The sequence below is a fragment of the Pseudomonas sp. Marseille-Q7302 genome (assembly GCF_965111925.1).
The window spans coordinates 2,977,407-3,032,946 of sequence record NZ_CBCOPK010000001.1; the positions used below are offsets into that span (position 1 = coordinate 2,977,407).

The following is a 55,540-nucleotide window of genomic DNA, read 5'->3' on the forward strand; positions in this document are numbered from 1 at the left end:
CTGGCTGACCATGGAAGAACTGGTGTGGAACGACGCCGGCAAGCTGCTCACCGCCGGTCCTTCCACCTACAAGATCCCGGCGGTGAGCGACGTACCACCGGATCTGCGGGTGCGGCTGGTGGAGAATCGGCAGAATCCCGAGGCGACGGTGTTCCATTCCAAGGCCGTGGGCGAGCCACCCTTCATGCTCGGCATCTCGGTGTGGTGCGCCCTGCAGGATGCCGTGGCCAGTGTGGCCGACTATCGCTTCCATCCGGCACTGGACGCCCCGGCCACCCCCGAACGGGTACTCTGGGGCGTGGAGCGGATGCGGCGCCTGGCCGCCGAAGCCCAGACAGCCTCGGCCATCACCACGGAGGAACCGGCATGAACACGAGACGTGGCTGGTTGGCCATCCTGGCCGACTTCGAGGCGCGAGGCGAACCCTGCGTACTGGTCACCGTGGCCGATGAGCAGGGCTCCACGCCGCGCGAGGCCGGCACCAAGATGCTGGTGGGCCGCGAAGAGCAGCACCTGACCATCGGCGGCGGCCACCTGGAATACCGCGCGGTGGAGATCGCCCGGGAGATGCTCGCCGCCGGTACCCGCCAGCCGCGCCTGGAGCGGTTCTCCCTGGCCGCCAGCCTCGGCCAGTGCTGCGGTGGCGTCACCACCCTGCTGTTTGAACCCCAGCTGGCCCAGGATGTACCGGTGATCGTCTTTGGTGCCGGCCATGTCGCCCGCGCCCTGGTGCCCCTGCTGGCCGGCCTGCCCTGCGCCGTGCGCTGGGTCGATTCGCGGGCCCAGGAATTTCCCGCCGTGCTCCCCGCCGGCGTGGAGAGGATCCTGACCGACGAGCCGCTCGACGAGATCGCGCGGATGCCGGCGGGTGCCTACTACATCGTCATGACCCATAATCACCCCCTGGACCTGGAGTTGACCGACGCCATCCTCGCTCGCGGCGACCATGGCTACTTCGGGCTGATCGGCTCCCGGACCAAGTGGGCCAAGTTCCGCCACCGCCTCGCGGCCCGCGGCCACGGCGCCGAACACCTCGCCACGGTGCGCTGCCCGCTGGGCCTGCCCGAGGTCAAGGGCAAGCTGCCGCTGGAGATCGCCATCGCCGTGGCCGGCGAGGTCATCGCCCACTACGGGCGCCCGACCCAACAGGCAGATCAGCCGCTGCGGCTGGTCACCGCCACCCCAAGCTAGTCGTCTACCTATCCGAGATCGCCATGACTGCCATCGCCCACCGCGCCGCCCTGCTCCACAGCCTCGCCGACCCGGCCGAGGTCGGGCTGGACGCCTCCTACGAATATCACGCCGACGGCCTGCTGCTGGTCGCAGACGGCCGTATCCAGGCCATGGGCCCGGCTGCCGACCTGCTGCCCACCCTGCCCGCCGGTACCCCGGTGATCGAGCACCCCCACGCCCTCATTACCCCCGGCTTCATCGACACCCATATCCACTATCCGCAGACCGGGATGATCGCCAGCTACGCCGAGCAGCTGCTGGACTGGCTGGACACCTACACCTTCCCCACCGAGGGCGCCTTCGCCGATCCGGCCAAGGCCGCCGAGGTGGCCCAGGTTTTCGTCGGGGAGCTGCTGCGCAATGGCACCACCACCGCCCTGGTGTTCGGCAGCGTCCATCCGCAGTCGGTGGACGCCTTCTTCCAGGTCGCCGAGCGCCTCGATCTGCGCATGATCGCCGGCAAGGTGCTGATGGACCGTAACGCCCCGGACTACCTGCAGGACACGGCCGAGTCCGCCTACAGGGATAGCAAGGCGCTGATCGAGCGCTGGCACGGCAAGGGTCGGCTGCACTATGCCGTCACCCCGCGCTTCGCGCCGACCAGCACCCCGGAACAACTCGAAGCAGCCGGACGCCTGTTGGCCGAGCACCCGGACGTCTACCTGCATACCCATCTCTCCGAGAACCTCAAGGAGATCGACTGGGTGAAGGCGCTGTTTCCGGAGCGCAGCAACTACCTGGATGTCTACGACCACTTCCAGCTGCTCGGCCCGCGCTCGGTGTTCGCCCATGGCATCCACCTCTGCGATGCCGAATGCCAGCGCCTGCACGAGACCGGCTCGGCCGTGGCCCACTGCCCTACCTCCAACCTCTTCCTCGGCAGCGGCCTGTTCGATCTCGAGCGGATGGAAGCCTTCAAGGTCAATGTCGGCCTGGGTACCGACGTCGGCGCCGGCACCAGCTTCTCGCTGCTGCAGACCCTTGGCGAGGCCTACAAGGTGCAACAGCTGCGCGGCCATCGCCTGCACCCCTTCAAGTCGCTGTACCTGGCCACCCTCGGCGGCGCCCGCGCCCTGCGCCTGGACGACCGCATCGGCAGCCTGGCCCCCGGCCACGACGCCGACTTCGTGGTGCTCGATCTCAAGGCCACCCCGCTGCTGGACTACCGCCTGCAGCAGTCCAAGAGCCTGGAGGAAACCCTGTTCGTCCTCACCACCCTCGGCGACGACCGCGTGGTACGGGAAACCCATGCCGCGGGTCGCCGGGTACACAGTCGCGACGCCTGATACCGTCACCCCGTAGCGTGGAAAACCGCGCAGCGTTTTCCACAGTTGGAGCAAAACGGCACTGTTGGGCTTCGGCGATAGAGCTGCCTCAACCCAACCTACCCATTACCGTAGATACCATCTCTCCTACCAATCACAACAGGTCCGCTAAAGGGCCTGTCGTGGCTGATAAGGTTGTTGTGTCTTGAGCACGCCATAGGCGATCTGCAGCAGTTTACGCATGGCCGCGCCCAGGGCACTCATCCGCGGTTTACCGCGGGCCAACAGACGGTCGTACAGGGCCTTCACATCAGGGTTGGAGCCTTTGGCAACGATGGCTCCCATGTACAGTTTGGCCCTGATACGGGGCGAGCCGGCCTTGCTCAGCACCGCGCGCCCCTGCACCGCCTTACCGGATTGCCAGGGACGGGGCACTAGGCCTACGAAGGCGGTGCATTGTCGTGCGCTGCTGAAGTCGCGACTGTGCAGCAGAGCCAACAGATGGCGCGACAGCACCTCGCCGATCCCGCCAATGCTCTGCAGCAACGCCCGATCACGCTTGAGATCATCATGCCGATCAATGTGGTCGTCGATGTCCTGACGAACCCGCGCCGCCTCCTGTTGCAGGGCCTTTACCAGGTTGTCGATGGACGCCAGGACGCTCAGGCTGCCACTGACCGCGGCCTTTTCGCGACGGTTAAGTTCACGCTGCAGATCCTCTTGCAGCGCTTCATGGCGAGCGATCAACGCCTTGAGTTCGCGGACTTCGCGGCGCTCTGGCGTCCAAGGGCGCACGGGCTGGGTAGCGCCATAGCGCGCCAGGATCAGGCTGTCCTGCTTGTCGGTCTTGCCTTGTACGCCCAGGCTACGGGCATATTCGCGTACCCGCGCAGGATTGAGGACGAAAACCTGGACGCCACGATCGTGGAGATAGAGCGCTAACGGCTCGTGATAGACCCCAGTGGCCTCGAGAAAGACCTGCAACTGCTCCGGTGTCTCCCCCGTCTGGGCGCAACACCAGTCGATCAGTTCGGCGAATCCTGTGGACCGATTGGCGAAGACCTTGGTTTTCACTTTCAGGCTGCAGACGTCACGCAGCCACAGACAGTCGAATTTCTGCTTGCTGATGTCGATACCGATGATCGCCATTTCTCGTTCCTTGCCTTGTGCATACAGCCTCACTCCCGAGGAGGGGCTTGGATACCATTCAGGATGTGGAGAAAGGGAGCCGGCAGGCACGCTCTACGAAACAGCATCGAGTGCTCAGGTTGGGCAGGTGCTTAACCGGCTCCGGGTAATGAGGTAGCTAATCCTATTACCCAGGAGAGATACAAGGTTGGGCTGAGCACAGCGAAGCCCAACAAGACTGTCCTCATCCGAAACGCACAAAAAAGCCGCCCCGAGGGGCGGCTTTCGCGTTCAGCCTGAGCCGACTCAGCTGGTGCGATAGCGCTCCAGCCAGTGGGCGTAGGGTGCTGGCAGCACCCAGGACGGCTTGTCGACGCCCAGGGCCTTGGCCGCATAGTAGGGCCAGTGCGGATCGGCCAGGTGGGCGCGGCCCACCATGACCAGGTCCAGCTGCTCGTCGGCCACTACCTGGTTGGCCAGCACCGGGGTGTCGATGTTCCAGGCCGAGGCCACTTTCAGGCCGGTGGCCTTGCGTACCTGCTCGGTGATGGGCGCCAGCAGACCCGAGCCCCAGGGAATGTTGGCGGTTGGGGTGGAGAAACCGATGCTGACGCTCAGCAGGTCGAGACCTTCGCGCTTGAAGCCCTGGGCCAGCTCGATGGATTCAGCCAGGGTTTCTTCATCGCGGCCGTCGTATTCGATCACGCCGAAACGAGCGGTCAGCGGCAGGTGCTCCGGCCAGACCTTGCGCACCTCGGCCAGGGTTTCCAGCAGGAAGCGGCTACGGCCAGCCAGATCGCCACCGTACTGGTCGTCGCGCTGGTTGGAGTGCACCGAGAAGAAGCTCTGCGCCAGGTAGCCGTGGGCGAAGTGCAATTCCAGCCATTCGAAGCCGGCTTCATAGGCACGCTTGGCGGCGTCAACGAAGTCCTGGCGAACCCGGGCGATGTCCTCGAGGGTCATGGCCTTGGGTACCTTGGGCAGGTTGGCGCCAAAGGCCACGGCCGACGGGGCGATGGTGTCCCAGCCACGGGCATCGTCGGCGGCGATGTGATCGTCACCTTCCCAGGGGCGATTGGCGCTGGCCTTGCGACCGGCATGGGCGATCTGGATACCGGGCACCGAACCGGCGGCCTTGATCGCCTGTACCACCGGCACGAAGGCCTGGGCATGGGCGTCGGACCAGATACCGGCACACCCGGGGGTGATGCGGCCTTCCGGCGATACAGCGGTGGCCTCGACGATGACCACGCCGGCACCGCCGCGCGCCAGGCCGGCATAGTGCACCTGGTGCCAGTCGTTGATCACGCCGTCGACGGCGCTGTATTGGCACATGGGCGGGATGGCGATGCGATTACGCAGCGTCACGTCCTTGAGGGTAAAGGGTTGGAACAATGCGGACATCTGAGCGGTCTCCCATGAGGTAGCAGCTGGTTCGTTATTTCGATATTAATCGAACATAACATAATCGCCAACCCCCGGTGTATGATTAGCTCATGCGCCCTTTCAAACATCCCAGTCCTGACGAATTCTCCCTTGAGCGCCTGTTCCATGCGCTCAGCGATCCAGTACGCCTGGATATCGTCCGCTATCTCGCGCGGGTAGCCGAAGCCACCTGCGGCGAACTGGACGGTGGCCGCCCCAAGTCCAGCATGTCGCACCACTTCCGCGTCCTGCGCGACGCCGGGTTGGTGCATACCCGCAATGCCGGCACCACGCACATGAACCAGCTACGCCGTGAGGACCTGGATCAGCGCTTTCCCGGCCTGATGGCAGCCATCCTGGCGCAGTCTTCCGATCCGGTCGGCAAGGCCGACTGAAACGGCGCTATCCCTAGTCTTGAGCCTCTTCGCCTATCACGGGCGGATCATGCGCATCCTCCAGGTTGATCCGAGTAGATTGCGCGGTCGCTCGGTCAGCCACCGTGTCCCCTGATGCTGGTCATCGGCTGCTGACTCGCCCCGCCCGACGCCAGGGAACTCTCCCTCCCCTTCCCGGCTCTTCCGGGTATGAAGGTTGCACAAGACGGTGGCAGCACAGCCGCTGGATGCTGTCGGGAGGTGGGTAATGGGCAGGCATTGGGGATTGGCGACCGCGCTCGCAGGGGTCGCCGCACTGTTCGCACTCGTACCCAGCCCTGAGCCCGTGGCCGAAGCCCGGGGCATCCAGCGCGTCATCGCCTTTGGCGACAGCCTCATGGACTGCGGCACCTTCGGCCACATCTATGCCACCAACCCCGGCCGCACCTATCCCCAGGAAATCGCCGATGCCTATGGCATCGACCTGAGCCCCAATCGCCAGGTGGAAGGTTACGGCCATGAAGGCCCGACCTATCCCGATGGGCTCTGCTACGCCGAAGGCGGCGCCGTGACCGGCAGCTTCACCGAGCCAGGCTTCGACCATAATGAAGCGCCACTGGCCTTCTCCCAGCAGATCCGCAACTTCGAGCTGCAACACGGCCGCTTCGGCCAGCAGGATCTGGTCCTGGTGCAGATTGGCGGCAACGACATCATCGGCCCCTTCTATGACAAGAGACTCAAGGCCGCGCTGATGGCCGATGCCCCCTTACCCCAGGACGTGCGCGAGCAGATCGAGGGCCGGATCCGCCATACCGCGCTGAACGAGGTCAAGCTGCTGCGCTATCTGCTGAGTCTGGGTGCCCAGCGCCTGGTGGTACTCAACAACACCGACTATGGCAAGGCGCCCTATCTCGAACCCTGGACGCCCGCCCTGGCCGAGCGCAATCACGAGCTGGTGCGACTCTACAACGAGACCCTGCAGGCCAATCTGCCAGCCGGTGATCGGCTACTGCTGGTGGACGCCTATCGGGTGATGGAAGAAGTCTTCGCCCACTACGGCAACTATGGCTTCACCCATGCCGAAGGCGATGCCTGCCTGCCCGGCCGTGAATTCTGCGACCCGGACAGCTACGTCGAGCCCGGCGCCGACCAGGCCTATATCTTTGGCGCTCGCGGTCATTTCGCCAGCCGCACCCATAGCATGCTGGCCCAGGTGGTACTGGAACGCATCGCCCAGACCTGGCCCGACAGCGCCGTGCCGGACAAGCCACTGCTGGCCAACTTGCATCAGCCGAACGCTCCGACCGTCCACTAGCGCAGCGCCCTGTCCTGGTGCCGGCGCTCGCCGATTCGCACCGTGGCAGAGCAGGAAAACTAGCTGCCGCGATAGGTCGAGTAACCGTAGGGCGAGACCAGCAGAGGCACATGGTAGTGCGAGGTCGCATCGGCGATGCCAAAACGCAGCACCACCGTATCGAGAAAGGCGGGCTCATCGAGCAGCACGCCCCGTTGCCGGTAGTAGTCGCCCACGTCGAATTCCAGCTCATAGCACCCGGCCGTGAAGGCCGCCCCCTGCAATAGCGGCCCGTCGCCACGGCCATCGGCATTAGTGCGCAGCTCGCCCAGGACCTCCCGCCCACCGACCTGCAACCGGTACAGGCGTATGGCGATACCGGCGCCAGGACAGCCGCCGGTAGTGTCCAGGACATGGGTCGTCAGGTATCCATTAGCGGACGAAGCGGGCATCGGTGGACTCCTGCAAGGGGGATGTTCCAGCCTAGCAGTTTTCCGCCCATCGATTGTATACAGCGCTGGCACCAGAACTTTGCCAGCGGTATCGCGGCTTTCCAGGGCGTCCGGAGTCTTCAGACCGGTCAGACCAGTTAGGCAGGATTCTTGCTGGGACTCGGCAAAGGCCTCCAAACATTGTATACAAAACATCTCGACTGCCAGGATGCCCCTTCCATGACCTATCCCCGTGATCTGATCGGCTATGGCGCTCAGCCGCCCCACCCCCGCTGGCCAGGTGATGCCCGCATCGCCCTGTCCTTCGTGCTGAACTACGAAGAAGGCGGCGAACGCAACATCCTGCACGGCGACAAGGAATCCGAGGCCTTCCTGTCCGAGATGGTCGCCGCCCAGCCCCTGCCAGGGGTGCGCAACATGTCGATGGAGTCCCTCTACGAATACGGCAGTCGCGCGGGCGTCTGGCGCATCCTGGAGCTGTTCGCCAAGCATCAGGTACCGCTGACCGTCTTTGCCGTGGCCATGGCCGCCGAGCGCCATCCCGAGGTTATCCGCGCCATGGTGCAGTCCGGCCACGAGATCTGCAGCCACGGCTACCGCTGGATCGACTACCAGTACATGGACGAAGCCGAGGAGCGCGCCCATCTGCAACGCGCCATCGAGATCCTTACCAAGCTCACCGGCGAGCGTCCGCTGGGCTGGTACACCGGGCGCACCGGGCCCAACACCCGACGCCTGGTGATGGAGGAAGGCGGCTTTCTCTATGACAGCGACACCTACGACGACGACCTGCCCTACTGGGAACCCACGGCCCCGGCCGGCAAGCCACACCTGGTGATCCCCTACACCCTGGACACCAACGACATGAGATTCACCCAGGTCCAGGGCTTCCACACCGCCGAGCAATTCTTCCAGTACCTCAAGGACGCCTTCGACATCCTTTATGAAGAAGGCGCCACCGCGCCCAAGATGCTTTCCATCGGCCTGCACTGCCGGCTGATCGGCCGCCCTGGCCGCCTGGTGGGCCTGAAGCGCTTCCTGGAGTACGCCCAGAGCCACGAGCGGGTCTGGTTCGCCCGCCGCGTGGACATCGCCCGTCACTGGCACAGGGAGCATCCGCCGGCATGAGCGCCTTCCAGACCGTCACGCCCAGCCAGTTGGATCGTGCTGCCTTCGTGGCGGCCTTCGGCGGCGTCTACGAGCACTCCGCCTGGGTCGCCGAGCGTGCCTTCGATGAGGGCACGCCGCTGCCGGACACCATCGAGGCCCTGCACCAGCGCCTCGCCGCGCAGGTCGCCCAGGCCAGCCAGGCCGAGCAACTGGCGCTGATCCAGGCACACCCTGACCTCGCCGGCCGTGCCGCCCTGGCCGGGGAGCTGACCGCGGCCAGCAGCGGCGAACAGGCCGGCGCTGGCCTGGACCAGTGCAGCCCCGACGAGCTGACGCGCTTCACCCGCTACAACGAGGCCTACCGCGCCAAGTTCAGCTTCCCCTTCATCATGGCGGTGAAGGGCAGCAACCGGCACCTGATCCTGGCGGCCTTCGAAGAACGCCTGCCCAACACCCCGGAGCAGGAATTCCAGCGCGCCCTGGCCGAGATCGACCGCATCGCCCTCTTCCGCTTGCAGACCCTCTGACCCCTTCCGCACAAGAGTCCGCCCATGAAACGCACCTACGCCGCGCCCTTCGAGAAGTACCTCAACCTCGCCGATGCTCGCCTCGGCACCCAGGTCATCAGCGTCACCGATGACTGGTTCGCTGCCGCCGATCGCATGCTCCAGCCCCACGAGCCGGAGTGGAAGGAAGGCGTCTACGACGACAACGGCAAGTGGATGGATGGCTGGGAATCACGGCGCAAGCGTTTCGAAGGCTACGACCACGCGGTGATCCGGTTGGGCGTGCCCGGTTCGATCAAGGGCGTCGACATCGATACCCGCTGGTTCACCGGCAACTATCCGCCCTCCGCCTCCCTGGAAGCCTGCTTCTGTGCCGAGGGCGACCCGGCCGCCGACGCCGCCTGGACCGAGGTGCTGCCGGCCGTGGAACTGCAGGGCAACAGCCATCACTATCACGTCATCGGTGACGACCGCCCTTGGACCCACCTGCGGCTGAACATCTATCCAGACGGTGGCGTCGCCCGCCTGCGGGTCTACGGCATTCCCCATCGCGACTGGTCGGCCCAGGCCGAAGACGAGGTGCTGGACCTGGCCGCCGCCCTCAATGGCGGTCGCGCCCTGGCCTGCAACGACGAACACTATGGCCGCATGAGCAACATCCTGAATCCGGGCCGCGCCGACAGCATGGCCGATGGCTGGGAAACCGCCCGCCGCCGCACCCCCGGCAACGACTGGGTGATCATCGCCCTGGGCCATGCCGGCATCGTCGAAGAGATCCTGGTGGATACCCTGCACTTCAAGGGCAACTACCCGGACAGCTGCCAGATCCAGGGCGCCTACGTACGCGGCGGCACCGATGGCCAGATCGAAACCCAGAGCCTCTACTGGAAGGAACTGCTACCACCGCAGAAGCTGCAGATGCACCAGGAGCACAGCTTCCGTGAGCAGATCCGTGACCTTGGCCCCATCACCCACGTGCGGTTGAACATCTTCCCGGATGGCGGCGTCAGCCGACTGCGGCTGTTCGGCAAGGTGGCGCGGGGCCAGGCATGAACCGGCAACTGCGCATCGAGCCCTTGACCGCCGAGGGCTTCGCGCCCTTCGGCGAGGTCATCGAGACGGCAGGCCGGGACTGGTTTCCCATCAACAATGGCTCGACCCAGAGATACCACGCCCTGGCGCGGGTCGAGACAGGACCAGCGGACGGTGCGGCGATCATCAGCATCTTTCGCGCCCGGCGGCTGGACTATCCGCTGAACATCGCCATGCTCGAACGCCATCCCCACGGCAGCCAGGCCTTCGTCCCGCTACGCGGCGAACCCTTTCTGGTGGTGGTGGCGCCGCCGGCGGCAGCCCCGGATGCCGGCGCCATCCGCGTCTTTCGCACCGATGGCCGCCAGGGCATCAACTACCACGCCGGGGTCTGGCACCACCCGGTGCTGGCCCTGCGCGACGAGGACGAATTCCTTATCGTCGATCGCGCCGGCACCCTGCCCAACTGCGACGAGTTCTTCTTCGCCGCAGGTGAATGCCCGACCCTAGCGCTCTAGGGCGCAGCCGGTGCGCGTCTGAGTTGCTTGCGCAGCAGGCGTGCACTGTCCAGGCAGACCCAGGCCACCGCCAGCCAGATGGGACCATAGGTCCAGATGGCGCCCTCCGGCAGCTGCTCACCGAGCACATAGAGGGCGACGAAGACCAGCAGCGCCGGCTCCACGTAACTGAGGATACCGAACAGACTCAGTGGCAGCATGCGGCTGGAGGCCAGCATGGCGGCGAAGGCGATGGCGCTGAGCAGACCCAGCCCCGGCAGCAGTGCCCACAGCCAGGGTGTCTGCTGCAGGATCAGGCTGGGCGAAAACCAGTGCAGCGCGAGCAGCGCGAAAGGCAGCAGGCAGCACATCTCCAGGACGAAGCCGGACAGCGCATCCACCGCCATCCAGCGGCGCAGGACGAAATACGGCGGATAGCCCACCACCGGCAGCAGGCTGACCCAGGACAGCGCGCCGGTCACCCAGACCTCGTTGATCACCCCCAGCAGCGCACAGCCCACCGCCAGGCGCTGCAGCGGTCTCAGGCGCTCGCCGTAGACCACCCGCCCGGTCAGCACGATGGCCAGGGGCAGCAGGAAATAGCCCAGCGACATGGCCATGGCTTCGCCGTTCATGGTCGCCCAGACGAACACCCACCACTGGATGCCCATCAACAGCGCCGCCGCCGGGATGGCAAGGCACAGCCGGGGCTCGCGCACCAGCCGCTTGAGCGTGGCCAGCAAGGCCTTGCCCTCACGCAGGACCACCACCAGCAGGAGCACCATCGGCAGCGACCAGACCACCCGCAGGGCCACCACCTGCAGGCCGTCCAGCGGCGCCAGCCAGACGAAGTACACCGGCATCAGTGCGAACAGCACCGAAGACAGCACCGAGAGGCCCAGCCCCTTGCCCGAGAGCACATTCATGACTGACGCCCCTGACGGTTGATGAACAGCGAGAGCAGGATGATGCCGCCGCCCAGCAACAGCCTAGGCAGATCGGCCGGATGCTGCCAGATCAGCAGGCTGACCAGCAGACCCGCCGGCACATGCGCCTCGTTCATGATCGCCAGGGTGCCGCCATTGACCCGGAGCGAGCCCAGCGTCCACCAGTAGAGGCCAAGTGCCGTGGCGAACACGCCCATCCAGACCAGCACGCCCCATTGCAGACCGGTGCTGGGCAGGCGCGCCGGATTGCCGAACAGCAGAAAGGACAGCACCGCGACCAGCAAGGCACCGAGAAAGAACAGGCCGAAGTAGCGATGCAAGGCGCCCTGCCCGGCATAGGCGTGCCCCAGGTGCTTGCACAGCACCTGGCCGGCGGCGAAGGTCAGGTTGGCCACCTGCAACAGCAGGAAGCCCAGCAGATAGTCGCCAGCCAACGGCTGGAAGCGAATCAGGGCAGCGCCCCCGACCGCCACCACGGCGGCCAGCAGCGACCAGGGGCGCAAGCGGCGTTGCCAGGCATCGTCCAGCAGGGTCACATAGATGGGCGTGAGCACCGTGAACAGCAAGACCTCCGGGACCGTCAGGACGGCGAAGCTGCGATACAGGCACAGATAGGTAATGCCGAACTGCAGGGCACCGGCAGCCATCAGCCCCAGGGCGAAGCGTCCAGGGACCCCGCGCCAGCGGGTGAAGGGCAGGAACAGCACGAAGGCGATGGCAACACGGGCCAGCACGGCGAAGTCGCTGTCGACCCGACCGGCGAGATACTCGCCGATCAGGCTGAAGGAAAACGCCCAGATGAGGGTGACGAGCAGGAGATAAGGCATGGCGACGACGCACGAAAAAGGTGCGCGACCTTAACGTGCCCGCCGCCGGAGGGAAACCCCTCGCTGGCAACCGCTCAACGCGTGGCGTTCAGGCCCGAGGGATCGCCGCCGGAAAGGCCTGCGACCGACTGGTTGGCTTGCAGCACATTGTCGGCACCGGAGACCAGGGTCTTGGGCTCACCCACGCCCGCGGCCCGGGACCAGTACACCTGCTGGTTGGAACCACCCACGGCGATGTCGGCCTGGCTGAGCAGGGTCAGGCGCGCCTTGGCGCCGTAGCCATAGGCATCGACCTTGGCCAGGCCGTCGCTGCCGCGCACATTGGCCTGCACCTGCTGGTAGCCACCGCCAATGCTCAGGCTGGCCACCGCGCCCTTGACCGTGGTGACGCTGCCCAGCCCGTGGATGGCCAGGGCCTGGGCGCTGTCGAGCACCAGCCGATGATGACTGCCGTAGACGGTCACCGTGCCGCACTGGCCTTTCAACGTCAGGGTATTGCCTTCGCCGGACAGAGACACGTCCCGGCCTTCGCAGTCGAGGGTGCGACTGATGTTCATGCCATCGATATCGAGGGGCGCACTGGCCGTGGATACCGGCTCCTCGGCATGGACCAGCAGCGGAGCGACGAGCAGACAGCAACCCAGCAACGCCTTGAATGACGACATGGAGACTCCTTGTCTTGCCTAGAGTGGGAAACTCATCGGCAAGCTTGGAGCGTGACGCCGGCAGGACATTTGCTCCTGCGTCTCGCTTTTTTTCATCCCGTGATGGACACCGCGTTTTCCCATTGCCCCCTCAGGCACTACCATGCGCCCTTTCGTGGCTCCAGAGCGCTCGATGAAGACTCCTCGCGTTTCCCTCGATCAGTGGCGGACCCTGCAGGCGGTGGTGGACCACGGCGGCTATGCCCAGGCCGCCGAGGTGCTGCACCGCTCCCAGTCGTCGATCAGCTATACCGTCGCCCGCATGCAGGAGCAGCTCGGCGTGCCGCTGCTGCGCCTGGAGGGCCGTCGCGCCGTGTTGACCGACGCCGGCGCCGTGCTCTTGCGTCGTTCGCGCCGGTTGGTGCAGCAGGCCAGCCAGCTGGAAGAGCTGGCCTACCACATGGAGCAGGGATGGGAGTCCGAGGTGCGCCTGGTGGTGGACGCCGCCTATCCGACTCGCTCGCTGTTGCTGTGCCTGCGCGAATTCATGCCGCAGAGTCGCGGCTGCCGGGTGCGTCTGCGCGAAGAGGTCCTGTCCGGGGTGGAAGAAGCCCTGCTCGATGGCTCGGCGGACCTGGCGATCACCGGCCTGGTGATCGCGGCCCACCTGGGCGCCTCCCTGGGCAATGTCGAGTTCGTCGCGGTCGCCCATCCCGAGCATCCGCTTCATCAATTGCAGCGCACCCTGGTGACCGCTGATCTGGAAGAGCAGCTGCAGATCGTCATTCGTGACAGCGGTCGCGCCCAGCCGCGCGATGCCGGCTGGCTAGCCGCCGAGCAGCGCTGGACGGTAGGCAGCATCAGCACCGCGGCCACCTTCCTGCGTGACGGCCTGGGCTTCGCCTGGCTGCCACGGGATGCCATCCAGACCGACCTCGACGCCGGGCTGCTCAAGCCGCTGCCGCTGGAACAGGGCGCGCACCGCTTCCATCCCTTCCAGCTCTACAAGACCCGCCAGCACGAGCTGGGTCCGGCCTCGCAGATCCTCATGAACCTCCTGCGCAAGCACGCCCTGCCACGCTGACCGTGGCGGGGGGCCAGCCGGGTTGCTATCGTTCGCCAGTCGTCTCCGCCACTCAAGGATCCATCATGTTCAAAGCCCTGCTTGCCGCCTGCGCCCTGTTCGTCGCCTCCACCGCCTGGGCCGCGGACAATCCGCACGTGCTCATCAGCACCAACAAGGGTGACATCGAGGTCGAGCTGGATGCGGCCAAGGCACCGGTCAGTACCGAGAACTTCCTCGCCTATGTCGACAGCGGCTTCTACAAGGGCACCCTGTTTCACCGCGTGATCCCCGGCTTCATGATCCAGGGCGGCGGTTACACCCGCGACATGCAGGAAAAGCGCACCAAGGCACCGATCAAGAACGAAGCCGACAATGGCCTGAAGAACCTGCGCGGCACCCTGGCCATGGCACGTACTTCGGACGTCAACTCCGCCACCAGTCAGTTCTTCATCAACGTCGAGAACAATGCCTTCCTCGACCACGGCTCGCGAGACTTCGGCTACGCGGTATTCGGCAAGGTCGTGCGTGGCATGGAAGTCGTCGACCAGATCGCCGGGGTCCAGACCACCCGCCAGGGCATGCTGCGCGACATTCCTCGTGAACCGGTCATGATTCTCGCTGCCAAACGGCTGTAAGCCGAACCGTCCGACTGGATGATCTGTGCCGATCATCCAGTCCCAACGGCGAGGTCCCCCTTTCGGCGACGCGACACGCTGTCTCCCCTCTACAAGGACCCCGCATGATCTTTCGCCGCTTCGAACGCATCATCGATGCGTTTCGGGATGCTCCCGATGAAATGCCGCCCGCTCGGGTCGGTGCCTTCTACCTGCATTTCCTTAAGCAAGCCTGGCCCGCCTTCGCCCTGCTGCTGGTGGTCGGCCTGATCGGCGCCCTGGTCGAGGTCGCCCTCTTCAACTTCATCGGCCAGATCGTCGACCTGGCGGGCAGCGCGCCCAACAGCACCGTGTTCTTCCAGGAGCATGGCGGCACCCTGATTTGGATGGCCGTGGTCACCCTGGTCATCCGCCCGCTGTTCATCAGCCTGCACGACCTGCTGGTGCACCAGACCATCACCCCCAGCCTCACCACCCTGATCCGCTGGCAGAACCATCGCTATGTGCTCAAGCAAAGCCTGGGCTTCTTCCACAGCGACTTCGCCGGACGCATCTCCAACCGCATCATGCAGACCGGCGTCTCCCTGCGCGATTCGGCGGTGCAGGCGGTGGACGCCATCTGGCACGTGCTGATCTTCGCCGTCACCTCGCTGATCCTGTTCGCCCAGGCCGATGTCTGGCTGATGGTGCCCCTGGTCCTGTGGATCATCGGCTACGTCATCGCCCTCTGGTATTTCGTGCCCCAGACCAAGGAGCGCTCGGCCATCGCCTCGGAATCCCGCTCGCAGCTTTCCGGGCGCATCGTCGACGGCTACACCAACATCTCCACCCTCAAGCTCTTTTCCCATTCGGCCCAGGAGGAGCAATACGCCCGCCAGGCCATGGAAGAGCAGACCGAGAAAGCCGAGAGCGCCGCCCGCCTGATCACCGCCATGGGCGTGACAATCGCCATCCTCAGCGGCTTCCTCATCGCTGGCACCACGGGCCTGGCCCTCTGGCTCTGGCACCAGGGCGTCATCAGCGTCGGCGCCATCGCCCTGGCCACCGGTCTGGTGATCCGCATCAACAGCATGTCCGGCTGGATCATGTGGGTGGTCAACGGCATCTTCGAGAACATCGGCATGGTGCAGGACGGCATGAGCACCATCGCCAAGCCGCGCCAGGTCGGCGACGCCCCGGACGCCAAGCCGCTGCAGGTGACCCGTGGCGCGGTGCTGTTCGAGGACATCGCCTTCCACTACGGCAAGGGGGCGGGCATCATCGAAGGCCTGACCCTGGACGTGGCTCCCGGCGAGAAGATCGGTCTGGTCGGCCCCTCCGGGGCGGGCAAGTCGACGCTGATCAACATCCTGCTACGGCTCTATGACCTGGAAGGCGGTCGTATCCTGGTCGATGGCCAGGACGTCGCCCATGTCACCCAGGAAAGCCTGAGATGCCAGATCGGCGTGGTCACCCAGGATACCTCGCTGCTGCATCGCTCGATCCGCGAGAATCTGCTCTACGGTCGCCCCGAGGCCACCGATGAGGAACTGCACGCCGCGCTGCGCAAGGCCAAGGCCGATGACTTCATCGCGCGCATCACCGATGCCCATGGCCGCACCGGGCTGGATGCCCAGGTGGGTGAACGCGGGGTCAAGCTCTCCGGCGGTCAACGCCAGCGCATCGCCATCGCCCGCACCCTGCTCAAGGACGCACCCATCCTGCTGCTGGACGAAGCTACCTCCGCCCTCGACTCCGAGGTGGAGGCCGCGATCCAGGAGAGCCTGGAAACCCTGATGGAAGGCAAGACGGTGATCGCCATCGCCCACCGGCTGTCGACCATCTCGCGTATGGACCGCCTGGTGGTCATGGAACGCGGCCAGATCGTCGAGATGGGTTCCCATGACGAGCTGATCGCCTACAACGGTCTCTATGCCCGCCTATGGCGCCATCAGACCGGTGGCTTCGTCGGTCACGGCGTACCGGGCAGGCAGCGGGTGCGCAGCAGCTCAAGCTGATGCTCCTGGTCCAGGCCGGGATAGAAGCCCTGGATCTTCTGGAAGCCACCCAGCCAGCTGCGCCGCTCCACCACGCACTCGAACACCGGGCAGGCCGCCTGCCCGGCCTGGCCGCAGTCACGGTAGTAGGTCAGCTGCTGGCTCTTCTGTGCCGTACCCTTGAAAGTACCCGGACGATCCTGCAGCAGATAGAAGTCGATTTCCGCGGCGCTGCGATGATTCTCCCACTGGAACGCCAGAGTACTAGGATAGAAAAGCACCAGCAGGGAGGCCAGCAGCACCCAGAGAATGGCCGCGGTCAGCGGCAAGGGCAATCGCGAGCGAAAGCGGCGTCCGCCGCGAATGATCAGCGCGGTGACCACCGTGACCAGGGCCAGGGCGATGCACAGCGACGGCAAGCCCGTGATGACCTGGCCGGCCACACCGATATCCAGGCCGCTGGGCGATGGCACCGTCCGATAGCCGATCTCCAGCCGCTCCCAGCCCACCCGATTACCGATCAGACCGGCAAGACCGAAGGCGACGGCCAGGCCCACCAGGGCCCAGAAGGTACGAGGATTGGTACTGCGCATGGGCAATCGTCCAGACAAAGACCGGGAGACTGCCTAAGCCCGCCGGCGAAGGCAAATCAGAATTTTGCCCTGCTCCTGTGCTCTATTGAAGGCATCCGCCTGAGGAACCCGTCCATGTCCATCGATCTTGACCGCGCTACCCACATCGTTGAAAAAGCCTTTTTACCGCTGCGCGGCGACGTCCGCGAAGATCCCAGCGACGCCAGCTTTGCCCTGAACGTGACCGACGGCAGCCAGGTACTGGCCTCGATCGCCCACGTCGCGCGCAGTCAATACAGCCATGCCGGACACCTCGCGGCGCTGATCGAACAGACTCGCCTGGAACTGGCACGCGACGGCCACGCCCTCGAACCCTGGTCGATGCCGGGCTAGCAGCCGATCACCGCCGGTGACCGCGAGGTTCGGCAAGGCCGTGTCGAGCTGATAGACTGCCGCCCCGCAGCCGCCACACACCGTGGCCCAACGCGAGTGGTTATCGTGGAAATTTTCAAAGAATTCGTTTTCGAAGCCGCACACTTCCTGCCCAACGTTCCGCCGGGCCACAAGTGCGGGCGTCTCCATGGGCATTCCTTCAAGGTAGGCCTGCATATCGAGGGCGCCGTCGACCCTCATACCGGCTGGGTACGGGATTTCGCCGATATAAAGGCCGCCTTCAAACCCCTGTACGAGCGTCTCGACCACCATTATCTGAATGACATCCCGGGCCTTGAGAACCCGACCAGCGAAGTCCTCGCGCGCTGGATCTGGCAACAGCTCAAGCCGCTCCTGCCCGAGCTCAGCCAGGTTCGCGTCCATGAGACCTGTACCTGTGGCTGCATCTACCGCGGCGACTAATTCGCCTCTCCCATTCAAGGCGGCGATGGTGGCAGTCATTTTTCTGCCATAATTCGCGCCTGCCAACTGTCGACGTATCCCCATGTTCGAACTTTTCAGCGGACTCCACGCCTGGGTCGCCATCAGCCTCGTCTTGGCCCTGGCCTTTGTGCTGGCCTTTGAATTCATCAATGGCTTCCACGACACCGCCAATGCCGTCGCCACGGTGATCTACACCAAGGCGATGCCACCGCACCTCGCAGTGCTCTTCTCTGGCATCTTCAACTTCCTCGGCGTGCTGCTCGGCGGCGTTGGCGTTGCCTATGCCATCGTCCACCTCTTGCCGGTGGAACTGCTGATCAACGTCAACACCGGCCACGGGCTGGCCATGGTGTTCTCCCTGCTCGCCGCGGCCATCACCTGGAACCTGGGCACCTGGTACTTCGGCATCCCCGCCTCCAGTTCCCATACGCTGATCGGTTCCATCCTCGGCGTCGGCGTGACCAACGCCCTGCTGACCGGCATTCCGATGAGCGAAGGCGTCAATTGGCAGAAGGCGATCGACATCGGCCTGTCGCTGATCTTCTCGCCGCTGGCCGGCTTCGCCGTCGCCGGCCTGCTGCTGCTCGCCCTCAAGCGCTGGCGGCCGCTGTCCAAGATGCACAAGACCCCCGAGCAGCGCCGTGAGGTGGACGCCAAGAAGCATCCGCCCTTCTGGAATCGTCTGATGCTGGTTCTCTCGGCCATGGGCATGAGCTTCGTGCATGGCTCCAACGACGGCCAGAAAGGCATTGGCCTGATCATGCTGGTGCTGATCGGCATCGTCCCGGCCAAGTTCGTCCTGGACCTGGACAGCACGACCTACCAGATCGAGCGCACCCGCGACGCCGCCATCCACCTGGGCCAGTTCTACGAGCGCCAGGGCGACAACCTGAAGGACTTCCTCGCCGAAGTGCCCGGCAATCGCGACCTGCCCCAGGAATTCCGTTGCGCCCCGCACATGACCCTGCCCACCCTGCAGGCCCTGCTGGCCGACCTGGAAGGCATCACCGACTACCGCGCCATGAGTGACGATCATCGCCAGCAGGTGCGTCGCTACCTGCTGTGCCTGGACGACACCGCCAAGAAAGTCAGCAAGCTGCCGGTACTGACCGCGCGCGACCGTGACGATCTCAGCCGGCTGCGCAAGGACCTCACCAGCACCACCGAATACGCGCCCTTCTGGGTCATCATCGCCGTCGCCCTGGCCCTGGGCATCGGCACCATGGTCGGCTGGCGTCGCGTGGTACTCACCGTGGGCGAGAAGATCGGCCGCCAGGGCATGACCTATGCGCAGGGCGTCAGCGCCCAGGTGACGGCCGTGGCCGCCATCGGCATGGCCAACGTCTTCGCCCTGCCCGTCTCCACGACCCACGTGCTGTCTTCGGGCGTAGCGGGCACCATGGTCGCCAACCGCAGCGGCCTGCAAGGCAGTACGGTGCGCAACATCCTCATGGCCTGGGTACTCACCCTGCCCGCCTCCATGGCCCTTTCCGCCGGCCTGTTCTGGCTGGCACACCTGTTCCTGTAATCCCTGCCACCCGGGCGATGCTCAGACGTCGCCCGGGCAGGCCCCTCGTCGGGAAAGCCTGAACAGGATAGCTATTGACGTGTCTAGTGAAATGTGTCCAGCAGCGACACTTTTTCCGAGACAGCCGTACGGTGAACGTCAATGACTCCTGCGACCTATATCCTTCTTCTTGTACTTGGCTGGCTGGCCCTGTCGCTAGCCATACTCTGGGCAATGCTGCGTCTGGCGCGCCGCGCTCGCCCTTTGGCGACGCCTTCGACCAGATTGCTACCCAGGGCGACGCCGACCTCCCCCGTGAGCACGCGCAAACACCTGGCGTGCTGATTGGCCGGACGTGACGAGGCCACCTCGACACTCAGGGAGCGCGCGGAAGAAAAGAGAGGATTCTTATCGTTATTTGAAGGGACGTGATTCGAGCGAATCAGGTGAGCAGGGTATTTTCCTGAGCGCTGCGGCTCATCTGCTCGAGGATCTGGTCTTGCTGCTGCGGGGTCAGGGTGTCCCAGCAGTGGTGCTTGATGAACAGCCCGGCGCCAAAGGCGACGTACAACGACAGGGCGACGATGACGAGCGTTTCCAGCCCGACGATAGCCCAGGACCGACTTTTGGACGCATTGTCCTTGGTTTTCATAACGACCTCGTGAAATTTAGAGGGGCAATAGTTTAGTCCCTTAAGCAAGTCCCGTGCAGGGCCAGTCGTCGATTGGTCAACTCCATTGACCTGACTTCGGTACCCAGGGGCTTCTCATCTAGAGGCCTACCCGGGTCGCCAGCACCTCGCCATCGCCAACCTGCGGCGGCACGAATGCACGCCTGTCGCCGCGCTGGTATACTTCCGCGACTGACGGGTCGCTGCGGACCCTGCCGGTTCCGCTGGCTGTATCGGCCGATCCCGCAATTTCCGCAGCGACGCTTTGTCGCATCGCACGTCCATCGCCGCCGCGCCTGTCGCGCGGCCCGATAACGCCTTCTTGGGGCGTCTATCGACTCAAGGGTCGATCCTCGCTCGCCCGGCTTCGCGCCACAGCTGTGATAAAGAGGAGTTAAAGCAAGACATGTCCACCACGTCGAAGATCATCTACACCCTGACCGACGAAGCGCCCGCCCTGGCGACCTATTCGCTGCTCCCCATCGTCGAGGCCATCACCGCCTCCTCCGGCGTCGCCCTCGAAACCCGTGACATCTCCCTTGCCGGCCGCATCATCGCCCTCTTCCCCGAGTACCTGAAGGAAGAGCAGCGTATCTCCGACCACCTCGCCGAACTCGGCGAACTGGCCACCACTCCCGAAGCCAACATCATCAAGCTGCCCAACATCAGCGCCTCGGTTCCGCAGCTCAAGGCCGCGATCAAGGAACTGCAGGGCCAAGGTTATGCCCTGCCGGACTATCCGGACGAGCCCAAGGACGACAAGGAAAAGGACGTCAAGGCGCGCTACGACAAGGTCAAGGGCAGCGCCGTGAACCCGGTCCTGCGCGAAGGCAACTCCGACCGCCGCGCACCGTTGTCGGTCAAGAACTACGCCCGCAAGCATCCCCATCGCATGGGTGCCTGGAGCGCCGACTCCAAGTCCCACGTCGCCCACATGGACGCCCATGACTTCTATGGCAGCGAGCGCTCGGCCACCGTCGAGAACGCCGGCAGCCTGAAGATCGAACTGATCGGCAAGGACGGCAGCAGCAAGGTCCTGAAAGAGAAGACCGCGGTCAAGGCCGGCGAGATCGTCGATGCCTCAACCATGAGCCGCAAGGCCCTGCAGAGCTTCATCGCCGCCCAGATCGAAGACGCCAAGGCCAAGGGCGTGCTGTTCTCGGTGCACCTGAAGGCCACCATGATGAAGGTCTCCGACCCCATCATGTTCGGCATCATCGTCGGCGAGTTCTACAAGGACGTGCTGGCCAAGCACGAAACCGCCCTGAAGGAAGCCGGCTTCGACCGCAACAACGGCATCGGCGACCTCTATGCCCGCCTGTCCAGCCTGCCGGAAGCCACCCAGGCCGCCATCAAGGCCGACTTCGACGCCCAGTACGCCGAGCGCCCGGCGCTGGCCATGGTCAATTCCGACAAGGGCATCACCAACCTGCATGTGCCGAGCGACGTCATCGTCGACGCCTCCATGCCGGCCATGATCCGTGACTCCGGCAAGATGTGGAACGCCGAAGGCAACCTGCAGGACACCAAGGCCATCATCCCCGACCGCTGCTATGCCGGCGTCTACCAGGTGGTGATCGAGGACTGCAAGAAGAACGGCGCCTTCAATCCCAGCACCATGGGCAGCGTACCCAACGTTGGCCTGATGGCGCAGAAGGCCGAGGAATACGGTTCCCACGACAAGACCTTCCAGATCCCCACCGACGGTACCGTGCGCGTGACCGACGACCAGGGCAAGGTGGTCTTCGAGCACCCGGTCGAGGCCGGTGACATCTGGCGCATGTGCCAGACCAAAGACGCGCCGATCCAGGACTGGGTCAAGCTCGCCGTCAACCGTGCCCGCGCCAGCGGCACCCCAGCGATCTTCTGGCTGGACCAGAACCGCGCCCACGACGCCCAGGTCATCGCCAAGGTCGAGCGCTACCTCAAGGACCACGACACCAACGGCCTGGACATCCGCGTCCTGTCGCCCGAGGAAGCCACTCGCGTGTCCCTGGAGCGCATCCGCAAGGGCGAGGACACCATCTCGGTGACCGGCAACGTCCTGCGCGACTACCTGACCGACCTCTTCCCCATCATGGAACTGGGTACCAGCGCCAAGATGCTGTCCATCGTCCCGCTGATGAACGGCGGCGGCCTGTTCGAAACCGGTGCCGGCGGCTCCGCGCCCAAGCACGTCCAGCAGTTGGTGCAGGAAAACCACCTGCGCTGGGACTCCCTGGGCGAGTTCCTGGCCCTGGCCGAATCCCTGAACCACCTGGGTGAGACCACCGGTAACGCCAAGGCCAAGATCCTGGCCAAGACCCTGGACCAGGCCAACGGCAAGTTCCTCGACAGCAACAAGTCGCCGTCGCGCAAGACGGGTGAACTGGATAACCGCGGCAGCCACTTCTACCTGGCGCTGTACTGGATCCAGGCCCTGGCCGAGCAGGGCGAAGACGCCCAGCTCAAGGCCCAGTTCGAACCGGTGGCCAAGTCGCTGAGCGCTGACGAGGCCAAGGTGGTCGCCGAGCTGAACGGCGTCCAGGGCCAGGCCGTGGACATCGGTGGCTACTACCACCCAGACCAGGCCAAGACCAGCCAGGCGATGCGTCCGAGCGCCACGCTCAATGCCGCCCTGGCCCAGCTCAAGGGCTAAGATCAGCTCCTGCGTTGACAGCGAACCCCGGCCCCGGCCGGGGTTCGCTGCATTTGGGACCGACAAAGCTTAAGGCGTATACTGCGCGATTACCGATAGCGGAGTCCGAGATGGATTGGCACGCCCACGTCACCGTGGCCACCGTAGTGGAAGACGCCGGCCGCTTCCTGCTGGTCGAGGAAGAGAAACAGGGTCGCCTGGTCCTCAACCAGCCGGCCGGGCATCTGGAACCGGGCGAGAGCCTGATCGAGGCGGCACGCCGCGAGACCCTGGAAGAAACCGCCTGGCAGGTGGAGATCCAGGGCGTGATCGGCATCGGCCTCTATGTCGCGCCGGGCAATGGCGTCACCTACTACCGCACCGCCTTTCATGCCCGGCCCTTGGTCCATAAAAGCGAGCGCGCCCTGGACGCCGACATCACCCGCGCGGTCTGGCTGACGCTCGACGAGATCCGCGCCGAGCAGGCTCGGCTACGCAGCCCCCTGGTACTCGATGCCATCGAAAAGTACCTGGATGGACACCGCTATCCCCTGTCGATGATCGTAGATATGAGAGGTTTTTGAAGTGAACGGCACCCGCGTCATCGTCGGCATGTCCGGCGGAGTGGATTCCTCGGTCTCCGCCCTCTTGCTCAAGGAGCAGGGCTATCAGGTCGAGGGCCTGTTCATGAAGAACTGGGACGAGGATGACGGTACCGAGTACTGTACCGCCAAGGAGGACTTGGCCGACGCCCAGGCGGTCTGCGACCGCATCGGCATCACCCTGCACACGGCCAACTTCGCCGCGGAGTACTGGGACCATGTATTCGAGCACTTCCTCGCTGAATACAAGGCTGGCCGCACGCCCAATCCGGACATCCTCTGCAACCGCGAGATCAAGTTCAAGGCCTTCCTCGACTATGCCCTGGCCCTGGGCGCCGACCTGATCGCCACCGGCCATTATGTGCGCCGTCGCGACGTCGACGGCCAGACCTTGCTCCTCAAGGGCCTGGATGCCAACAAGGACCAGAGCTACTTCCTCCACGCCGTGGGCGGTGAGCAGCTGGCCCGCACCCTCTTCCCGGTGGGCGAACTGGAAAAGCCCGAAGTCCGCGCCATCGCCGAACTGCACGGCCTGGCCACCGCGCGCAAGAAGGACTCCACCGGCATCTGCTTTATCGGCGAACGCCGCTTCAGCGACTTCCTCAAGCAATACCTGCCGGCCCAGCCAGGTGACATCGAGACCACCACCGGCGAGGTCATCGGTCGCCACCACGGCCTGATGTACCACACCATTGGCCAGCGCCAGGGCCTGGGCATTGGCGGCATGAAGGATGCCGGTGACGATCCCTGGTACGTACTGAGCAAGGACCTGACCCGCAACGTCCTGATCGTTGGCCAGGGCAATGCCCACCCCTGGCTGTTCGCCGAGTCCCTGACCGTCAGCGAGATGTTCTGGGTCAACGACCTGGACCTCACCCAGCCGCGCCGTCTCACCGCCAAGGTCCGCTATCGCCAGCAGGATCAGCCCTGCCAGATCGAACGCCAGGGCGCCGGCTACCGGGTGGTCTTCGACGAACCCCAGCGCGCCGTGACCCCGGGTCAATCGGTGGTCTTCTATGATGGCGACGTCTGCCTGGGCGGCGGCGTGATCGAACACTACCAACCCGCCTGCGCCGAGGCGCCCGCCGCATGAACCGTACCCAGGAACAACTCATTGCCCTGGGCGGCGTCTTCCAGGCCGCCCTGCTGGTGGACCAGCTGGCGCGTACCGGGCAAGTCGCGGAAGAACCTCTGGCCTGTCTGCTCGGTAGCCTGCTGGTACGCGATCCGGGCAGCACCCTGGAGGTCTATGGCGGCAGCGTCGCGCCGCTGCGCGAGGGCCTGGGCGCCCTGTCCAGCACCCTGGAGCGCAATCCCAACAGCCTGCAGCGCGAACCCCTGCGCTATGCCCTGGCGATGACCGCCCTGGAGCGCAAGCTGGAGAAGCGTGGCGACCTGCTCGATCTCATCGGTCGCCGCCTCACCCAGATCCAGTCCCAGGTCGAGCACTTCGGCGTGGCCCACGAGAACGTCATCGCCGCCTGCGGCGGCCTCTATGAGGACACCCTGAGCACCTTCAAGCAGCGCATCCAGGTGCACGGCGAAATGCGCTACCTGCAGCAGTCCGCCACCGCCTCGCGGGTGCGCGCCCTGCTGCTGGCCGGCATTCGCTCCGCACGCCTCTGGCGGCAGCTCGGCGGCCACCGCTGGCAGCTGGTGCTCAATCGTCGCAAGCTGCTCGACAACCTCTACCCCTTGCGCAACGTCTGATCCCAGGCCGGCGGCGGTACTACAGCGCCGGCCTTTGCGTGTAGAATTCCGCCCCTTTCTCCCCCGCTACCAAGAGAATGCCCATGCAGCTCTCCTCGCTCACCGCCGTATCGCCCATCGACGGCCGTTACGCCGGCAAGACCGCCGCCCTGCGCCCCATCTTCAGCGAATTTGGCCTGATCCGTTTCCGCGCCCAGGTCGAGGTCCGCTGGCTGCAGCGCCTGGCCGCCCACGCGGGCATTCCCGAGGTCGCACCCTTCTCCGCCGAGGCCAATGCCCTGCTGGACAAGCTGGCCACCGAGTTCAGCGTCGAGCAAGCCCAGCGGGTCAAGGACATCGAGCGCACCACCAACCACGACGTCAAGGCCATCGAGTACCTGCTCAAGGAAGAGGTCGCCGACCTGCCGGAACTGGCTGCGGTGAGTGAATTCATCCACTTCGCCTGCACCTCCGAGGACATCAACAACCTGTCCCATGCGCTGATGCTGCGCGAAGGCCGTGACCAGGTGCTGCTGCCGCTGATGCGCCAGATCGCCGGCGAGATCCGTGCGCTGGCCCATCGCTTCGCCGACGTGCCCATGCTCTCGCGCACCCATGGCCAGCCCGCCTCCCCCACCAGCCTGGGCAAGGAACTGGCCAACGTGGTCTATCGCCTGGAGCGCCAGATCGAGCAGATCGCCGCCGTCCGCCCGCTGGGCAAGATCAACGGCGCCGTGGGCAACTACAACGCCCACCTGTCCGCCTACCCGGACGTCGACTGGGAAGCCAATGCGCGCACCTTCATCGAAGGCGACCTCGGCCTGACTCTGAATCCCTACACCACCCAGATCGAGCCGCACGACTACATCGCCGAGCTGTTCGACGCCATCGCCCGCTTCAACACCATCCTGATCGACTTCGACCGGGACATCTGGGGCTACATCTCCCTCGGCTACTTCAAGCAGAAGACCGTGGCCGGCGAGATCGGCTCCTCGACCATGCCGCACAAGGTCAATCCCATCGACTTCGAGAACTCCGAAGGCAACCTGGGTATCGCCAACGCCATCCTCCAGCACCTGGCCAGCAAGCTGCCGATCTCCCGCTGGCAGCGCGACCTGACCGACTCCACCGTGCTGCGCAACCTGGGCACCGGCCTGGCCCACGGCGTGATCGCCTATGAAGCCACCCTCAAGGGCATCGGCAAGCTGGAACTCAACGCCGCCCGCATCGCCGAAGACCTGGACGCCTGCTGGGAAGTCCTGGCCGAGCCGGTGCAGACCGTGATGCGCCGCTATGGCGTGGCCAACCCCTACGAGAAGCTCAAGGAATTGACCCGCGGCAAGGGCATCAGCGCCAGTGCCCTGCAGGACTTCATCGACGGCCTGGAAATCCCCGAGACTGCCAAGGCCGAGCTGCGCCAACTGACTCCGGCCGGCTATATCGGCAACGCTGCCGAACAGGCCCGTCGGGTCTGAAGATCATCCTTTTTCTACGCCCGGCCTCGCCGGGCGTTTTTCATTGCGCGAGGTGTGCATGAACCCGGATCAACCCCTGCAACTGCTCGGCGGCCTGACCGCCCGTGAATTCCTGCGCGACTATTGGCAGCAGAAACCGCTGCTGATCCGCCAGGCCATCCCGGACTTCCAGAACCCCCTGGAACCCGACGAACTGGCCGGCCTGTCGCTGGAAGAGGAAATCGAATCCCGCCTGATCATCGGCCAGGACCAGACCTGGGAGCTGCGCCGCGGCCCCCTGCCGGAAGATACCTTCGCCGGGCTGCCCGAGCGGGACTGGACCCTGCTGGTGCAGTCGGTCGATCAGTTCGTTCCCGAGGTGGCCGAGGTGCTGGAATCCTTCCGTTTCCTGCCCAGCTGGCGCGTCGACGACGTCATGATCAGCTACGCCGCGCCCGGCGGCGGTGTCGGTCCGCACTACGATCACTATGACGTCTTCCTGCTGCAGGGCCATGGCCGCCGCCGCTGGCGCATCGGCCAGCAATGCACCGCCGACAGCCCGCTGATCGACGGCCTGGAGCTGAAGATCCTCGCCGATTTCCAGCAGACCGACGAATGGGTGCTGGAGCCGGGAGACATGCTCTATCTGCCGCCGGGCCTGGCCCATGACGGCATCGCCGAAGACGAGTGCATGACCTACTCCATCGGCTTCCGCGCCCCCAGTGCCGGCGAGGTGCTTACCCACTTCACCGACTTCCTCGCCCAGTTCATCCCCGAGGACGAGCGCTACAGCGATGCCGGCTGCGCGCCGGCCAGCGAGCACCCCGCCGAGATCCCGCCCGAAGCCATCGAGCGCGTGCGCGGGCTGATGGAGCGCCATCTGAGTGACGATCGTCTGCTGCTGGCCTGGTTCGGCCAGCACATGACCGAGCCGCGCTATCCCGAGCGAGTCGCTGGGGAAAACCTCAGCGCCAAGCAGCTGCGCAAGGAACTCGATGAAGGCGCGCTGCTGATGCGCAACCCCAGTGGCCGCATCGCCTGGAGCCGCCTGGAGGACGAGGTGATGGTCTTTGCCAGCGGCCAGAGCCGCCTGCTGCCCATACGGCTGCAACCGCTGCTCGACCTGCTATGCTCGGCGGACGTCTTGCACGAGGCCAATCTCGCGACCTGGCTGCAGGACGACGATGCCATGCGCCTGATCCGCGAACTGCTCCAGCAGGGCAGCCTGATCTTCGCCGGAGAAGACGACGACGAGTGATAGGGAGCCGCCGTGGACGAGTCCTTTGCCGATCTGACCCTGGGCGCCCTGCCCGAACCCCAGCTCGGCCAGGACCTCGCCCTGCGCCTCGAAGGCCTGGACGCCCTGCGTGAGCACGGTGTCCGCCTCATCGCTCAAGCCAGCCGCCAGTTGTGTATCCAGACCCCTGACCTGGAAGCGCCCTTCTACGACAACTTCGACGTCGAGGCGGCGATCAAGCGCCTGCTGCTGGGCAATCCGCGACATCAGGTACGCATTCTGATCAACGACAGCGCCCTCGCCGTGCGCCAGGGCCATCGCCTCATCGCCCTGGCGCAGCGCCTGACCAGTAACCTGCTGATCCGGCGACCACCAGCCGACCAGCAACCGGAAGGCGCCTGCCTGATCGTCGACGACCAGGCCCTGCTGCGCCGATCGGGCAACGCCCCCAATGGCTTCGTCCGTTATGGCGACCGTGCAGCGGTCAAGGTCCAGCAACAGCGTTTCGATCGCCTCTGGGCCATCAGCCAGCCGGATCAGGAACTACGGAGGATGGTGCTGTGAGACGATTGCTTGGGCTGCTGCTGCTACTGACCGCCACCACCCGGGCCACCCCCAGAACCGAAGTCATCCCGCTGCAGTACCGCACGGCCGAGGACCTCCTGCCCACCCTGCAATCCGTGCTCGGCGGCGAAGGCAAGGTCAACGTCTACGGCAACCAGCTGATCGTCAACGCCGAGCCGGCCAAGCTGACCGAGATCAAGAATCTGCTGACCCAGCTGGATACCCAGCCGCGGCGCCTGCTTATCACCCTGGCGACCCGCGCAGGCAGTTCAGGGGCCAGCCAGGATTATTCCGCAGGCGGCAACGTGCGTTCACCCCAGGTGCGCATCATCGAGGACAGCACCGACCGGCACGAGGATGGCGCCCAACGCGTTCAGGTCACCGAGGGCTACCCTGCCTTCATTCGCTTCGGCGAAGACGTCCCCGTGACCACCTACCAGACCTCGCCCTATGGCCAGAGCTATGCCCAGACCGACTATCGCCGCCTCGAACGCGGCTTCCAGGTCACCGCCCGTCTGAGCGGCAATCTGGTGCATCTGGACATAAACAGCGTCGACGACCGCGCGGCTGCCCACCATCCGGGCACGTTACAGACCCAGAGCGCCGCGACCCGGATCAGTGGCCCCCTGGGGCAGTGGCTTGACCTGGGAGGATTTCGTCAACAGATCGAAGGCGACCAGAGTGGTCTCACCCGCTACTACTCGACCGAGGGTCGTGACGACCGTCAGTTGAGCATTCGCGCCGATCTCATCGACTGACCAACCGGCTAACGGGAGAACTCTCGCGGCGCCTGGCAATCTAGGTTTCACCAGACAATGAAAAGTTATTTGAGAATAATTCTTATATTCATTCTCAAATAACTTTGAAGTTCTGTTTAGTTTGATTCAAAGCAGTCCAATAGAATCTTTTTAAGCCAATAAATTTACAGAATGAATCGATAGAGCATAAAATCCGTCTGTCTTGCGACACCGTGTCGCACTGATAGCGCCTGATACCCATAATTAAGGATTCAAAGCATGTCTGAGCCGATCAGCCTACTGACCCACAACTGGAGCTTCGCGGTATTCCTCCTGGGCGTGGTCGGTCTGATCGCCTTCATGCTTGGAGTCTCGAGCCTCCTCGGCAGCAAAGCCGTAGGTCGTAGCAAGAACGATCCCTTCGAGTCCGGCATCGTCCCCACCGGGGGTGCCCGTCTCCGTCTCTCTGCCAAGTTCTACCTGGTCGCGATGCTCTTCGTGATCTTCGATGTCGAAGCCCTCTTTCTCTTCGCCTGGTCGGTCTCCATCCGTGAATCGGGATGGGCCGGCTTCGTGGAAGCCTCCATTTTCATAGCAATTCTGTTGGCGGGTCTTGTCTACCTGTGGCGAATCGGAGCGCTCGATTGGGCGCCTGCGAGCCGTCGTGAGCGACAGGCGAAGTCGAAACAATGAGGCTTTGGCAATGCAATACAATCTCACCCGGATCGATCCCGATGCGGCAGTAGACCGCTATCCGGCCGGCCAACGGGAAACCGTTGCCGACCCTATGGAAAGTCAGGTCAACCGCAGCATCTTCATGGGCAAACTTGAAGATGTCCTGCGGGGCGCAGTCAATTGGGGACGCAAGAATTCCCTCTGGCCGTACAACTTCGGCCTGTCCTGCTGCTACGTGGAAATGACCACCGCCTTCACGGCGCCCCATGACATAGCTCGCTTCGGCGCCGAAGTCATCCGGGCATCGCCACGTCAGGCGGACTTCATGGTCATCGCCGGCACCCCCTTCATGAAGATGGCTCCGGTCATCCAGCGCCTGTACGAGCAGATGCTGGAACCCAAGTGGGTGATCTCCATGGGTGCCTGCGCCAACTCCGGCGGTATGTACGACATCTACTCGGTCGTTCAGGGCGTGGACAAGTTCCTGCCCGTCGACGTCTATGTGCCCGGCTGCCCGCCTCGCCCCGAAGCCTTCCTGCAGGGTTTGATGCTCCTGCAGGACTCCATCGGTGAAGAGCGCCGCCCCCTTTCCTGGGTGGTGGGCGATCAGGGCATCTACCGCGCCGAAATGCCTTCGCAGCGCGAGCAGAACCGCGAGCGCCGCATCCAGGTCACCAACCTGCGCAGCCCAGACGAAGTGTAAGTCCCCTCCGGGACTTGCATGCTGACGACGATCGATAGCGACGGAACATCATGACCGCAGACACCGCTCTGTCCGCCTCTGCGCTCGCCCCTGCCGGCGATGCGTCGGTGGTTGGCGAACTCCAGGGCCAATTCGGCGCAGACGCCCTGACCCTGCAAGACACCCGTACCGGCATGCCGGTGATCTGGGTGGCGCGCGAAAAAATCATCGAAGTGTTGCGCTTCCTGCGCAACCTGCCCCGCCCCTACGTCATGCTCTATGACCTGCATGGTGTGGACGAGCGCCTGCGGACTCACCGCCGCGGCCTGCCCAACGCGGACTTCACCGTTTTCTACCACCTGCTGTCCATCGACCGTAACAGCGATGTGATGCTCAAGGTGGCGCTTTCGGCGAACGACCTCCGCCTGCCGACCGCGACCGGCATCTTCCCCAATGCCAACTGGTACGAGCGGGAAGTGCTCGACATGTACGGCATCCACTTCGATGGCCACCCGCTGCCCAAGCGCATGCTGATGGCTGACAACTGGCAGGGGCACCCGCTGCGCAAGGACTATCCGGCGCGGGCCACCGAGTTCGATCCCTATGCGCTGAACGCCGCCAAGCAGGATCTCGAACAGGAAACCCTGAGATTCAAGCCCGAAGAGTGGGGCATGAAGGAACATGCGGAAAATTCCGACTTCATGTTCCTCAACCTGGGCCCGAACCACCCTTCGGCCCACGGTGCCTTCCGCATCATCCTGCAGCTGGACGGCGAAGAGATCGTCGACTGCGTGCCCGAGATCGGCTACCACCACCGTGGCGCCGAGAAGATGGCCGAGCGCCAGTCCTGGCACAGCTACATCCCCTACACCGACCGGATCGACTACCTGGGCGGGGTGATGAACAACCTGCCCTACGTCCTCTCGGTGGAAAAGCTCGCCGGCATCAAGGTGCCCTCGCGCGTCGAATTCATCCGCGTGATGATGGCCGAGTTCTTCCGCATCAACAGCCACCTGCTGTACCTGGGCACCTATATCCAGGACGTCGGCGCCATGACCCCGGTGTTCTTTACCTTCACCGATCGTCAGCGTGCCTACAAGGTCATCGAGGCCATCACCGGCTTCCGCATGCACCCGGCCTGGTTCCGTATCGGCGGCGTCGCCCATGACCTGCCGCGCGGCTGGGACAAGCTGGTCCGCGAATTCCTCGACTGGATGCCCAAGCGCCTGGACGAGTACGAAAAGGCCGCGATGAAGAACAGCATCCTCATCGGCCGGACCAAGAACGTTGCCGTCTACAACACCAAGGAAGCCCTGGAATGGGGTGTCACAGGTCCCAACCTGCGTGCCACGGGTCTCGATTTCGACCTGCGCAAGGCTCGTCCCTATTCCGGTTACGAGAACTTCGAGTTCGAAGTACCCATCGCCCACAACGGCGACTGCTACGACCGCGGCATGCTGCGCGTCGAGGAGATGCGCCAGAGCCTGCGCATCATCGAGCAGTGCCTGCAGCACATGCCCGAAGGCCCGTACAAGGCGGATCACCCGCTCACTACGCCGCCGCCCAAGGAGCGCACCCTGCAGCACATCGAGACCCTGATCACCCACTTCCTGCAAGTGTCCTGGGGTCCGGTGATGCCGGCGGGCGAAGCCTTCCAGATGATCGAGGCGACCAAGGGCGCCAATAGCTATTACCTGACGAGCGATGGCAGCACCATGAGCTACCGCACCCGCATCCGGACGCCGAGCTTCCCGCATCTGCAGCAGATCCCGGCCGTCATCCGCGGCAGCATGGTGTCCGACCTGATTGCCTACCTGGGCAGTATCGACTTCGTCATGGCCGACGTGGACCGCTGAGCATGAGCACCGAAACCCTGATCCAAACCGACCGTTTCGTCCTGAGCGACTCCGAGCGCTCGGCCATCGAGCATGAAATGCATCACTACGAGGACCCGCGCGCGGCGTCCATCGAAGCCCTGAAGATCGTCCAGAAGGAACGTGGCTGGGTGCCAGACGGTGCCATCTACGCCATCGGCGAGGTGCTGGGCATCCCGGCCAGCGATGTCGAGGGCGTGGCGACCTTCTACAGCCAGATCTTTCGCGTGCCGGTCGGTCGCCACATCATCCGCGTGTGCGACAGCATGACCTGCTACATCGGCGGCCACGAATCCGTGGTGGGCGAGATCCAGCGGCAGCTGGGCATCGGCCTGGGCCAGACCACCACCGACAGCCGCTTCACCCTGCTGCCGGTCTGCTGCCTGGGCAATTGCGACAAGGCCCCGGCGCTGATGATCGACGACGATACCCATGGCGATGTCCAACCTGCGGGCGTGGCCAAACTGCTGGAGGGATACGCATGAGACTGACCTCCTTCGGGCCTGCCAACAGCATTGCCCGTACCCCCGAGACCCATCCCCTGACCTGGCGCCTGCGTGAAGACGGCGCCCCGGTCTGGCTGGAGGAGTACCAGGCGAAGGAAGGCTACGCCGCGGCGCGCAAGGCGCTGACCGAGCTGGCGCCGGATGCCATCGTCCAGGAAGTCAAGGACTCCGGCCTCAAGGGCCGCGGCGGTGCGGGCTTCCCCACCGGCGTGAAGTGGGGTCTGATGCCCAAGGACGAATCCCTCGATATCCGCTACCTGCTGTGCAACGCGGACGAGATGGAGCCCAATACCTGGAAGGACCGCCTGCTCATGGAGCAGCTTCCGCACCTGCTGGTAGAAGGCATGCTGATCAGCGCCCGGGCGCTCAAGGCCTATCGCGGTTACATCTTCCTGCGTGGCGAGTACGTCGACGCCGCCGCCAACCTGCGGCGCGCGGTGGAAGAAGCCAAGGCAGCTGGCCTGCTCGGCAAGAACATCCTCGGTAGCGGCTTCGATTTCGAACTGTTCGTCCACACCGGCGCCGGTCGCTACATCTGTGGCGAAGAGACCGCCCTGATCAACTCCCTGGAAGGCCGCCGCGCCAACCCGCGTTCCAAGCCGCCCTTCCCCGCCGCCGTCGGCGTCTGGGGCAAGCCCACCTGCGTCAACAACGTCGAGACCCTGTGCAACGTGCCGGGCATCGTCGCCGGTGGCGTGGACTGGTACAAGAGCCTGGCACGCGCCGGCAGCGAAGACATGGGCACCAAGCTCATGGGCTTCTCCGGCAAGGTGAAGAATCCCGGCGTCTGGGAACTGCCCTTCGGCGTTACCGCCCAGGAACTGTTCGAGGACTATGCCGGCGGCATGCGCGATGGCTTCACGCTCAAGTGCTGGCAGCCTGGTGGCGCCGGTACCGGCTTCCTGCTGCCCGAGCACCTCTCGGCACAGATGTACGCCGGTGGCATCGCCAAGGTCGGCACCCGTATGGGTACCGGTCTGGCCCTCGCGGTCGACGACAGCGTCAACATGGTCTCGCTACTGCGCAACATGGAAGAGTTCTTCGCCCGTGAATCCTGCGGCTGGTGCACGCCGTGCCGCGACGGCCTGCCCTGGAGCGTCAAGCTCCTGCGCAGTCTGGAGAAAGGCGAAGGCCAGCAAGGCGACCTCGATACCCTGCTGCAGCTGGTCAACTTCCTCGGCCCAGGCAAGACCTTCTGCGCCCACGCACCGGGCGCTGTCGAGCCCCTGGGTAGTGCCATCAAGTATTTCCGCGAGGAGTTCGAGGCCGGTGTGCGCAAGACGCCCAGCGAACCTCGTCCGACTGCTTCCGCGACCGTGATCTGAGGTTTGGCCCCTCCTGGGGGCCGAACCTATCGCTTTCTGGCCGGGCCCGACCCGGCCGGCGCTGCCACTGGCGACCGCCAGGGCGGCGCGAACGTTTTCCCATTAGCCAGACCCGCCCTGCGCGGGTGAGAAGAAAACCCTATGGCCACTATCCATGTAGACGGCAAGACGTACGAGGTCGACGGGGCGGACAACCTCCTCGAAGCCTGCCTGTCCCTGGGGCTCGACATCCCCTATTTCTGCTGGCACCCGGCGCTGGGCAGCGTCGGCGCCTGCCGCCAGTGCGCGGTGAAGCAGTTCGCCGACGAGAATGACACCCGCGGGCGCCTGGTCATGTCCTGCATGACCCCGTCCAGCGACAAGACCTACATCTCCATCGAAGACGCCGAAGCCAAGGAATTCCGCAGCTCCGTCATCGAATGGCTGATGACCAACCATCCCCACGACTGTCCGGTCTGCGAAGAAGGCGGCCACTGCCACCTGCAGGACATGACGGTGATGACCGGTCACAACAAGCGTCGTTATCGCTTCACCAAGCGTACCCACCAGAATCAGGACCTCGGCCCGTTCGTCGCTCACGAGATGAACCGCTGCATCGCCTGCTATCGCTGCGTGCGCTACTACAAGGACTACGCCGGCGGTACCGATCTGGGCGTCTACGGTGCCCACGACAACGTCTATTTCGGCCGCGTCGAAGATGGTGCCCTGGAGAGCGAATTCTCCGGCAACCTGACCGAGGTATGCCCCACCGGGGTGTTCACCGACAAGACCCACTCCGAGCGCTACAACCGCAAGTGGGACATGCAGTTCGCCCCGAGCATCTGCCATGGCTGCTCTTCGGGCTGCAACATCAGCCCCGGCGAGCGCTATGGCGAACTGCGCCGCATCGAGAACCGCTTCAACGGTTCGGTGAACCAGTACTTCCTCTGCGACCGTGGCCGCTTCGGCTATGGCTATGTCAATCGCAAGGATCGTCCACGCCAGGCGTTGCTGAAAGACGGCAGCCTGGAGACCGGCATCGACGCCGCCCTGGATCGCGCCGCCCTGCTGCTGCGTGACAAGAAGGTGATTGGTATCGGTTCCCCACGCGCCAGCCTGGAAGGCAACCACGCCCTGCGCGAGCTGGTTGGCGCCGAGAACTTCTACAGCGGCATGAGCGCCCGTGACCTGGCCAACGTGCGCCTGGTCCTGCAGGTGCTCAAGGACAGCCCGCTGCCCGTCCCGACCCTGCGTGCGATGGAAAAGCACGATGCCGTCTTCGTGCTTGGCGAAGACCTGACCCAGACCGCGGCCCGCCTGGCGCTGTCCCTGCGTCAGTCCGTCAAGGGCAAGCCCGAAGCCATGGCCGCCGCGCAGAAAATCCAGCCCTGGCTGAATGCTGCCGTGCAGAACATCGGCCAGAGCGAACGCAATCCGCTGTTCATCGCCAGCGTCGCCGCCACTCGCCTGGACGACGTCGCCGACGCCCGCCTGCACGGTTCGCCACTGGAACTGGCTCGTTTCGGCCATGCCGTGGCCCATGCCATCGACGCCAGCGCCCCCGCGGTCGAAGGTCTGAGCAGTGAAGTGGCCGAGCAGGCCCGCCTGCTCGCCGAAACCCTTCTGGCCGCCGAACGGCCGCTGGTGGTGTCCGGTACCTCCCTGGGTGAACCGGCGCTGATCGAAGCCGCCGCCAACCTGGCCAAGGCCCTGGCCGCCAAGGGCAAGGCCGGCTCCCTGAGTCTGGTGGTGCCCGAAGCCAACAGCCTGGGCCTGGCGCTCTATGGTGGCGAGTCCGTCGAAGACGCCTTCGCGGCCCTGGAAAACGGTCAGGCCGATGCCCTGGTGGTGCTGGAGAACGACCTCTATCGCCGCGCCCCTGCCCAGCAGGTGGATCAGGCCCTGGCCCGCGCCCAGGTACTGGTGGTGCTGGACCACCAGCGTACCGCCACCGCCCAGCGCGCCGACCTGGTGCTGCCGGCGGCGAGCTTCGCCGAAGGCGACGGTACCCTGGTCAGCCAGGAAGGTCGCGCCCAGCGCTTCTTCCAGGTCTATGAGCCGAGCTACTACGATCCCTCCAGCCTGGTCCGCGAGGGCTGGCGCTGGCTGCACGCCCTGCGCAACACCCTGGACAACCGCCCGGTGGACTGGACCCAGCTGGACCATGTCACCGATGCCGTGGCCACCGCCGCACCGCAGCTGGACGGCATCCGCGACGCCGCGCCCAACGCCAGCTTCCGGGTGAAGGGCCTCAAGCTCGCCCGCGAACCGCATCGCTACAGTGGCCGTACTTCCATGCGTGCCAACCTCAGCGTGCACGAACCCCGCGCGCCCCAGGACGCCGATACCGCCTTCGCCTTCTCCATGGAAGGCTATGCCGGCAGCGCCGAGCCGCGTCAGCAGATTCCCTTCGCCTGGTCCCCGGGCTGGAACTCGCCCCAGGCCTGGAACAAGTTCCAGGACGAGGTCGGTGGTCACCTGCGCGCTGGCGATCCGGGCGTACGCCTGATCGAAACCCAGGGCGATCGCCTGAGCTGGTTCACCGCGCCGGCCGCGGCCATCCGCAGCGCCGAGTCGGGCTTCCAGGCCGTGCCGCTGTACCACCTGTTCGGCAGCGAAGAGACCTCTTCCCGCGCCGAGCCGGTTCGTGAGCGCATCCCGGCCGCCTACGTGGCCCTGGCCAAGGCCGATGCCGATCGCCTGGGCGTCAACGAGGGCGCCCTGCTGCGCCTGCAGGTCGCCGGTCAGGAACTGCGCCTGCCGCTGCAGATCAAGGCCGAGCTGTCGGCGGGTCTGGTCGGTCTGCCCGCCGGCTTCGAAGGGATTCCGGTGGACTTCGCCGGCCTCACCGTGGAAGGACTGCAGGAGGCCGCGGCATGACCTGGCTCACCCCCACCCTCATCGCCGTCGTCATCGGCATCGTCAAGGCCATCGTCATCCTGCTGGCAGTGGTCATCTGCGGTGCGCTGCTGAGCTTCGTCGAGCGCCGTCTGCTGGGTCTCTGGCAGGACCGCCACGGTCCCAACCGGGTCGGTCCCTTCGGCGCCTTCCAGCTGGGCGCCGACATGCTGAAGATGTTCTTCAAGGAGGACTGGACGCCCCCGTTCGCCGACAAGATGATCTTCAGCCTGGCGCCGGTGATCGCCATGGGCTCGCTGCTGGTGGCCTTCTCGGTCATCCCGATCACCCCCACCTGGGGCGTGGCGGACCTGAACGTCGGCCTGCTGTTCTTCTTCGCCATGGCGGGCGTCAACGTCTATGCGGTGCTCTTCGCCGGCTGGGCGAGCAACAACAAGTTCTCCCTGCTGGGCGCCATGCGCGCCTCGGCCCAGACCCTCTCCTACGAGGTGTTCATGGGTCTGTCGGTGATGGGCATCGTGGCGGTAACCGGCTCCTTCAACATGAGGGATATCGTCGAGGCGCAGCACCAAGGCTGGTGGTTCATCATTCCCCAGTTCTTCGGCTTCTGCACCTTCTTCATCGCCGGTATCGCCGTGACCCACCGCCATCCCTTCGATCAGCCGGAAGCCGAGCAGGAGCTCGCGGACGGTTACCACATCGAATACGCAGGCATGAAGTGGGGCATGTTCTTCGTCGGCGAGTACATCGGCATCGTGCTGATCTCGGCGCTGCTGGTAACCCTGTTCTTTGGCGGCTGGCACGGTCCCTTCCTGGACATCCTGCCCTGGCTGTCCTTTGTCTGGTTCGCCCTGAAGACCGCCTTCTTCATCATGATCTTCATCCTGCTGCGCGCGTCCATTCCGCGTCCGCGCTACGACCAGGTAATGGCCTTCAGCTGGAAGTTCTGCCTGCCCCTGACCCTGATCAACCTGCTGGTGACCGGCGCCGTGGTGCTTTACACCGCCACGCCGGCCATCGGCCAGTGAGGTATCCGTCATGATCAAGGAAATCCTGCACGTCCTGCATGGCACCTACACCCAGTTGCGCAGCATCGTGATGGTCTTCGGCCACGCCTTCCGCAAGCGCGACACCCTGCAATACCCCGAGGAACCCGTGTACCTGCCGCCGCGCTATCGCGGCCGCATCGTGCTCACCCGTGACCCCGATGGCCAGGAGCGCTGCGTGGCGTGCAACCTGTGCGCCGTGGCCTGCCCGGTCGGCTGCATCTCGCTGCAGAAGACCGAAGCCGAAGACGGTCGCTGGTACCCGGAGTTCTTCCGCATCAACTTCTCGCGCTGCATCTTCTGCGGCATGTGCGAGGAGGCCTGCCCCACCACCGCCATCCAGCTGACCCCGGACTTCGAGATGTCCGAGTTCAAGCGCCAGGAGCTGGTGTATGAGAAGCAGGACCTGCTGATCTCGGGTCCGGGCAAGTATCCGGAGTACAACTTCTACCGCGTGGCCGGCATGGCCATCGCGGGCAAGCCCAAGGGTGCCGCGCAGAGCGAGGCAGAGCCGATCAACGTGAAGAGCCTGCTGCCCTAAGGAGCTGTCGTGGAATTTGCCTTCTATTTCTCTGCCGGGGTGGCCGTCTTGGCCACCTTCCGGGTGATCACCAACACCAATCCGGTGCATGCCCTGCTGTACCTGATCATCTCGCTGCTGGCCGTTTCCATGGTGTTCTTCGCCCTGGGCGCGCCCTTCGCCGGCGCCCTGGAGATCATCGTCTACGCGGGCGCCATCATGGTGCTGTTCGTCTTCGTGGTGATGATGCTCAACCTTGGGCCCGTCATCTCCGACCAGGAACGCAAGTGGCTGACCCCCAAGGTCTGGATCGGTCCTTCGATCCTTGCCGGTGCACTGCTGGTGGAGCTGCTGGTGGTGCTGTCGCGCACCCCGGGCGGCGCCGCCATCGGCCACACTTCGGTAGATGCCAAGGCCGTGGGCGTCAGCCTGTTCGGACCCTATCTGCTGGCGGTCGAACTGGCCTCCATGCTGCTCTTGGGTGCCCTGGTCGCGGCCTACCACCTGGGTCGCAGCGACGTCAAAGACGGGATCGGCGAGTGAGTCGCCAAGGACTGGAGAACAGCCAATGAACGCCATACCTCTGGAACACGGACTGGCCCTCGCCGGCGCCCTGTTCGCCCTTGGCCTGGTGGGCCTGATGGTCCGCCGCAATATCCTCTTCGTGCTCATGAGTCTGGAAATCATGATGAACGCCGCCGCCCTGGCCTTCGTGGTCGCGGGTAGCCGTTGGGGCGCTCCCGACGGCCAGGTGATGTTCATCCTGGTGCTGAGCCTGGCCGCCGCCGAGGCCAGTATCGGCCTGGCGATCCTGCTGCAGCTCTATCGCCGCTTCCACACCCTCGACGTCGATGCCGCCAGCGAGATGCACGGATGAACCTGCTACCCCTCACCTTCGCCTTTCCCCTGGTCGGCTACTTCCTGCTGGCCTTCTCCCGCGGTCGGCTGTCGGAGAATCTCTCCGCGCTGATTGGCGTGGGTTCGGTGGGCCTGGCGGCGCTGGTCGCCGCCTGGGTCGGCTGGAACTTCCACGTCGCGCCGCCCGCCGACGGCCACCTGACCCTCGTCCTCTGGCAGTGGATGAACGTGGAGGGCTTCGCGCCCAACATGGCTCTCTACCTGGACGGCCTGTCGCTGACCATGCTTGGCGTGGTCACTGGCGTCGGCTTCCTGATCCACCTGTTCGCCTCGTGGTACATGCGTGGTGAAGAGGGCTACTCGCGCTTCTTCGCCTACACCAACCTGTTCATCTTCAGCATGTTGCTGCTGGTCCTCGGCGACAACCTGCTGCTGCTGTACTTCGGTTGGGAAGGCGTGGGCCTGTGCAGCTACCTGCTGATCGGCTTCTACTACAGCGAGCGCGCCAACGGCAACGCCGCGCTGAAGGCCTTCATCGTCACCCGCGTCGGTGACGTCTTCATGGCCTTCGGTCTGTTCATCCTGTTCATGACCCTGGGCACCCTGGACATCCAGGAGCTGCTGCAGAAGGCGCCCGACGTCTTCGCCAGCGGTGATCCGCTGATCGTGCTGGCCACCCTGGCCCTGCTCGGCGGCGCCGTCGGCAAATCGGCCCAGCTGCCGCTGCAGACCTGGTTGGCGGACGCCATGGCTGGTCCCACTCCGGTTTCGGCGCTGATCCACGCCGCGACCATGGTGACCGCGGGCGTTTACCTGATCGCCCGGACCCACGGCCTGTTCCTGCTGGCGCCGGAGATCCTCCACCTGGTCGGTATCGTCGGTGCCGTGACCCTGGTACTGGCGGGCTTCGCCGCTCTGGTGCAGACCGACATCAAGCGCATCCTGGCCTACTCCACCATGAGCCAGATCGGCTACATGTTCCTGGCCCTGGGCGTGGGTGCCTGGCAACCGGCAATCTTCCACCTGATGATCCACGCCTTCTTCAAGGCGCTGCTGTTCCTCGCCTCGGGCTCGGTGATCCTGGCCTGCCACCACGAGCAGAACATCTTCAAGATGGGCGGCCTGTGGAAGAAGATCCCCCTGGCCTATGCCAGCTTCGTGGTGGGTGGCTCGGCGCTGGCGGCATTGCCGCTGGTGACCGCCGGCTTCTACTCCAAGGACGAGATCCTCTGGGAAGCCCTCGCCAGCGGTCATACCTACCTGCTCTACGCAGGCCTGGCCGGTGCCTTCCTGACCTCGATCTACACCTTCCGCCTGATCTTCATCACCTTCCATGGCGAGGCGCATACCGAGGCCCATGCCGGCCACGGCATCGCCCACAACCTGCCGCTGGCGGTACTGCTGGTGCTCTCGACCTTCGTCGGCGCGCTGATCGTGCCACCCCTGGCAGGTGTGCTGCCGGAATCGATCGGGCATGCCGGTGGTGAAGCCAAGCATTCCCTGGAGATCACTTCGGGAGCCATCGCCATCGCCGGTATCCTGCTGGCCGCCCTGCTCTTCCTTGGCAAGCGTTCCTTCGTGACCGCCCTGGCCAAGAGCGCGCCGGGTCGCTTCTTCGGGACCTGGTGGTATCACGCCTGGGGCTTCGACTGGCTGTACGACCTGATTTTCGTCAAGCCGTACCTGCTGCTGGCCCGCCTGCTGCGCCGTGATCCCTTCGACCAGGCCATTGGCCTGATTCCGATGGTGGCTCGCGGTGGCAACCTGGCACTGAGCATCACCGAGAACGGCCGTCTGCGCTGGTACGCGGCTTCCATCGTGGGAGGCGCCGTGCTGTTGCTCGGCGCGCTGCTGCTGGCCTGACCCCCTGACTAAGGATAAGTACACGTCATGCTTCTGCCCTGGCTAATCCTGATCCCCTTCATCGGCGGCCTGCTCTGCTTCCTCACGGAAAAGACCGGCCCGCTGGTGCCCCGCTGGATCGCCCTGTTCACCATGCTGCTGGAGCTGGTACTCGGCCTGTGGCTGTGGGCCCATGGCGACTACAGCCTGGCTCCCGCCCCTGGCGCCGAAACCGCCTGGACCGCGGAATTCCAGATGAGCTGGATTCCGCGCTTCGGCATCAGCCTGCACTTCGGTCTCGATGGCCTGTCGCTGCTGATGATCCTGCTCACCGGCCTGCTCGGTGTGCTGGCGGTAACCTGCTCCTGGCGCGAAGTGCAGCGCCACGTCGGCTTCTTCCACCTCAACCTGCTATGGATCATCGGCGGCGTGGTGGGGGTGTTCCTGGCGCTGGACCTGTTCCTGTTCTTCTTCTTCTGGGAGATGATGCTGGTGCCGATGTACTTCCTGATCGCGCTGTGGGGCCATAGCTCCGCGGACGGCAAGAAGAGCCGCATCACCGCCGCCACCAAGTTCTTCATCTTTACCCAGGCCAGCGGTCTGATCATGCTGGTGGCGATCGTTGCCCTGGTACTGGTGAACTACGGTGCCACCGGCGTCCTGACCTTCGACTACGAAGACCTGCTGCAACTGCAGCTGGATCCCAAGCTGGAGTACCTGCTGATGCTGGGCTTCTTCATCGCCTTCGCGGTGAAGCTGCCGGTGGTGCCGCTGCACTCCTGGCTGCCCGATGCCCACGCCCAGGCGCCGACCGCCGGTTCCGTCGACCTGGCCGGTATCCTGCTCAAGACCGCCGCCTATGGCCTGCTGCGCTTCGCCATCCCGCTGTTCCCCAACGCCTCGGCGGAATTCGCGCCGATCGCCATGTGGCTGGGCATCATTGGCATCTTCTACGGCGCCATCCTGTCGTTCGCCCAGACCGACATCAAGCGCCTGGTGGCCTACTCCAGCGTCTCGCACATGGGCTTCGTGCTGATCGGCATCTACTCCGGCAGCCCCCAGGCGCTGCAGGGCGTGGTGGTACAGATGATCGCCCACGGCCTCTCCGCCGCCGGTCTGTTCATCCTCTGCGGCCAGCTCTACGAGCGCATGCATACCCGTGACATGCGCGAGATGGGCGGTCTCTGGGCACGCCTGCCCTACCTGCCGGCCTTGAGTCTGTTCTTCGCCTCGGCATCCCTGGGCCTGCCAGGCACCGGCAACTTCGTCGGTGAATTCCTGATCCTGCTGGGCGCCTTCCCGGTCGTGCCGATGATCACCGTCATCGCCACCTTCGGCCTGGTGTTCGCCTCGGTCTATTCGCTGATCATGATCCACCGCGCCTACTTCGGTCCGGCCAAGGCCGAAGGCGCGCTACCGGGTCTGAACGCACGGGAACTGTCGATGCTGCTGTTGCTTGGCGTGCTGCTGGTGCTGCTCGGCGTCTACCCGCAGCCGGTGCTGGATACCTCGGCCGCGAGCATGGCCGGTGTTCAGCAGTGGCTCGGCGAAGCCTTCTCCTCTCTCGTTTCCGCCCGGTAAGAGCGCCATGACCTTTACCTACGAACACTTCATCGCCCTCCTGCCGATCATCATCACCGGCCTCACCGCCGTGGTGGTGATGCTGGGCATCGCCTGGCGGCGGGATCACACCATCATTCCCACCCTGGGCGTGATCGGTCTCAACCTGGCCCTGCTGTCCTGCATCCCGGCCCTCGGCGTCGGCGCCATCGACGTCACCCCGCTGCTGCGCATCGACGGCTTCAGCTGCTTCTACATGGCACTGATCCTGATCGCCACCCTGGCCTGCATGACCCTGTCGCATGCCTACATGGAAGGCTATCCGGGCAACCGTGAAGAGCTGTACCTGCTGCTGCTGATCTCCGCCACCGGTGGTCTGGTGCTGGTGGCGGCGCAAAACGTCGCTGGCCTGTTCATCGGCCTGGAACTGCTGTCGGTGCCGGTCTACGGCCTGGTGGCCTACAGCTACTTCAACCGCCGCTCCCTGGAAGCCGGCATGAAGTACCTGGTGCTGTCCGCCGCCGGCTCGGCCATCCTGCTGTTCGGCATGGCCCTGCTCTATGCCCAGTCCGGTAGCCTGAACTTCGCCGACATCGGCATGCAGATGGACGCCCCGGCCAGCACCGGCCTGCTGATGGAAATCGGCCTCGGCATGCTGATCGTCGGCCTCGGCTTCAAGCTGTCCCTGGTACCCTTCCACCTGTGGACCCCGGACGTGTACGAAGGCTCGCCGGCTCCGGTTGGCGCCTTCCTGGCCACCGCCAGCAAGGTCGCTGTCTTCGCCGTGCTGGTGCGGGTGTTCCAGACCATGCCCATGGCCAGCGATGACGGCTGGCTGCACGATGCCATCGCCTTCATCGCCATCGCCTCCATGCTGGTGGGCAACCTGCTGGCGCTGATGCAGAGCAACCTCAAGCGCCTGCTGGGTTATTCCTCCATCTCCCACTTCGGCTACCTGCTGGTGGCGGTGGCGTCGGGCGAAGGCCTGTCGATGGAAGCCGTGGCGGTCTATCTGGTGACCTATGTCTTCACCAGCCTGGGTGCCTTCGGCGTGATTACCCTGATGTCCAGCCCGAGCAACGGCCAGCGTGATGCCGATGCGCTGTTCGAGTACCGCGGCCTGTTCTGGCGCCGTCCGTACCTGACCGCAGCGCTGACGGTGATGATGCTGTCCCTGGCCGGCATCCCCCTCACCGCCGGTTTCATCGGCAAGTTCTACGTCATTACCGTGGGCGTGGAAGCGGGCATGTGGTGGCAGACCGCGGCCATCGTGCTGGGCAGCGCCATCGGCCTGTTCTACTACCTGCGCGTGATGGTCACCCTGTACCTGACCGAGCAGGGCCTGCAGCGCCATGACGCGCCGATGAACTGGGGGCAACGCGCCGGTGGCGTGATGCTGATCGCCATTTCCATCGCCACCTTCGTCCTGGGCGTCTATCCGCAGCCGCTGCTGCAACTGGCGCAGCTGACGGTGTTCTGATCCCAGGCACCGCCCACGATCCCCGCTTCGGCGGGGATCGTCGTTTCTAGCACCTGTGAAACAGCGCCCTTGGCAGGGTCGCACCGCGACCGCTACCCTCGACCCCTACTCCGCTTTCCTCTGCCCTTTTCTGGAGCCCCCTTTTTCCCATGCCTGCGTTGAAACCCCTCGCCCTGACCATTGGCCTGCTGCTCGGCAGCCAGGCTTTCGCCGCCCCTGTCTTCGACGTCACCGAACTGGGTGACCCGGCCACCGCTTGTAGCGACCTCGACACCTTCGTCAACCAGAAATGGGTCTCGGCCAATCCCATCCCGCCGGACAAGTCGCGCTGGGGTTCCTTCATGGCCCTGGGCGAAAAATCGCTCAACGACCAGCACGCCATCCTGCAGCGCGCAGCCCGCACGGCGGATCGCGCGGAACAGGGTTCGATAGAACAGAAGGTCGGTTGGCTGTATCGCTCGGGCATGGACGAAGCCGCCATCGAGCGCGCCGGCTATCAGCCAATCCAGGCGCAGCTGGCAGCCATCGACCGACTGCGCACCTCGGCCGATGTGGTGGCCTATCTCCAGAAGAGCTTTGCCCGAGGCGACATGCAGGTGTTCTCCTTCGGCTCCGGTGCCGACTACCAGAACGCCAAGCAGCAGATCGCCTATGCCTACCAGGGTGGCCTGGGCCTGCCGACACCCGATTACTACACCGAGGCCGACTACGCCAAGCTACGCCAGGCCTACCTGGGTCATCTCGCACGGCTGCTGACCCTGACCGGCGTACCCAAAGCCCAGGCGGCCGCCCAGGCCGAGCTGGTGCTGGCCTTCGAAAGTCGCCTGGCACGTGCCTCGGTCAAGCCGGTGGATCTGCGCAATCCGGAAAACCAGTATCACTACCTGAGCTTCGCCGAAGCCAACAAGGTCACGCCGCACTTCGACTGGCAGGCTTTCTTCGCCAGCCAAGGCGTCACCGCCCAGCAGGGCTTTTCCTTGTCCCAGCCCGGCTTCTTCGCCGAGTTCGACCGCATGCTGGCCGAGACGCCCATCGAACAGTGGCAGGCCTATCTGCGCGCCCACGTGATCGATGACGCCGCGCCGCTGCTGTCCAAGCCCTTCCAGCAGGAGAGCTTCGAATTCAACCAGAAGACTCTAAGCGGCCAGCAGCAACAGAGCGAGCGCTGGAAGCGGGTGCTGAGCGCGGTCAATGGCGCCATGGGCGAAGGGCTCGGCCAGCTCTATGTGCAGGAGCACTTCTCGCCCCAGGCCAAGGCGCGGGCCCAGGAACTGGTGGACAACGTGATGCTGGCGCTTCGCGCCCGCATCGAGAAGCTCGACTGGATGAGCCCGGAGACCAAGCAGAAGGCCCTGGCCAAGTGGGACAGCTTCCTGCCCAAGATCGGCTACCCCGAGCGCTGGCGGGACTGGAGCGGCCTGACGCTCAAGCCGCAGGGCTTCTACGCCAACCTGGAAGCTGCCTCGCGTTTCAACTATCGCCATGACCTGGACAAGATCGGCAAGCCCACCGACCGCCAGGAATGGGGCATGTACCCGCAGACGGTGAATGCCTACTACAGCCCCACTGACAACACCATCAACTTCCCCGCCGCCATCCTGCAGCCACCGTTCTTCTATCCAGATGGCGACGATGCCATCAACTATGGCGGCATCGGCGCGGTGATCGGCCACGAGGCCAGCCATGGCTTCGACGACCAGGGCAGCAAGTTCGACGGCGCGGGCAACCAGGTGGACTGGTGGACCCCGGCCGATCGCAAGGCCTTCGAGGCCCGTACCGGCAAGCTGGTGGAGCAGTTCGACAACTACCATCCGCTGCCCGACCATCCTGAGCTGCACGTCAACGGCAAGCTCACCCTGGGCGAGAACATCGGCGACCTCGGCGGCATCAACGCGGCCTATGACGCCCTGCAACTGGCCCTAGCCAAGAAGCCGGAAGAAGCCGATCGCAAGATCGATGGCTACACCCAAGAGCAGCGCTTCTTCCTCAACTGGGCACGGGTCTGGCGGGGCTCGATCCGTGAAGAACAGGCGCGCCTGTTCCTCAACACCGATCCCCATGCCCCCATGAAATTCCGCGCCATTGGGGCGCCCTCCAACATGCCGTCGTTCGCGAAGGCGTTCAGCTGCAAGGCGGGTGATGCCATGGTCCGGCCGGACGGGAAACGCGTGGAAATCTGGTAGTGCTCCAGGGGCGTCAGGCAGTCGGGTATCGCTTTTGCATTGCCCGTCACCTCTCCCCTCCGGCGCCCCGTCCATGCCCCTAGAACTCGCCTTCGCCGAAGCCACTGCGACCGGTCCACGCAAGGAAAACCAGGACGCCTTGCGCAGTGTCCAGCCCAGCGCGGCGCTGGCAGCCACCAAGGGGCACCTGTTCGCCCTGGCCGATGGTGTCAGCGGTTGTCCGGATGGTGGACTCGCCGCGCGTGCCACCCTGCAGGCGCTGGCCCAGGACTATTATTCCACCCCGGAAACCTGGCCGGTGGCCCAGGCCCTGGAGCGGTTGCTGCTGGCGCAGAATCGCTGGCTGCAGGCCGCCGGCAATGGCCAACCGCTGCTGACCACCCTGACGGCCCTGGTGATCCGCGGACGGCGCTTTACCCTGGCCCATGTCGGTGATTGCCGCGCCTATCGCTGGCACGGTGGTCGGCTGGCCTGTCTCACCGTCGACCACGTCTGGCAGCAGGCGGGCATGCAGCATGTGTTGACCCGCGCCCTGGGGCTGGAAAACCACCTGGTGGTGGATTTTCGCGAAGGCGAACTGGAAACCGGCGAGACGCTACTGCTGGTCAGCGACGGCGTCTGGGCGGCGCTGGGCGAAGACAGCATGAGGCGTATTCTCGTCGACGGCGTGACCGACCTGGATGCCACCGCCCAGGCGCTGGTGACCGGGGCGCTGCACGCCGGCGGCCAGGACAATGCCAGCGCCCTGCTGGTACGGGTCGACCGCCTGCCCGACATCTCCCTGGCCGATACCCTGGCCAACGCCGATACCTGGCCACCGCTGCCCGCCTTGAAGCCCGGCCAGGCCTTCGAAGGCTGGACGGTGGTCGAGCGCCTAGCGGAGTCGCGGCAATCGCTGCTCTATCGCGTCCACGACGAGCGTGACCGCCCCTGGCTACTCAAGACCCTGCCCGCGGCGCTGCAATCCGACACCCTGGCTGGTCATGCCCTGCTCATGGAGGAATGGTTCCTGCGCCGCGTCGCCGGCCGTGCCTTCGTCGAGGTACACCCCTTGCCCAGGCGGGCGCATCTCTACTTCGTTCAGCGTGAGTACCCAGGGCGGACGCTGGCGCAGCAGCTAACCAGCGAAGGGCCCTTGGCGCTGGCCGACTGGCTGGACGTGGCGTCGCGCCTGTTGCGCGCCCTCGGCCAGCTGCACAGACGCAACATCCTCCATCGCGACATCAAGCCGGACAACCTGCATCGCGGCCTGGACGGCGAATTGCGCCTGCTGGACTTCGGCCTGGCCTATTGCCCGCAGTTGTCCGAGGATCTGCAGGACAGCCCGGGCACCCCCAGCTATCGCGCGCCAGAGTCCTTCGAAGGCGCCGAGCCAAGTCCGGCCCAGGATCTCTATGCGGCCGGGGTGACCCTCTACCAGCTGCTGACGGGTGGCTATCCCTACGGCGAGGTGGAACCCTTCCAGCGCCCCCGCTTCGGCGCGCCCGCCAGCGTCCTGCGCCGGCGCCCGGATGCGCCGGCCTGGCTCGAAGACTGGCTGCAACGCGCCGTGGCAGTGGATCCCAATGAGCGCTTCGAGACCGCCGAAGAAGCGCTGCTGCTCTTGGAACAGGGCGAACGCCAACCTCTGGCCCGGCCCCTGCCGCTGCTGCAGCGCGATCCCCTGCGCACCTGGCAGATCGTGGCGGCCTGTTCGCTGACGCTGAATCTGCTGCTGATACTGCTCTTGCTCTATCGACATTGAACGGCCCAAGGCATGCCCTCTTTTGCAGCACACTGCGCACAAAGGAGGCAGCCGGGTGTGATTTTTTCACCGCCAACAGCCAGAATGGACGGATCTGGGCCTTGGCATGAAGCCTGCAAACCCATCCATTACATAGGTCTTTCTTCAACGGCGAGGAAAGACCCTCCGGACAAAGGCGTCCCAGCTGCTTGCAGCGGGACGCCTTTTTTTTGCGTTACAGTCTCCACCCTGGATACGAGAGGTCACTACATGAGCGGGAAAGTCTGGTTGATCGGTGCCGGCCCTGGCGATCCCGAGTTGCTGACGCTCAAGGCCGTGCGCGCCCTGGGCGAGGCCGAGGTGGTGATGATCGACGACCTGGTCAACCCGGCGGTGCTCGAACACTGCCCGACCGCCCGGGTGATCCGCGTCGGCAAGCGCGGTGGTTGTCGCTCCACGCCCCAGGCCTTCATCCACCGGCTGATGCTGCGCTATGCCCGCCAGGGCCGTTGCGTGGCCCGGCTCAAGGGCGGCGATCCCTGCATCTTCGGTCGCGCCGGCGAGGAAGCCGAATGGCTGGCCGCCCGCGGTGTCGGCAGCGAGATCGTCAACGGCATCACTGCCGGCCTGGCCGGTGCCACCGCCTGCGGCATCTCCCTGACCTTGAGGGGCGTGGCCCGCGGCGTGACCCTGGTCACCGCCCACACCCAGGACGACACGGCGCCCAACTGGGCCGCCCTGGCAGCTACCGGTACCACCCTGGTGGTCTACATGGGCGTGGCCCGGCTCAGCGAGATTCAGCAAGGCCTGCTGGACGGCGGCTTGCCATTGGCTACGCCGGTAGCCATGATCGAGAACGCCTCCCTGCCCAGCCAGCGCGAATGCCGCTCGACCCTGCAGGAGCTGCAGGTGGACGCCGCGCTCTTCCAGTTGAAGAGCCCGGCGATCCTGGTGATCGGCGAGGTGGTGGGCCAGGCGGCTCTGCAGCAGGCCTTGAGCTACGCCGCCCAGGCCTGAGCGGCGAACTCCAGAGCCCAGCCGCCGTTCCTATGGGTAATCCCCTAGCAGAGCGGCGCCCATGGACCTCGTCATCGCCCGCCCGGACGGTCTCTATTGCCCGCCTGGCGACTTCTACATCGATCCCTGGCATCCGGTGGAGCGCTCGGTCATCACCCATGGCCACGGCGACCACGCCCGGGTGGGCAATGGTCACTACCTGGCCACCTCGGGCAGCGCTGGCATCCTACGCGCGCGATTGGGCGCCGATATCAACCTCCAGACCCTGGAATACGGCGAGGTCATCGACCACCACGGGGTCAAGCTGAGCTTTCATCCCGCCGGCCATGTACTGGGCTCGGCCCAGGTGCGCCTGGAATACCGGGGCGAGGTCTGGGTGGCCTCGGGCGACTACAAGGTCGAGCCCGACGGTACCTGCACCCCCTTCGAGCCGGTGCGCTGCCATACCTTCATCACCGAATCCACCTTCGGCCTGCCGATCTATCGCTGGCGGCCCCAGGCGGAGATCTTCGCCGAGGTCAACGCCTGGTGGCGCGCCAACCAGGCCCAGGGGCTGGCCAGCGTGCTCTACTGCTATGCCTTCGGCAAGGCGCAACGCCTCCTGCACGGGCTCGATCCGGAGATCGGCCCGATCCTCGCCCATGGTGCGGTGGAGCCGCTCAACCGGGTCTATCGCGAGGCCGGCATCCGCATCCCGGAAACCCACTATGCCGGCGACTTCAAGAAGAGCGATCCCTTGCTGCGCCAGGCGCTGATCATCGCCCCGCCCTCGGCCGGCGGCAGCACCTGGATCCGCCGCTTCGGCGAGCACAGCGATGCCTTCGCCAGCGGCTGGATGATGCTGCGCGGCACCCGCCGCCGACGTGGGGTGGATCGCGGCTTCGTGCTCTCCGACCATGCCGACTGGCCGGGCCTGCTGTGGGCCATCGAGCAGACCGGCGCCGAACGGGTGATGGTCACCCACGGCTCGGTCGCCACCCTGGTGCGCTATCTGCGTGACAAGGGCCTGGATGCCCAGGGCTTCACCACCGAATACGGTGAGGAAGACGATACCCCCTTCGCCACGGAGACCCAGGCATGAAGGCCTTCGCCGAGCTCTATGGCCGTCTCGACGCCACGACGTCCAGCAACGCCAAGCTGGCCGCCCTGGTGGACTACTTCGGCAGCGCCCCGGCCGCCGATGCCGCCTGGGCGGTGTACTTCCTCGCCGGCGGCCGCCCCCGGCGCCTGGTGCCGACCCGGCAGCTGCGTGAGCTGACCATGGCCCTCTCCGGCCTGCCCGAGTGGCTGTTCGAGGAGAGCTACCAGGCGGTAGGCGACCTGGCCGAAACCATGGCGCTGCTGATTCCCACCGCCGATGCCGCCAACGCGGAAGGCCTGGCCTTCTGGCTGGAAGAATACCTGCTGCCCCTGCGCGGCCTGTCGCCGGAGGAGCTGGCCGAGCGTCTGCCGCCGCTCTGGGACCAGCTGGATCGCCAGAGCCTGATGGTCTGCATCAAGCTGATCACCGGTGAATTCCGCGTCGGCGTTTCCAAGCTGCTGGTGACCCGCGCGCTGGCCACCCTGGCGGACTTGGATCCCAAGCGGGTCGCCCAGCGCCTGGTGGGTTATACCGACCTTTCCCACCGCCCCACCGCCGAGGGCTATGCGCGCCTGGTCGCCCCGGAAAGTCCGGACGAACACGCCCAGCGCGGTGGCCAACCCTACCCCTTCTTTCTCGCCCATGCCCTGCAACTGCCGGTGGAGCAATTCGAGGCGCAATTGGGTCCGGCCGAAGACTGGCAGGTGGAATGGAAGTGGGACGGCATCCGCGCCCAGCTGGTCAAGCGTGACGGCCGGCTGTGGATCTGGTCGCGGGGCGAGGACCTGGTCACCGATCGCTTTCCCGAACTGCATCCCCTCGTGGAATCGCTGCCCGATGGCACCGTGATCGATGGCGAGATCGTGGTCTGGAAGGAAGACGCCGCCCCCGACACCCTGCTCAGCAGCGAGGAAGTCAGCGAGCACCAGGACGCCCGCGATCCAGCCGCGCCCATCCCCTTCGGCGTGCAGCCCTTCGCCCTGCTCCAGCAGCGCATCGGCCGCAAGACCTTGGGCAAGAAGATCCTGGAGGACGTACCGGTCATCCTGCTCGCCTACGACCTGCTCGAATGGCAAGGTCATGACCTGCGCAGCCAACCGCAACGGCAGCGTCGCGCCGAGCTGGAACGGGTGGTAGCGCACTGTGCCAGTCCGCTGTTGCGTCCCTCACCGCTGCTGCACGGGCGCGACTGGCAGGATCTTGCCCGCCAGCGCGAGGCCTCTCGCACCCTGGGCGTGGAAGGCATGATGCTCAAGGCACAGGACTCGCTCTATGGCGTTGGCCGCACCAAGGACATGGGCACCTGGTGGAAATGGAAGGTCGATCCCTTCTCGGTGGACGCTGTGCTCATCTATGCCCAGCGTGGCCATGGACGCCGCGCCAGTCTCTATTCCGACTACACCTTCGCTGTCTGGGACGGTCCGCCGGAGAGTTCCGAACGCACCCTGGTGCCCTTCGCCAAGGCCTACTCCGGTCTCACGGACGAGGAGATGCGCAAGGTGGATGCCATCGTCCGGCGCACCACGGTGGAGAAGTTCGGGCCGGTACGCAGCGTCGAGCCGACCCTGGTGTTCGAGCTGGGCTTCGAAGGGATTGCCCTGTCCAAGCGCCACAAGAGTGGTGTCGCCGTGCGCTTTCCGCGGATGCTGCGCTGGCGCCATGACAAGCCGGTGGCCGAAGCCGATACCCTCGACATCCTGCAGAATCTCCTGGCCTGAGCCATGGCAGGCCAGTCACCCCCTCCTGTTGCCGATGGCGCCATAGGCGCGCCTCAGGAGCCCCGCTGGGCCCTGGCGCTGGCCTGTCTGCCGGCGCTGGCGGTGATCCTGCTCACCGGATGGTGGACCGGTGCCTGGCTACCCTGCGTGGTGGCCCTCGGTGGCGCCTACACGGTCGGCTTCGGCGCCTACAAGAGCTTTGCCGCCGAACCCCTGGCGCCCATGCTGGTGGCTGCCCTGGGCATGGCCTGTTCGGCGGTGGTCGGCTCGTTGCTCGGTCATCAGCTACCGGCGCTGGTGCTCGTCGGCGCCCTTTGGGCAGCCTGCTGCGCCTGGCTGTTCGCCGTCGGCAACGGCCCCTGGTGGATCACCCAGCAATGGACCGTGGCCCTGCTGGTGGCCGGTGGCTTTCCAGGCGACCTGCAGCAGGCGGTCTGGCGCGGCGGCCTGGTGCTCGCCGGCGGCCTGCTGCAACTGGCGCTCTTCGCCCTCCTGCAAAAGGCACTCTACCGCTCCCAATGGCGCCTGCGTACCGGCTCGCTCAGGACCCACCTGCGCGAGGTGGTGGTGCTATTCGAGGACAGATTCCGCCTTGGCCGCTATGGCTTCTATGCCGCCGCCGTGGTCGCCCTTTGCCAGATCCTGACCGGCCTGCTCGATTATGGTCATGGCTACTGGGCCCCCATGACCGCCCTGCTGGTGCTCAAGCCACGGCTGGGCGACACCTGGCGCCGTGGGCTGGGTCGACTGGGCGGCACCCTGGCCGGCTGCCTGCTGGCGGGCGCGGTGGTCTGGCTCGACAACACGCCCCTCGTCCTGGCTGGTGCCTGCCTGCTGTGCGCGGCGGGCGCCTATCTGCTGCAGGACGGACGCTATTCATGGCAGACCCTGTTCATCACCGGCACCACGGTGCTGATGGTCGCCTTGGCGGGTGCTCCCGAAGCCAGCATCGCCCTGGAACGCCTGGGCAGTACTCTGCTCGGAGGCGGCGTGGCCCTGCTCTTTCTTGCCCTGGAAGCCGGCGTCGAGCGTGCGCTTGCACGGCTTCAACGTGATCGGCGGGTGCGCCAGGCGAATACCGCCAAGCCGACCAGGGCGCCCAGGTAGCTGCCATCGTGCATCCAGGCCGCCAGCAGGAAACCTCGGCTATCCCGCACGCAAGCGGGTACCTGCTGCATACGACCCAGGTCCAGGGCGACCCAGCCCAGGGCCAGGCCCAGCAAGGCGAAGGCCAGGGCGCCAAGCAAGACAGCGCCGATCCCGCGCCAGAGACCTCGATCAGCGGCAGCACGCCGGTGGGTCAGCCAGAGCAGAACCAGCCCCAAGGGCAGTCCTGCGGCCGCCCCGGCCAGCACCCCGACCTGCGCGGCCCGCCAACGTGGCGCCACCTCCGAATCGAGCAGGCCGAACTGGGGGAATTTCAGACAGCTGAAGTATTCCGGACCTATGCCATAGCTGAGCTGGTCATGCAGCGCGCCATAGAGTGCGGCCAAGGCTACCAAGGCCAGCAGGCGCGCCAGTTGCCGGACCAGCCCCGGGGCGGTCATCTAGCCCAGCTCCTTATAGAAGCTGTGCAGCCCAGTCCCCAGAGGTCGCGGCAGATAGCCGCAGTGCCGGTAGCCGCAGCGCTCATAGAAGGCAGCCGCCTGCGCAGTGCGCAGATAGGCCACCCGGGCACCTTGGGCGCGGGCATGGTCTTCCGCCTGTTGCAGCAACCGCCTGCCCAGGCCTCGCTGACGATAGGCCTCGTCCACCCAGAGCACCTCGATCTCCAGGCCCTGCCAGAACACCCGGCCGAGCACGCCCGCGATGACGCGATTGGCCTCTGTGATTACAAGCTGCAGGGGAAGATCGGCTGATTCGTCCGCCAACAGCGGATGCTGGGCGCTGACGAAGGCCTGAAAACCCTGAGCGACCGCCGCGACCTGGGCAGCCGTCGCCACCTGGATCGCGCCGGAAGCCAACCCGTTTTGCCCCTTGGTCATCCGGTCTTCCTCCCGTTTCCTTTGCACACAGCCGCAGTGGATGATTGCTACCTAACGGAGACGGCCTCTATTGCAACGGGCTCTTCTGCTACCTTTCTGCCCACCTTTGGCGCAGCCGTGTCTTTTTAGACCCAAAGCGGTGCACTCGTCCGCACCAGGCAGGAAAGCCGCGCCGTTCCGGTGCATAATGCGCGCCGCTCGATGCGGCTGGCCGCTACAGGATGTAAACAACGCGGCAACCGCGTACAGATTTGGGACGATCTTCGCCGACTGGTAAGCTTATTGCTCCCGCGAGGGCACGGACGCTGTAATGGCGCCATGATTTCATCCACATTCGCTCTAGGATCCGACATGAAAAAAAGCTGGCTGACTCTCTCTGCGCTCGCCCTGTGTCTGGCCGCCGGTTCGGCGATGGCCAAGGAATGGAAAGAGATCCGCTTCGGTGTGGACACCACCTACCCACCGTTCGAATCCCAGGCCGCCGATGGCAGCTTCGTCGGCTTCGACATCGAGCTGGGCAACGCCATCTGCGAAAAGCTGGCGGTGAAGTGCAAGTGGGTGGTGAGTGACTTCGACGGGCTGATCCCTGGCCTGCGCGCGCGCAAGTTCGATGGCATCCTGTCCTCGCTGACCAAGACCCCGGCGCGTGCCGAGCAGATCGACTTCTCCGACCTGCTGTGGTCGGGCCCCTCCTCCATGGTCGTCAAGGAAGGTTCCAACCTGCAGGCCACCGCGGAAAGCCTGAAGGGCAAGACCGTGGGCGTGCAGCAGGGCACCATCCAGGAGACCTTCGCCAAGCAGAAGCTGGCGCCCAATGGCGTCAACGTGCAGAGCTACCAGAACCAGGATCAGGTCTACGCCGACCTGGTGTCGGGCCGTATCGACGTCGCCATGCAGGACATGCTGCAGGCCGAAGGTGGCTTCATGAAATCGCCCCAGGGCAAGGGCTACGTCAACACCGCCATCCACGACGAGCTGCTGCCGGCCGATACCGCCGTCGGTATCCGCAAGGGCAACGACGAGTTCAAGACCTTCGTCAACAAGGGCATCGCGGCCATCCACGCCGACGGTACCTACGACAAGATTCAGAAGAAGTACTTTGGCGACCTGAACCTCTACGATCCCAAGTAAGGTCGGTTCGGCAGACGCCCCTGGTGCCACCGGGGGCGTTTTACGTATGACCGCCGGCGCTCGCCGCGCCCGCGGACTCACCAGGCGATTCCCCCAAGACGCATGCAGCAGAATTCCTTCGACTCCTTCTTGCAGTCCATCGGACTGGGCACGCTCAGCCTGCATGGCTACGGCCCGCTGATCCTGGAAGGCACCCTGACGACCCTCAAGCTCGCCGGCTTCGCGCTGGTAGTGGCGGTCATCCTCGGCCTGCTCGGCGCCTCGGCCAAGCTGTCGCGCTTCACGCCCCTGCGCTTCATCGCACAGAGCTACACGACCCTGATCCGCGGTGTACCGGACCTGGTGCTGATGCTGCTGATCTTCTACAGCCTGCAGAACTGGCTGGGCGCCCTCACCGACTACATGGGCTGGGACTACATCGACATCGATCCCATGGCCGCCGGTATCGCCACCCTCGGTTTCATCTACGGCGCCTACTTCACCGAGACCTTTCGCGGCGCCATCCTCGCCGTGCCGCGCGGCCAGGGCGAGGCCGCCCTGGCCTACGGCCTGAACCGCTGGCAGACCTTCACCCTGATCAC

54 protein-coding genes (2 of these 54 only partly in view) are annotated in these 55,540 nt (G+C 65.2%); 44 read left to right on the top strand and 10 right to left on the bottom strand.

Annotated features, from left to right (window positions below; genetic code table 11):
• The 3 genes in view from xdhB to guaD are tightly spaced (at most 23 nt apart) and all read left to right on the top strand, a layout consistent with a single transcriptional unit that may run on beyond the window.
• A protein-coding gene (xdhB, locus tag ACWPW1_RS13895; RefSeq protein ID WP_454253231.1) for a xanthine dehydrogenase molybdopterin binding subunit crosses the window boundary here: on the top strand, positions 1-370 show its 3' end. 2,030 nt of this gene lie to the left of the window's left edge; only the last 370 of its 2,400 coding nucleotides appear in the window; the start codon falls outside the window, past its left edge; its stop codon occupies positions 368-370.
• The gene (gene xdhC / locus ACWPW1_RS13900) at positions 367-1,191 is read left to right on the top strand and encodes a xanthine dehydrogenase accessory protein XdhC (RefSeq protein ID WP_454253232.1); all 825 of its coding nucleotides are present in this window, start codon (positions 367-369) and stop codon (positions 1,189-1,191) included. Before xdhB ends, xdhC begins: the two co-directional genes overlap by 4 nt.
• 23 nt (positions 1,192-1,214) lie before the next feature.
• Positions 1,215-2,519: a guanine deaminase gene (gene guaD, locus ACWPW1_RS13905; RefSeq protein WP_454253233.1), complete on the top strand. Its 1,305-nt coding sequence runs from the start codon at positions 1,215-1,217 to the stop codon at positions 2,517-2,519.
• A 147-nt stretch (positions 2,520-2,666) separates the two neighbouring features.
• On the opposite strand, the gene ACWPW1_RS13910 is transcribed toward guaD, so the two are convergent.
• Positions 2,667-3,647, bottom strand: coding sequence for an IS110 family transposase (locus ACWPW1_RS13910; RefSeq protein ID WP_454252866.1), 981 nt, complete (start codon positions 3,645-3,647; stop codon positions 2,667-2,669).
• 285 nt (positions 3,648-3,932) lie between these two features.
• Positions 3,933-5,030, bottom strand: a complete 1,098-nt coding sequence (locus tag ACWPW1_RS13915; RefSeq protein WP_454253234.1) for an NADH:flavin oxidoreductase/NADH oxidase — start codon at positions 5,028-5,030, stop codon at positions 3,933-3,935.
• A 92-nt stretch (positions 5,031-5,122) separates the two neighbouring features.
• Here ACWPW1_RS13915 and ACWPW1_RS13920 point away from each other — a divergent pair, with 92 nt between their 5' ends.
• Together ACWPW1_RS13920 and ACWPW1_RS13925 are read left to right on the top strand one after the other, a co-directional pair.
• Positions 5,123-5,446 carry an ArsR/SmtB family transcription factor gene (locus ACWPW1_RS13920; RefSeq protein ID WP_059315302.1) on the top strand — a complete coding sequence of 108 codons (324 nt, stop codon included), beginning with the start codon at positions 5,123-5,125 and terminating at the stop codon, positions 5,444-5,446.
• Between the two features lie 247 nt (positions 5,447-5,693).
• Positions 5,694-6,740, top strand: a complete 1,047-nt coding sequence (locus tag ACWPW1_RS13925; RefSeq protein ID WP_454253235.1) for an SGNH/GDSL hydrolase family protein — start codon at positions 5,694-5,696, stop codon at positions 6,738-6,740.
• A gap of 59 nt (positions 6,741-6,799) precedes the next feature.
• Here the strand turns inward: ACWPW1_RS13925 and uraH are convergent, their stop codons facing one another.
• The gene (uraH, locus tag ACWPW1_RS13930) at positions 6,800-7,171 is read right to left on the bottom strand and encodes a hydroxyisourate hydrolase (RefSeq protein ID WP_454253236.1); all 372 of its coding nucleotides are present in this window, start codon (positions 7,169-7,171) and stop codon (positions 6,800-6,802) included.
• A gap of 219 nt (positions 7,172-7,390) precedes the next feature.
• Between uraH and puuE the strand changes: the two genes are divergently transcribed.
• From puuE to ACWPW1_RS13950, 4 genes are read left to right on the top strand one after another with little or no spacing between them, the layout of a single operon-like run.
• The gene (gene puuE / locus ACWPW1_RS13935; protein ID WP_454253237.1) at positions 7,391-8,299 is read left to right on the top strand and encodes an allantoinase PuuE; all 909 of its coding nucleotides are present in this window, start codon (positions 7,391-7,393) and stop codon (positions 8,297-8,299) included.
• Positions 8,296-8,808, top strand: coding sequence for a 2-oxo-4-hydroxy-4-carboxy-5-ureidoimidazoline decarboxylase (gene uraD / locus ACWPW1_RS13940; protein WP_434774458.1), 513 nt, complete (start codon positions 8,296-8,298; stop codon positions 8,806-8,808). Before puuE ends, uraD begins: the two co-directional genes overlap by 4 nt.
• Positions 8,809-8,832: 24 nt before the next feature.
• A complete protein-coding gene (gene alc, locus ACWPW1_RS13945) occupies positions 8,833-9,840 on the top strand; it encodes an allantoicase (RefSeq protein WP_059315307.1) in 1,008 nt (335 codons plus the stop codon).
• Positions 9,837-10,337 carry an ureidoglycolate lyase gene (locus tag ACWPW1_RS13950; protein ID WP_454253238.1) on the top strand — a complete coding sequence of 167 codons (501 nt, stop codon included), beginning with the start codon at positions 9,837-9,839 and terminating at the stop codon, positions 10,335-10,337. Before alc ends, ACWPW1_RS13950 begins: the two co-directional genes overlap by 4 nt.
• Here ACWPW1_RS13950 and rarD read toward each other — a convergent pair.
• The 3 genes from rarD to ACWPW1_RS13965 all read right to left on the bottom strand — a co-directional run bounded on the left by rarD (position 10,334) and on the right by ACWPW1_RS13965 (position 12,755).
• Positions 10,334-11,242, bottom strand: coding sequence for an EamA family transporter RarD (rarD, locus tag ACWPW1_RS13955; protein WP_271655240.1), 909 nt, complete (start codon positions 11,240-11,242; stop codon positions 10,334-10,336). The two genes, ACWPW1_RS13950 and rarD, sit on opposite strands and share 4 nt — an antisense overlap.
• On the bottom strand, positions 11,239-12,090 hold the full coding sequence (locus tag ACWPW1_RS13960) for an EamA family transporter (RefSeq protein ID WP_434774459.1): 852 nt from the start codon (positions 12,088-12,090) through the stop codon (positions 11,239-11,241). Before ACWPW1_RS13960 ends, rarD begins: the two co-directional genes overlap by 4 nt.
• Positions 12,091-12,164: 74 nt before the next feature.
• On the bottom strand, positions 12,165-12,755 hold the full coding sequence (locus ACWPW1_RS13965; RefSeq protein WP_059315311.1) for a DUF3060 domain-containing protein: 591 nt from the start codon (positions 12,753-12,755) through the stop codon (positions 12,165-12,167).
• A 172-nt stretch (positions 12,756-12,927) separates the two neighbouring features.
• On the opposite strand from ACWPW1_RS13965, the gene ACWPW1_RS13970 reads away from it, so the two are divergent.
• The 3 genes from ACWPW1_RS13970 to ACWPW1_RS13980 all read left to right on the top strand — a co-directional run bounded on the left by ACWPW1_RS13970 (position 12,928) and on the right by ACWPW1_RS13980 (position 16,411).
• Positions 12,928-13,818 carry a LysR family transcriptional regulator gene (locus ACWPW1_RS13970; protein WP_059315312.1) on the top strand — a complete coding sequence of 297 codons (891 nt, stop codon included), beginning with the start codon at positions 12,928-12,930 and terminating at the stop codon, positions 13,816-13,818.
• A gap of 65 nt (positions 13,819-13,883) precedes the next feature.
• On the top strand, positions 13,884-14,435 hold the full coding sequence (locus tag ACWPW1_RS13975; RefSeq protein ID WP_059315313.1) for a peptidylprolyl isomerase: 552 nt from the start codon (positions 13,884-13,886) through the stop codon (positions 14,433-14,435).
• Positions 14,436-14,539: 104 nt separating this feature from the next.
• Positions 14,540-16,411, top strand: a complete 1,872-nt coding sequence (locus ACWPW1_RS13980; protein WP_434774461.1) for an ATP-binding cassette domain-containing protein — start codon at positions 14,540-14,542, stop codon at positions 16,409-16,411.
• Here ACWPW1_RS13980 and ACWPW1_RS13985 read toward each other — a convergent pair.
• Positions 16,366-16,983, bottom strand: a complete 618-nt coding sequence (locus tag ACWPW1_RS13985; RefSeq protein WP_271655245.1) for a hypothetical protein — start codon at positions 16,981-16,983, stop codon at positions 16,366-16,368. The genes ACWPW1_RS13980 and ACWPW1_RS13985 overlap by 46 nt on opposite strands.
• 114 nt (positions 16,984-17,097) lie before the next feature.
• On the opposite strand from ACWPW1_RS13985, the gene ACWPW1_RS13990 reads away from it, so the two are divergent.
• The 3 genes from ACWPW1_RS13990 (at position 17,098) to ACWPW1_RS14000 (ending at position 19,366) form a co-directional block, all read left to right on the top strand.
• A complete protein-coding gene (locus ACWPW1_RS13990) occupies positions 17,098-17,355 on the top strand; it encodes a hypothetical protein (RefSeq protein ID WP_434774462.1) in 258 nt (85 codons plus the stop codon).
• 105 nt (positions 17,356-17,460) lie between these two features.
• Positions 17,461-17,817, top strand: coding sequence for a 6-carboxytetrahydropterin synthase QueD (queD, locus tag ACWPW1_RS13995; RefSeq protein WP_082696356.1), 357 nt, complete (start codon positions 17,461-17,463; stop codon positions 17,815-17,817).
• Positions 17,818-17,899: 82 nt separating this feature from the next.
• Positions 17,900-19,366 (top strand): inorganic phosphate transporter, encoded by a 1,467-nt coding sequence (locus ACWPW1_RS14000; RefSeq protein WP_059315318.1) that lies wholly within the window; start codon positions 17,900-17,902, stop codon positions 19,364-19,366.
• 421 nt (positions 19,367-19,787) lie between these two features.
• Here ACWPW1_RS14000 and ACWPW1_RS14005 read toward each other — a convergent pair whose 3' ends face one another.
• The gene (locus ACWPW1_RS14005) at positions 19,788-19,997 is read right to left on the bottom strand and encodes a hypothetical protein (protein ID WP_007158876.1); all 210 of its coding nucleotides are present in this window, start codon (positions 19,995-19,997) and stop codon (positions 19,788-19,790) included.
• A 424-nt stretch (positions 19,998-20,421) separates the two neighbouring features.
• Between ACWPW1_RS14005 and ACWPW1_RS14010 the strand changes: the two genes are divergently transcribed.
• The 27 genes from ACWPW1_RS14010 (at position 20,422) to ACWPW1_RS14140 (ending at position 52,950) form a co-directional block, all read left to right on the top strand.
• Entirely contained in the window at positions 20,422-22,653 is a 2,232-nt protein-coding gene (locus tag ACWPW1_RS14010) for an NADP-dependent isocitrate dehydrogenase (RefSeq protein WP_323147997.1), read from the top strand.
• 110 nt (positions 22,654-22,763) lie between these two features.
• Complete coding sequence (locus ACWPW1_RS14015) at positions 22,764-23,216, top strand: NUDIX hydrolase (protein ID WP_454253239.1); 453 nt, start codon at positions 22,764-22,766, stop codon at positions 23,214-23,216.
• 1 nt (position 23,217) lies between these two features.
• Positions 23,218-24,327 carry a tRNA 2-thiouridine(34) synthase MnmA gene (mnmA, locus tag ACWPW1_RS14020; RefSeq protein WP_156428961.1) on the top strand — a complete coding sequence of 370 codons (1,110 nt, stop codon included), beginning with the start codon at positions 23,218-23,220 and terminating at the stop codon, positions 24,325-24,327.
• The gene (gene hflD / locus ACWPW1_RS14025) at positions 24,324-24,944 is read left to right on the top strand and encodes a high frequency lysogenization protein HflD (protein ID WP_059315321.1); all 621 of its coding nucleotides are present in this window, start codon (positions 24,324-24,326) and stop codon (positions 24,942-24,944) included. Before mnmA ends, hflD begins: the two co-directional genes overlap by 4 nt.
• A gap of 83 nt (positions 24,945-25,027) precedes the next feature.
• Positions 25,028-26,398, top strand: a complete 1,371-nt coding sequence (purB, locus tag ACWPW1_RS14030) for an adenylosuccinate lyase (protein ID WP_434774463.1) — start codon at positions 25,028-25,030, stop codon at positions 26,396-26,398.
• 58 nt (positions 26,399-26,456) lie between these two features.
• Positions 26,457-27,635 (top strand): JmjC domain-containing protein, encoded by a 1,179-nt coding sequence (locus tag ACWPW1_RS14035; RefSeq protein WP_434774464.1) that lies wholly within the window; start codon positions 26,457-26,459, stop codon positions 27,633-27,635.
• 12 nt (positions 27,636-27,647) lie between these two features.
• A complete protein-coding gene (locus ACWPW1_RS14040) occupies positions 27,648-28,178 on the top strand; it encodes a DUF7931 domain-containing protein (protein WP_313647238.1) in 531 nt (176 codons plus the stop codon).
• Complete coding sequence (locus ACWPW1_RS14045) at positions 28,175-28,936, top strand: secretin N-terminal domain-containing protein (protein WP_454253240.1); 762 nt, start codon at positions 28,175-28,177, stop codon at positions 28,934-28,936. The genes ACWPW1_RS14040 and ACWPW1_RS14045 overlap by 4 nt, the downstream gene beginning before the upstream one ends.
• A 258-nt stretch (positions 28,937-29,194) precedes the next feature.
• Complete coding sequence (locus ACWPW1_RS14050; RefSeq protein WP_059315326.1) at positions 29,195-29,608, top strand: NADH-quinone oxidoreductase subunit A; 414 nt, start codon at positions 29,195-29,197, stop codon at positions 29,606-29,608.
• A gap of 10 nt (positions 29,609-29,618) precedes the next feature.
• A complete protein-coding gene (locus tag ACWPW1_RS14055; RefSeq protein WP_059315327.1) occupies positions 29,619-30,293 on the top strand; it encodes a NuoB/complex I 20 kDa subunit family protein in 675 nt (224 codons plus the stop codon).
• A gap of 50 nt (positions 30,294-30,343) precedes the next feature.
• On the top strand, positions 30,344-32,128 hold the full coding sequence (gene nuoC / locus ACWPW1_RS14060) for an NADH-quinone oxidoreductase subunit C/D (protein WP_434774465.1): 1,785 nt from the start codon (positions 30,344-30,346) through the stop codon (positions 32,126-32,128).
• A 2-nt stretch (positions 32,129-32,130) separates the two neighbouring features.
• Entirely contained in the window at positions 32,131-32,631 is a 501-nt protein-coding gene (gene nuoE, locus ACWPW1_RS14065; protein WP_059315329.1) for an NADH-quinone oxidoreductase subunit NuoE, read from the top strand.
• Positions 32,628-33,977 carry an NADH-quinone oxidoreductase subunit NuoF gene (nuoF, locus tag ACWPW1_RS14070; protein ID WP_434774466.1) on the top strand — a complete coding sequence of 450 codons (1,350 nt, stop codon included), beginning with the start codon at positions 32,628-32,630 and terminating at the stop codon, positions 33,975-33,977. The genes nuoE and nuoF overlap by 4 nt, the downstream gene beginning before the upstream one ends.
• A 141-nt stretch (positions 33,978-34,118) precedes the next feature.
• Complete coding sequence (nuoG, locus tag ACWPW1_RS14075) at positions 34,119-36,836, top strand: NADH-quinone oxidoreductase subunit NuoG (RefSeq protein WP_434774467.1); 2,718 nt, start codon at positions 34,119-34,121, stop codon at positions 36,834-36,836.
• On the top strand, positions 36,833-37,843 hold the full coding sequence (gene nuoH / locus ACWPW1_RS14080) for an NADH-quinone oxidoreductase subunit NuoH (RefSeq protein WP_454253241.1): 1,011 nt from the start codon (positions 36,833-36,835) through the stop codon (positions 37,841-37,843). Before nuoG ends, nuoH begins: the two co-directional genes overlap by 4 nt.
• Before the next feature lie 10 nt (positions 37,844-37,853).
• Positions 37,854-38,402 carry an NADH-quinone oxidoreductase subunit NuoI gene (gene nuoI / locus ACWPW1_RS14085; protein ID WP_017642306.1) on the top strand — a complete coding sequence of 183 codons (549 nt, stop codon included), beginning with the start codon at positions 37,854-37,856 and terminating at the stop codon, positions 38,400-38,402.
• 9 nt (positions 38,403-38,411) lie between these two features.
• The gene (nuoJ, locus tag ACWPW1_RS14090) at positions 38,412-38,924 is read left to right on the top strand and encodes an NADH-quinone oxidoreductase subunit J (RefSeq protein WP_059315333.1); all 513 of its coding nucleotides are present in this window, start codon (positions 38,412-38,414) and stop codon (positions 38,922-38,924) included.
• 25 nt (positions 38,925-38,949) lie between these two features.
• Positions 38,950-39,258, top strand: coding sequence for an NADH-quinone oxidoreductase subunit NuoK (nuoK, locus tag ACWPW1_RS14095; protein ID WP_007158894.1), 309 nt, complete (start codon positions 38,950-38,952; stop codon positions 39,256-39,258).
• Positions 39,255-41,102: an NADH-quinone oxidoreductase subunit L gene (nuoL, locus tag ACWPW1_RS14100; protein ID WP_271655257.1), complete on the top strand. Its 1,848-nt coding sequence runs from the start codon at positions 39,255-39,257 to the stop codon at positions 41,100-41,102. Before nuoK ends, nuoL begins: the two co-directional genes overlap by 4 nt.
• A gap of 27 nt (positions 41,103-41,129) precedes the next feature.
• Positions 41,130-42,662, top strand: a complete 1,533-nt coding sequence (nuoM, locus tag ACWPW1_RS14105) for an NADH-quinone oxidoreductase subunit M (protein WP_059315335.1) — start codon at positions 41,130-41,132, stop codon at positions 42,660-42,662.
• A gap of 7 nt (positions 42,663-42,669) precedes the next feature.
• Positions 42,670-44,121 (top strand): NADH-quinone oxidoreductase subunit NuoN, encoded by a 1,452-nt coding sequence (gene nuoN / locus ACWPW1_RS14110; protein WP_271655258.1) that lies wholly within the window; start codon positions 42,670-42,672, stop codon positions 44,119-44,121.
• A 149-nt stretch (positions 44,122-44,270) separates the two neighbouring features.
• Positions 44,271-46,304 (top strand): M13-type metalloendopeptidase, encoded by a 2,034-nt coding sequence (locus ACWPW1_RS14115; protein WP_434774470.1) that lies wholly within the window; start codon positions 44,271-44,273, stop codon positions 46,302-46,304.
• A gap of 73 nt (positions 46,305-46,377) precedes the next feature.
• A complete protein-coding gene (locus ACWPW1_RS14120) occupies positions 46,378-48,048 on the top strand; it encodes a protein kinase domain-containing protein (protein WP_454253242.1) in 1,671 nt (556 codons plus the stop codon).
• 249 nt (positions 48,049-48,297) lie between these two features.
• Positions 48,298-49,044, top strand: a complete 747-nt coding sequence (gene cobA, locus ACWPW1_RS14125; protein WP_059315338.1) for a uroporphyrinogen-III C-methyltransferase — start codon at positions 48,298-48,300, stop codon at positions 49,042-49,044.
• 61 nt (positions 49,045-49,105) lie between these two features.
• Positions 49,106-50,125, top strand: coding sequence for a ligase-associated DNA damage response exonuclease (locus tag ACWPW1_RS14130; RefSeq protein ID WP_454253243.1), 1,020 nt, complete (start codon positions 49,106-49,108; stop codon positions 50,123-50,125).
• Positions 50,122-51,843 (top strand): ATP-dependent DNA ligase, encoded by a 1,722-nt coding sequence (locus ACWPW1_RS14135; RefSeq protein ID WP_454253244.1) that lies wholly within the window; start codon positions 50,122-50,124, stop codon positions 51,841-51,843. Before ACWPW1_RS14130 ends, ACWPW1_RS14135 begins: the two co-directional genes overlap by 4 nt.
• Before the next feature lie 3 nt (positions 51,844-51,846).
• Positions 51,847-52,950, top strand: coding sequence for an FUSC family protein (locus ACWPW1_RS14140; RefSeq protein ID WP_059315341.1), 1,104 nt, complete (start codon positions 51,847-51,849; stop codon positions 52,948-52,950).
• Here the strand turns inward: ACWPW1_RS14140 and ACWPW1_RS14145 are convergent.
• Positions 52,890-53,390, bottom strand: coding sequence for a hypothetical protein (locus tag ACWPW1_RS14145; RefSeq protein ID WP_271655264.1), 501 nt, complete (start codon positions 53,388-53,390; stop codon positions 52,890-52,892). The genes ACWPW1_RS14140 and ACWPW1_RS14145 overlap by 61 nt on opposite strands.
• A complete protein-coding gene (locus tag ACWPW1_RS14150; protein WP_454253245.1) occupies positions 53,391-53,828 on the bottom strand; it encodes a GNAT family N-acetyltransferase in 438 nt (145 codons plus the stop codon). It lies immediately after the preceding gene.
• A 351-nt stretch (positions 53,829-54,179) separates the two neighbouring features.
• On the opposite strand from ACWPW1_RS14150, the gene ACWPW1_RS14155 reads away from it, so the two are divergent.
• A complete protein-coding gene (locus tag ACWPW1_RS14155; RefSeq protein WP_059315344.1) occupies positions 54,180-54,959 on the top strand; it encodes a transporter substrate-binding domain-containing protein in 780 nt (259 codons plus the stop codon).
• Positions 54,960-55,061: 102 nt separating this feature from the next.
• Positions 55,062-55,540, top strand: the 5' portion of a protein-coding gene (locus ACWPW1_RS14160) for an ABC transporter permease (RefSeq protein WP_059315345.1). 262 nt of this gene lie beyond the right edge of the window; only the first 479 of its 741 coding nucleotides appear in the window; the start codon lies at positions 55,062-55,064; the stop codon falls past the right edge of the window.

What these genes read in the sequence shown, in the direction of transcription:
- ACWPW1_RS14150 (WP_454253245.1), bottom strand. Translation starts at nt 53,828, where the DNA reads ATGACCAAGGGGCAAAACGGGTTGGCTTCCGGCGCGATCCAGGTGGCG.
- uraD (WP_434774458.1), top strand. Translation starts at nt 8,296, where the DNA reads ATGAGCGCCTTCCAGACCGTCACGCCCAGCCAGTTGGATCGTGCTGCC.
- xdhC (WP_454253232.1), top strand. Translation starts at nt 367, where the DNA reads ATGAACACGAGACGTGGCTGGTTGGCCATCCTGGCCGACTTCGAGGCG.
- ACWPW1_RS13960 (WP_434774459.1), bottom strand. Translation starts at nt 12,090, where the DNA reads ATGCCTTATCTCCTGCTCGTCACCCTCATCTGGGCGTTTTCCTTCAGC.
- ACWPW1_RS14140 (WP_059315341.1), top strand. Translation starts at nt 51,847, where the DNA reads ATGGCAGGCCAGTCACCCCCTCCTGTTGCCGATGGCGCCATAGGCGCG.
- nuoH (WP_454253241.1), top strand. Translation starts at nt 36,833, where the DNA reads ATGACCTGGCTCACCCCCACCCTCATCGCCGTCGTCATCGGCATCGTC.
- cobA (WP_059315338.1), top strand. Translation starts at nt 48,298, where the DNA reads ATGAGCGGGAAAGTCTGGTTGATCGGTGCCGGCCCTGGCGATCCCGAG.
- ACWPW1_RS14155 (WP_059315344.1), top strand. Translation starts at nt 54,180, where the DNA reads ATGAAAAAAAGCTGGCTGACTCTCTCTGCGCTCGCCCTGTGTCTGGCC.
- ACWPW1_RS13925 (WP_454253235.1), top strand. Translation starts at nt 5,694, where the DNA reads ATGGGCAGGCATTGGGGATTGGCGACCGCGCTCGCAGGGGTCGCCGCA.
- nuoI (WP_017642306.1), top strand. Translation starts at nt 37,854, where the DNA reads ATGATCAAGGAAATCCTGCACGTCCTGCATGGCACCTACACCCAGTTG.
- ACWPW1_RS13910 (WP_454252866.1), bottom strand. Translation starts at nt 3,647, where the DNA reads ATGGCGATCATCGGTATCGACATCAGCAAGCAGAAATTCGACTGTCTG.
- nuoK (WP_007158894.1), top strand. Translation starts at nt 38,950, where the DNA reads ATGAACGCCATACCTCTGGAACACGGACTGGCCCTCGCCGGCGCCCTG.
- ACWPW1_RS13950 (WP_454253238.1), top strand. Translation starts at nt 9,837, where the DNA reads ATGAACCGGCAACTGCGCATCGAGCCCTTGACCGCCGAGGGCTTCGCG.
- hflD (WP_059315321.1), top strand. Translation starts at nt 24,324, where the DNA reads ATGAACCGTACCCAGGAACAACTCATTGCCCTGGGCGGCGTCTTCCAG.
- uraH (WP_454253236.1), bottom strand. Translation starts at nt 7,171, where the DNA reads ATGCCCGCTTCGTCCGCTAATGGATACCTGACGACCCATGTCCTGGAC.
- ACWPW1_RS14035 (WP_434774464.1), top strand. Translation starts at nt 26,457, where the DNA reads ATGAACCCGGATCAACCCCTGCAACTGCTCGGCGGCCTGACCGCCCGT.
- ACWPW1_RS13965 (WP_059315311.1), bottom strand. Translation starts at nt 12,755, where the DNA reads ATGTCGTCATTCAAGGCGTTGCTGGGTTGCTGTCTGCTCGTCGCTCCG.
- ACWPW1_RS13975 (WP_059315313.1), top strand. Translation starts at nt 13,884, where the DNA reads ATGTTCAAAGCCCTGCTTGCCGCCTGCGCCCTGTTCGTCGCCTCCACC.
- ACWPW1_RS13920 (WP_059315302.1), top strand. Translation starts at nt 5,123, where the DNA reads ATGCGCCCTTTCAAACATCCCAGTCCTGACGAATTCTCCCTTGAGCGC.
- purB (WP_434774463.1), top strand. Translation starts at nt 25,028, where the DNA reads ATGCAGCTCTCCTCGCTCACCGCCGTATCGCCCATCGACGGCCGTTAC.
- ACWPW1_RS14130 (WP_454253243.1), top strand. Translation starts at nt 49,106, where the DNA reads ATGGACCTCGTCATCGCCCGCCCGGACGGTCTCTATTGCCCGCCTGGC.
- ACWPW1_RS14055 (WP_059315327.1), top strand. Translation starts at nt 29,619, where the DNA reads ATGCAATACAATCTCACCCGGATCGATCCCGATGCGGCAGTAGACCGC.
- ACWPW1_RS14120 (WP_454253242.1), top strand. Translation starts at nt 46,378, where the DNA reads ATGCCCCTAGAACTCGCCTTCGCCGAAGCCACTGCGACCGGTCCACGC.
- puuE (WP_454253237.1), top strand. Translation starts at nt 7,391, where the DNA reads ATGACCTATCCCCGTGATCTGATCGGCTATGGCGCTCAGCCGCCCCAC.
- rarD (WP_271655240.1), bottom strand. Translation starts at nt 11,242, where the DNA reads ATGAATGTGCTCTCGGGCAAGGGGCTGGGCCTCTCGGTGCTGTCTTCG.
- guaD (WP_454253233.1), top strand. Translation starts at nt 1,215, where the DNA reads ATGACTGCCATCGCCCACCGCGCCGCCCTGCTCCACAGCCTCGCCGAC.
- ACWPW1_RS14015 (WP_454253239.1), top strand. Translation starts at nt 22,764, where the DNA reads ATGGATTGGCACGCCCACGTCACCGTGGCCACCGTAGTGGAAGACGCC.
- alc (WP_059315307.1), top strand. Translation starts at nt 8,833, where the DNA reads ATGAAACGCACCTACGCCGCGCCCTTCGAGAAGTACCTCAACCTCGCC.
- nuoE (WP_059315329.1), top strand. Translation starts at nt 32,131, where the DNA reads ATGAGCACCGAAACCCTGATCCAAACCGACCGTTTCGTCCTGAGCGAC.
- ACWPW1_RS14145 (WP_271655264.1), bottom strand. Translation starts at nt 53,390, where the DNA reads ATGACCGCCCCGGGGCTGGTCCGGCAACTGGCGCGCCTGCTGGCCTTG.
- ACWPW1_RS14135 (WP_454253244.1), top strand. Translation starts at nt 50,122, where the DNA reads ATGAAGGCCTTCGCCGAGCTCTATGGCCGTCTCGACGCCACGACGTCC.
- ACWPW1_RS14000 (WP_059315318.1), top strand. Translation starts at nt 17,900, where the DNA reads ATGTTCGAACTTTTCAGCGGACTCCACGCCTGGGTCGCCATCAGCCTC.
- nuoM (WP_059315335.1), top strand. Translation starts at nt 41,130, where the DNA reads ATGCTTCTGCCCTGGCTAATCCTGATCCCCTTCATCGGCGGCCTGCTC.
- nuoL (WP_271655257.1), top strand. Translation starts at nt 39,255, where the DNA reads ATGAACCTGCTACCCCTCACCTTCGCCTTTCCCCTGGTCGGCTACTTC.
- ACWPW1_RS13970 (WP_059315312.1), top strand. Translation starts at nt 12,928, where the DNA reads ATGAAGACTCCTCGCGTTTCCCTCGATCAGTGGCGGACCCTGCAGGCG.
- ACWPW1_RS13990 (WP_434774462.1), top strand. Translation starts at nt 17,098, where the DNA reads ATGTCCATCGATCTTGACCGCGCTACCCACATCGTTGAAAAAGCCTTT.
- nuoG (WP_434774467.1), top strand. Translation starts at nt 34,119, where the DNA reads ATGGCCACTATCCATGTAGACGGCAAGACGTACGAGGTCGACGGGGCG.
- ACWPW1_RS14115 (WP_434774470.1), top strand. Translation starts at nt 44,271, where the DNA reads ATGCCTGCGTTGAAACCCCTCGCCCTGACCATTGGCCTGCTGCTCGGC.
- ACWPW1_RS13985 (WP_271655245.1), bottom strand. Translation starts at nt 16,983, where the DNA reads ATGCGCAGTACCAATCCTCGTACCTTCTGGGCCCTGGTGGGCCTGGCC.
- ACWPW1_RS13915 (WP_454253234.1), bottom strand. Translation starts at nt 5,030, where the DNA reads ATGTCCGCATTGTTCCAACCCTTTACCCTCAAGGACGTGACGCTGCGT.
- nuoC (WP_434774465.1), top strand. Translation starts at nt 30,344, where the DNA reads ATGACCGCAGACACCGCTCTGTCCGCCTCTGCGCTCGCCCCTGCCGGC.
- ACWPW1_RS14050 (WP_059315326.1), top strand. Translation starts at nt 29,195, where the DNA reads ATGTCTGAGCCGATCAGCCTACTGACCCACAACTGGAGCTTCGCGGTA.
- nuoN (WP_271655258.1), top strand. Translation starts at nt 42,670, where the DNA reads ATGACCTTTACCTACGAACACTTCATCGCCCTCCTGCCGATCATCATC.
- ACWPW1_RS14010 (WP_323147997.1), top strand. Translation starts at nt 20,422, where the DNA reads ATGTCCACCACGTCGAAGATCATCTACACCCTGACCGACGAAGCGCCC.
- ACWPW1_RS14005 (WP_007158876.1), bottom strand. Translation starts at nt 19,997, where the DNA reads ATGAAAACCAAGGACAATGCGTCCAAAAGTCGGTCCTGGGCTATCGTC.
- nuoF (WP_434774466.1), top strand. Translation starts at nt 32,628, where the DNA reads ATGAGACTGACCTCCTTCGGGCCTGCCAACAGCATTGCCCGTACCCCC.
- ACWPW1_RS13980 (WP_434774461.1), top strand. Translation starts at nt 14,540, where the DNA reads ATGATCTTTCGCCGCTTCGAACGCATCATCGATGCGTTTCGGGATGCT.